Source organism: Paenibacillus pasadenensis (assembly GCF_023715725.1).
GTDB lineage: Bacteria > Bacillota > Bacilli > Paenibacillales > Paenibacillaceae > Paenibacillus_O > Paenibacillus_O pasadenensis_A.
Window position 1 is genome coordinate 57,672 of the sequence record NZ_JAMBOT010000011.1, and the last position, 54,009, is coordinate 111,680.

Sequence of the window (54,009 nt, forward strand, 5' to 3'; positions counted from 1 at the left end):
GCTCTCGCCAAGCCCTCCACCACCCCCAAAGAGGCTTTTTTGGGGGTGGTGCGCCTCCGACATACATCGGAGGCGGCAGACCGCTTTAGCGGCGAGGTTATTCGCCGCGAAGCAATTGGTTTTTGCAGCGAGGTTATCGCTGCAAACAGCCCAGCGGCGGGGCTATTCGCCGCCGCAAGAGCAATCGGGAGGCGGCGCATGGCGCCTCCCTCACTCGCCCGTGCAGCAGGCACGGGCCAGCGCGGCGCCGGACAAGCCTGGCGCCGAGCCCCGCCCCATAAATATGGGAAGGGCGGGCTGGTTCTGGCATGAGGGCAGGCAGGAGAGCGGAGCGGGCTGAATCCTTCTGTAGAAGCGGCAGCGGTTCTCTTGGAGGCCGGATTCCTTCCCAGAAGGGGAAGAGGAATCAAGGGAATCTGGGCTCCAGTGAATCGGAAGAAGGATCAGCCCTCGGAGCGGCTATTGCCAGTCAAGTTTTTCCCTTAGAACAAGGTGTTATCCTTTAGAACAAGGTATTATCCTTGTTCACCTTGCCGACGATCCAGTTCGAAGTAAGAACCAGCACGAACCCGACAAAAGACTGGTACAGGCCAGCCGCCGTAATCATCCCGAACTCGCCGGTTGTTTTCAAACCGCGGTAGACGTAAGTGTCGATAACGTTGGTGACGGAATAAAGAGCGCCGGAATCGCGAGGAACCTGATAAAACAGGCCAAAGTCGGCGTAGAAGATTTTTCCGATTGCCAGCAATGTCATAATGGTCATGAGCGGCGTCAGCATCGGAATCGTTACATTGCGGATTTGCTGCCATTTGTTGGCGCCGTCAATCATTGCGGCTTCGTACAGCGAGCGGTCAATACCCATGATAGACGCCAGATACACAACGCTGTTGTAGCCGATTGCTTTCCACATACTGATGAACACAAGGATAAACGGCCAGTAAGTGGGATCGGAATACCAGTTGATGGGATCGACGCCTAGCTTGACGAGAAACTGATTAAGCAGGCCTTTGTCCAGGCTCAAGAAGCTGAACGCGAAGTAGCCGACGATAACCCAGGAAAGAAAATAGGGGAGGAACATCCCGGTCTGATACAGCTTGGAAAGCTTTTTGCTGCCAATTTCGGAGAGAACAATAGCCATGGCTACCGCAGCCACGAGGCCAATCACGATAAACGTAATATTGTACAGCAAGGTGTTGCGCGTAATGACCCAGGCGTCGCTAGTGCTGAACAGAAACTTGAAGTTGTCCAGACCGACCCAAGCGCTGCTGATGATGCTGTCGATAAAGCCGTGACGGCTGACGCGGTATTCTTTAAAAGCCAAGATGGCGCCCGCCATCGGAATATACGAAAAGATCAGAAACCATAAAGCTCCTGGCAAAACCATGAGCAGAATCGCTTTGTTGCGGTTTAAATTGCGGAAGAAGCCCGCCAATCCGTTCATGATGGCATACCTCCTTGAGTTGTGGATCAAGACCGGCTTGTGCGGTCTACTGCATGCATATGAATCAAAAAAATAGGGGCGAAGTCGCCTTCGCCCCTATACGATCGGAATTTACTTTTGCTGAGCCATCCAGGCGTCATACTGGGACTGGGCTTCGGCCATGATTTTATCGAGGCCGGCGGCCTTCATTTTCTCAATGGCGCGAGGCAGATAAACCTCAGGATCAACGGTGCCGGTCATGAGCGGAGCCCATATTTCGGCTTTAATATTTTGCAGGCTGGCGAGCTCGGTGGACACTTTGGAGGTGTCGAAGTTGAAGCCGAGCGTCGGAGCAGGCTTGCCTTCATCGTTGAATTTTTTGAACTGCTCCCATTTGTCAGCCGGGTCGGCCGGGTTAAGGTAGGTGAGCATTACGTTGCCAAGCGCAAAGGTTGGCATATCGTAGTTTTTCGCTTCCGGCAGGTTTTCCATACGGTTGTCACCGATCATTTTGTAATGGGTGCCCTCGATGCCGGAATCAATCATGTTGCGCAGCTTAACGTCGGTGTTAAGCAGGTTGAGGAATTCCATCGCTTTCTCCGGGTACTCCGCATTAGCCGAGATTGCTTGCATGGAGCCCATAACGGACCAGTTATAGATAACGGAAGCGCCAGCTGGCGTGGAGACGATTGGGTAGCCAAGGCTTGTGCTCCAGGCATTGTCCGCTAAAGGCTGGGTATCGGCTTTGTCGATCAGCCATTTGCCGGTCTTCTCCAGATCGCTCGTGGAGGTTGTCGTCGCTGCTTCAGGCGAAATGTAACCGGCCTTGTAGTATTTGTGCATCGTTGCCAGCGCTGCTTTCATCTCCGGCGTTTCCAGCACGTTGACAACCTTTTTCTTGTCGCCATTCAGCGAAACAGCCATCGGAAGGCCTTGGATCAGGTAGTCATAAGGCGTGTATGGAGTAAAGTTTTGGTCAATTTTCAGCGCAAGCACGCCCGGAAGCTTTTCTTTGGCTGCTTTCAGAAACGGCTCCAGGCTTTCCAGCGAGGTTGCCTGTTTATAGTCGAGGCCGAGCTTATCCAAGTGTTGTTTGTTAAAGCGCCAAACCGCTTGGGCAGGAAGCTCTTTGTTGGCCGGGATGCCGTAGTTATGGCCGTCGACCTTGGAGCCTTCGAGGAATGCAGGGTCGAGCGTGTCGACGATGCCTTGTCCATGTGATTTCAACAGTTCGTCCAGCTCCATGAAAGCGCCCTTGCGAGCGTTCTGCACGTAGTCAAATGCCCATGAAGAGGTGAACAAAATATCCATCGGCTCGCCGGAAGCGGTCATGACGCCCATCTTCTGGTTGTAGTCTCCAAAATCGATCTGTTTCATCGTGACGGTGGCGCCGATTTTTTCAGCGGTATATTTGTTGACCTCCGCCATAACCTTCTCCGTATCCTTTTGCGGAACGCCAATTGTATACCAAATCAGGTTGACCGGTTTTTCCGGAGTCCCTTCCTCTTTGCCGGCGCTATTGCCGCAAGCGGTTACAGCCAGGGCTGCAGTGAGGGCCAGCGCGATGGCGCTGATTTTGCGTGTCGATCTCTTTTTCATGATGACTCCTCCCTTAGTGCTTGAACGTTTGTGTGGCCGCCGTTTCCGGCGTGTCCGTCCGTGCCTGTTATTACCTTACCTGATGTAAGTTTTTTCACATAGGCTACAAATTATGAATCCGCTGTTCAAAATAAAGAAAGGAATTGCGGCGTTACCGCAATTCCCTGTAGTCGTTAGGAGATATTCCAACGTGCTTCTTAAATTGTTTATAAAAATAACCTGTTTCCACATATCCGACCTCCCGGGAGATGTCGGCGATTTTGTCGTCGGTATCTTTGAGCCGTTCCTTTGCCCGTTCAATCCGGTAACGGTTCAAGTATTCCGTGAAGCTTGATCCGGTCTCTTTGCTGAAAAGCTGGCCCAGATAAGCCGGATGAATATGGTATATGGCTCCAAGCGTTTTGAGGGACAGCAGCTCCTGGTAATGGCCGGCTACATGCAAAATGACCTGATTGACGATCGGGACCCGGTCGCTCCGCTGGAGCTGCTCCATCGTAAAATGCGCCGAAGCTTTAATCGCGTCAGTCAGCTCCTCCAGCGTCGAGGAACGGCTGATGCGGTCGAGCGTTTTTTTGAAATGAAACAGCACCTCCTGCGACTGTTCGCCGCCTTTCATATCCCGCAGCTCCAAGCGGAAAGCGACGGCAAGCTCGATGGCCGCGCTTGTAAGCAGCTCCGGCGTCGCGCCTTTGCGCTGCTGCAGCTCCAGAAAGTCGGAGTCAATCCGGGCAAACAGCTGGTTGGTATCTCGCGCGAGCAGCCAGCGGGAATACTCACCTCCGCCAAGGTCGAGCGGCTGCTCCAGCCCGGCCGGCGTTTGCGTTAACTCGGCGGCGTCAAGAACGGGGCTGTCGCTGCGCAGCAAATGGTAGTCCTGCGTTTTTTTGGCTAAAGCGTAGCTGCGCTGCTCCAGTCTGCCGATGCGTTCGGCTGTGCCCAGCGTAAGGCGGAGAGGCGGGCCGCTGCGGCCGGCTTCGTTCTCTAAGGAATAGAAGGGTCCCTCCTCCAGCTTGCCGGAATCGGCTGCGACCAGCGTGCCAAGCGTATCGCTCGCCTTCTGCTTTGCTTCTTCCGGCGTATCCGCCAAAAAGAGCAGAATTTCATCGCCGTCCAAATCCGTAAAGCGCAGCTTGGCTGACGGCTCCGGCAGCGCCGCCTCGATGATCCGGCGGGCGTAAGCGCCGCCGCTTGCAACATGCCGCACGGAAGCGGCGACCAGCCACGGCTGGTCAAGGTTCAGCCCGAGCAGTCCGGAGCGCTGACGCAGCTCATCCGGGTCAATCTCGCCCCGCATCCAGCGGTACAGGATGCGGTCGCGGAGGATGCCCTGTTCTTCCTGGGTGAGGATGGACCGGCTTTCAGGCGCTGCGTTCAGCTTCGCGATGGTGGCGGTTAAGGTGGAGCGCAGCTCCTGAAAGTTGACGGGCTTCAGCAAATAGTTTTCAATGCCAAGCGACATGCCTTCCTTCAAATAATCAAACTCATTGTAGCCGCTCAAAATAATCACTTTCAGGTCAGGCAGCAGCTTGCGCGCTTCGCGGATCAGCTCCAGTCCGGTCATGCCGGGCATTGTAATGTCGGTTACGAGCAGATCGGCAGGCCGCTGAGCGAGCAGCTCAAGCGCTGCCTTGCCGCTGCCGGCAGTTCCGGCGACTTCCAGCTCATAGGCGGACCAATCGATGGCGTCCTGCAGTCCCTCCACAATAAAAGGCTCGTCATCGACAAGTAAGACGCGGTACATCAGAGTCCCTCCTTGGGTGTAAGATTGCGTTTATTCCGTTCATCGCGTTCATCCGGGAACCAGAGCGCAACGGTTGTGCCCCCTCCAGGGGAACTCTCAACGGACATCCCGGCCTGCTGGCCGTACACGAGGCGAAGCCGTTCGCCGACGCTGTGAAGGCCGAAGGAGCCGGCTGCGGTTTCGGGCGGGGACGGGAGCTGCAGCCGTAAACGCAGCCGATCCAACTGCTCCGGCGGAATTCCGCGCCCATTATCGCGGAGGGTGATGCGGATTAGGCCGTGCTCCAGCGATGCCGCGATTTCGAATTGATTGTCCGCCCGTTCCGTATCGAGACCATGCACGATGTAGTTCTCAATGACCGGCTGCAGAGACAGCTTAATAATCGGCCGGCCTCCCAGCTGCTCGTCCATCGTAATCGTGTAGGAAAACCGATTTTTATACCGGATGCGGAACAGCTCCAGGTAGCGCCGTCCAAGCTCAAGCTCCTCGCGCAGCGGCACCATGCTCTGGCTTCCGACCATGCTGCGGAACAGAACGGACAGGCTGTAGATCATCTCGCCGACATCGTCGGCTCCCTGTGAAACGGCTCTCATGCGGATGACCTCAAGCGTATTGGACAAAAAATGAGGATTGATCCGTGCCTGCAGCGCCGACAGCTCGGTGTTCCGCTGGCGGATTTCCGCTTTATAATCCTGCTCAATATGACGGTTCAGCTGATCCAGCATCCGGTTGAAGCCCTGCGAGATCTGCCCCAGCTCGTCTCCGCGCTCGTCGCTGATTCGTCCGGCAAAGTCGCCGCTTTCGACCCGGCGCATCAGCCTTACGAGGCTGCCGGTACGGCGCGCCACGCTCGATACGGCAAGAGCGGGTACAAGAATTGCAATCAGAATTCCGATGATGCTCGTAATCAGTACGCTCCGGCGCAGCTTAGCAGTCGCTTCCTGCAATTGAGAGTCAGGCACGACGCTGACAACGGAATATCCGGCTGCACTATTGGTGAGCACGGAAACGGAGGAAGGCTCCTCTAAATTGACCGAGGCGTTGATCGAGCTGATTTTGGCTGCATAGGGGTAACGGGCTCCGTAATAACGGCCGGAGGAGTCGAACAGCACCTGGCCTTCAGGCGTTAGCACGAGGATGTATCCCTTGATCGCATCCTTAAAGCCTTCCAGTGCGTCGAGCAGTCCGTCAGAGTTGTAGTAGACGAGCAGCTGGCCTATTTTTTGCAGGCTTCCGGGATTGTTTACGGCAACCCGCACGGCGTAAAGCCGCTCATCCTCCAGAGCCATCGCCTTGGAAACCCACCGATTAGGAGCCGAAAAAGCCGGCACATCCAGAGCCATCGCATCCGGGATATAGGAAAGGGCCGAGTTCATTTCCAGCAGATGCGTGCTGCCGCTTGGTTTCCAGGCAAAAAGATACTGCTCGACCGAGCTGTAGATCAAAAGCCGCTGGATGTCGCTGTCGCCGGCCGTTTTATGCTTAAAGTAGGTCAACGCGTTGGCATAACCGGCCAACGGCTCGTCGGAGTAGCGGTCGATCCGGTAACGGATATAATCGGCGTAGGAATGGGACAGCAGATAGGAAAGGTTATGGCTGAGAGCCTGATCGGAATAAACATCGGATATCATGCGCTGCGCGCTGTCATGTTTGGCTGCCAGCCGGGAATTGACCGCCTCTATTGCTTGGCGCTGGTCGTCAAAAATGCCGCTGCGGACGGAATCCGCCATAAAGGCGTACAACAGGTAGGCCAGCGTCACGATGGTCAAAACGGAGATGAACGAGAAGGTCGCCAGCAGCTTGGTGAACAGATTGTTTTTGATAAAGGTCCGATAAAAGCTTTGAACCTTCATGGTGAAGTCCTCCTTGCGGGCAGATAGAGTCGCTGGCAGCCGGGATCGGGCGTCCGCTTCTGGAGATAGAAGGGGTGCTTGCCAGAGCCACATGCTTGAATGCCGTTCATTATAGCATAGCTGATGGAGGATTGTTGGGGCAGCGCGAACCGGCGGCTGGGCGGCTAGCCATGCGGCTTGCTCCTGTGCTATGCTGGTTGGGACAACCGAAGAAGAAATTCCGGCAAAGCGCCGCGCGCTGCCGCCGGGAGAGGTTCGCGAACTCCCTCTATAAAAAACTACAGGCACACGATTCCAAGGGGAATCCGTGTGTTTTGCGTTCGGCGGAAAGCCGTCCTTCCATGGGAAGGGCAGAGCTTTCCGCCGTTTTCTTTGAAATATAAGACAGGATGCTCTTATGTTTCTGCGGAATTGAAACGTAATGCGCCGCCAAGGACGGCAGCCGCCGTTTTCCCTTGGCAAGGAATGTAGAATAGCGGAGCATCGCTTGCTCTCTGCCGCTTCGGGTGGACGAGAGAGGAGAAGGATTTCATATGTCAGATCTATCGATGGGCGGTTCCCTGGACAACCGCAAGGGGAAAGCCGTCGTTGTATTCAGCGGAGGGCAGGACAGCACGACCTGCCTGTTCTGGGCGCTGCAGCGTTTTGAGGAAGTGGAGACGGTTACGTTCCGCTACGGCCAGCGGCATGCGCTGGAGCTGGAATGCGCCGCATCGATCGCGGCGGAGCTTGGCGTCAGGCATCATGAGCTGGATATGAGCCTGCTGGGACAGCTTGCGCCGAGCTCGCTGACGAGAGCGGATGTCGCGGTGGCGGATGCTCCGGCTGAGGGCGGGCTGCCGAATTCGTTTGTGCCGGGACGCAATCTGCTTTTTTTATCTTTCGCAGCCGTGCTGGCTAAAGGAGTAGGAGCGCAGACCATTGTGACCGGCGTATGCGAGACGGATTTCAGCGGATACCCGGATTGCCGCAACGTGTTCATCCAATCGCTGAACGTATCGATTAATTTGGCGATGGACAATCCGTTTGTCATCGAGACGCCGCTCATGTGGCTCGATAAGGAGCAGACATGGGAGCTTGCCGACCGCCTTGGCGCGTTTGAGTTTGTGCGTGAGCGGACGCTGACCTGTTATAACGGAATTCAGGCGGACGGCTGCGGCGATTGCCCGGCGTGCAAGCTGCGGCGCAGCGGGCTGGAGCGGTATTTGGCGCGGCGCGGGGCGGATGCGGCTAGGGCAGCGTTCGGGACGGGAGGCGGACAATGATGCAGCAGATGTATCCGGCGCCTCCTGATCATAACTACCGGTTTGAGCTGAACAAGGAGTTTCATTTTGCAGCCGCTCATTACATCCCGGCCGAAGAGGCGGGCAGCTGCAGCCGCGTGCATGGTCATACGTATTATTGCAACGTCACCGTTGGCGGCGACGAGCTGGACAGCTGCGGCTTTCTGGTCAATTTTTCAGAGGTCAAAAGACTGGTCCGGGACCGTTTCGACCATCGCCTGCTCAACGATGACGAACGGTTTGGCGCAGGTTCCTCCGAGCTTGATCCGCAGCAGTTTCCGACGACTGAAGTCGTCGCGCGCACGGTATGGGAGCTCGTGCAGGAGGAGCTGGACCGGCGCAGCAACGGCGCCCGCTGCTTGCAGGTGTTCCTGCGGGAAACGCCGACCAGTTATGTCATTTACCGTCCGGAGGCCAGCCGTGTTTAGCGGGGGGATGATTGGGTCCGGGACTGTATATGCGGAGCGTCAGGACGGCGGTCATAAGGCTGGAGAAGCAGGTCAGGGCATCGTTGATGAGGCTGTTAGGCAGGATCCACGCGGTATTGGCGAAGCGCGTAGAATAGGCGGTATGGGCGGCATGATGCATACGGCGGAAAGCTCAATGTCACCGGCTGCGCCCCGGCGGACCCGCATCCCGGTGTTAGAGGTGTTCGGGCCGACCGTTCAGGGAGAGGGCATGGTCATCGGCGTCAAAACGATGTTTGTCCGTACGGCTGGCTGTGATTACAGCTGCTCCTGGTGCGATTCGGCGTTCACCTGGGACGGCAGCGCCAAGGACGATATCGAATGGCTGGAGCCGGAGACGGTGCTGGAGCAGCTGCGGGATCTTTCGGGCGGAGAATGGCCGGGCCATGTGACGCTGTCGGGCGGCAACCCGGCGCTGCTGCCGCAGCTGGGCGGGCTCATCTCGCTGCTGCAAAGCGGCGGAACGGTTGTAGCGCTGGAAACCCAGGGCAGCCGCTGGCAGGACTGGTTTCTGAACGTGGACGAGCTGACGCTCTCGCCGAAACCGCCGAGCTCCGGCATGAAGACGGATTGGACTGCGCTGGAGCGAATCGTAGCCCGGCTTATGGAAGCGGGACGAACGCCAAGCCTGAAGGTTGTCGTTATGGAACCGGCTGGCGGGCGGGAGGCTGCTGGAGACGGCAAAAAAGCCGAGCCTGACGAACCAGGCTCGGCCGATGAGGATCTTGAGTTTGCGATGGAGGTGCACAGCCGGTTTCCGGCGGTGCCGATGTTCCTGCAGGCCGGCAACGACCGGCTGGAGGAGCCGGATGCCGCCGCGCTGCGCGAGCATTTGGCCGCCCGTTACGAACGGCTTGTCGACTCCGTCATGGCGGACGCCCGCTGGCGCCGGGTTCGCGTGCTGCCGCAGCTGCATGCATGGCTGTGGGGCAACAAACGCGGCGTTTGAGCCGAAGAAAGTTGGACATTTTTTAACTGGCGTTCTATGAACTGGCGTCCTTCGGCCCGGACACCCGGAAGACATAACCGAAGTCGCCCACTTTTACAGGAGCGCCATAGTCTTTGACCCAGGTGCTGTAAAAGCTGCTGGAGGCATTTTTGCGGGTAACGATAATATAATCCGGTTTGTTTGCTTTGGCCAGATCGGTCACATATACAGGGAAGCCGTGCATGGATTGCTCAAAGGCGGTCCAGCCAAAGACGGTTTTGGTTTGATCCGTTATAAAGGGGTCCTGCCTGCCGTCGGACAGCACATTGCCGCCCCGGAACATCACATAGCCGGAAGAGCCGTACAGCGTCATGACTTTGGGACGTCCAGGCCCTTTGAATTCCTGCAAAATATAGTCCATTTCCTTAACCGGATATTTGAACGAATTGGGCTGCGGCGTGTGCTGGAAGTTGTAAACGGTGTTCACAGCCAATCCAACGACAAGCCCGGCGATTAGCGGCGCGGCGTTCATTTTCAGACGGAAGCGGCGCAGCACCGGAACATCCTCGATGACGACCGCTGCAAAATACAGCACGAACAGCCACATGAACAGATGGTACTTATAGTTGGACACGCCCAGGAAAAAGATGCCGAGCATGAACTCAAAACGGAAAAACCGTTTGCGGATGCTGAACGGCAGCAAAGCGACAAACGTAAGCAGCATCAAGGTAGCGGTCAGATTGCCCATGCTGTTGAACTGGATTGCTTTCCATTCGTTAATCATCAGATTAAAGTTGTCCTGGGTGACTGTCAAAATAAACAGCACGCCTTTTGCACCTGCTACGTTGAGCAGCCCTGCCCCGATGACCGTCAGCACGACTGTCAGCCAGCGCCAGCCGATGCGGCGGGTGAACAGCTTGCGGGTGAACAGCGACTCCAGCAGCGCCATGCCCATGAACACGACGATAACCGGCCAGACGCCGGAGTGGAAGTTCGCGATGAGCAGTGAAATAAGCGGCAGCAGCACCATGTAGCGCGCAGCGGGTTTCATTTGGAATTCCCGCAGGAACACAAAAAACCAGACGATCAGAAAAGCGGAGATCATTTGCGGACGGGTCGTAAAATAAATCTCGTAGATGCCCCAGATGACCGGCAGCAGCATAAGCGTCAGGATAGCCTCGCGGCCGCGCGAGTCGAGGCCGAGCTCCTTGCGCGATACCTGCATCATGCGGTAAAGACCCAGCGACAGCACGAGCAGGCAGACGGCGGTAAGCAAATAAGTGCCGGCCCAGCCAAACGCCCGGTACAGCAAGGCGATAACAAGCTGAAAGCCCAGTTCATGCGGCACGTAAGGCAAGGTGTCGTCTCCAAAAAACGTATGGATGGCGGTATGAGGGGCTTTTCCGGTGTCGAGCATGTGGCTGCCAACCTCAATATGCCAAAACGTATCCGGATCCTGGTAGGACTCCGACGGCGGCATCGTGAACACAACGACGCATAGAACGATAATAGCGAGAGCCGCAGCAGCGGCGAAACGGATTTTCATCGGCTTGCTCCTTGCAGGCTTGATAGGGAATTGCGAAATTATCGGTTGCGGACTCGATCGGAAGGGCAGGCATGTCCAGCCGCAACCTTTATTATAGGATGCCGGACAGGCTTCCACAATTAAAAGCGGCAGAACGCTATTTTGCGGGAATAGCAGCAGCAGGAACAGCAGCTACTGCAGCAAGTGCAGGAACAAACCATTCAATATTGAAGGAGATCGAATGTAATGAGCAACCAAGGCAGAAACTCCGAGGAGCTGAGCGGCGTCACGCTGCTGGGAAATCAGGGGACTCAATACCCCGTTACTTACGCGCCGGAGGTGCTGGAAAGCTTCGTCAACAAACATCCCGGACGCGATTACCGCGTCAAATTCAACTGCCCGGAATTTACAAGCCTGTGCCCGATGACGGGACAGCCGGATTTTGCAACAATCTATATCGCTTATATTCCGGATCAGCTCATGGTCGAAAGCAAGTCGCTCAAGCTGTACCTGTTCAGCTTCCGCAATCACGGCGATTTCCATGAGGACTGCATGAACATTATTATGAACGATCTGATCAAGCTGATGGAGCCTAAGTTCATCGAGGTATGGGGCAAATTCACGCCGCGCGGCGGCATCTCGATCGATCCGTACTGCAACTGGGGACGCCCCGGCACGAAGTATGAGCAGATGGCTGAGTATCGCTTGATGAATCTGGATCTGTATCCGGAGAAGATTGACAACCGCTAATTAGTGTTAAAAATCCCCTCGCCATGTGCGCGTGACGCGCTGGGCGAGGGGATTTTTTGCGCGCAGGGATGTCGGGAGGGCGCGGTTGGTACGATTTTTAGATTCCGCGGAGTAAAAGTAAGGGCGCTAAACGCCCTTAAGTGCTGGTGGAACAGGTTAAAGTGAAGAAATAAGGCCTAAAACGGCCTTATTTGCAAGCAGAACAGGTGAAAGCGGAGAAATAAGGCCTAAAACGGCCTTATTTGCAAGCAGAACAGTCGAAAGTGAAGAAATAAGGCCTAAAACGGCCTTATTTGCAAGCATAACAGGTGGAAGCGGAGAAATAAGGCCTAAAACGGTCTTATTTGCAGGCATAACAGGTTAAAGTGAATAAATAAGGCCTGAAATGGTCTTATTTGCAAGCATAACAGGTGAAAGTGAATAAATAAGGCCTAAACCGGCCTTATTTGCAAGCATAACAGGTGAAAGTGAATAAATAAGGCCTGAAATGGTCTTATTTGCAAGCATAACAGGTGAAAGCGGAGAAATAAGGCCTAAAACGGCCTTATTTGCAAGCATAACAGGTGAAAGTGGAGAAATAAGGCCTAAAACGGCCTTATTTCTTCGGGTAAGGGCTTGCTGGCGCACATCCAGCAAATCACCGCATTATTCGCTTTCCTGTCTGCAATGAGATGGCATATCGCTCTGCTGCTCAACAATGAGATGGCAATTTGCTCTATTCCTCTACTATAGAGCATCATTCACTCTTCTCTACTGCATTAACCGAGCATCCCGCTCTATTCCTCTACTGTAGAGCATCATTCACTCTTTCCCCTGCATTGACCAAGCAACCCGCCTACTCCTCCGCGTCGAGCTTGCAATCCTCCAGCTTGAGCAGCTTTGTTTTGTGCTTCCACTTGTGGCCGAGCCAAATCGCGAGGAACAGCGGCAGGCCGAAGTAGGAGGCGGCAATGTACATCCAGTCCACTTTGCCGCCGCTGACGCCGCCGATGAACTGGCCGATGATGACCAGGGCGCAAAGCGCCATAGCGAGCAGCGGGCCGAACGGGAACCATTTTGCGCGGTAAGGCAGCTCATCCAGCGAACGGCCCTGGACCGCCCAAGCACGGCGGAAACGGTAATGGCTGATCGCTATGCCGAGCCAGACGATGAAGCCGGTCATGCCGGAGGCGTTCAGCAGCCACGTATACACAACCCCGTCGCCAAAAAATGAAGCGAAGAAAGCCAGCAAGCCAAACGCGCTCGTCACGAGCAGAGCAGGAACCGGGATGCCGCGTTTATTCAGCCGGGCGAGCACGCGCGGCGCTTTGCCTTCCTTGGCAAGCACGTACAGCATCCGCGTGGATGCGTACAGGCCGGAGTTGCCCGCCGAAAGCAGCGACGTCAAAATGACGGCGTTCATGACGGAAGCCGCGATGCTCAGGCCGGCTTTTTCAAACACGATTGTGAACGGGCTCGTCGCAATTTCACCGCTGGCAAGCTCCTCCGTCGTATGCGGAATCAGCAGGCCGATGACCAGGATGGCGAGCATATAGAACAGTAGGATGCGCCAGAAAATAGTGCGGATCGCGCGCGGCACGTTGCGGCGAGGGTTCTCGCTCTCGCCTGCGGCGACGCCGACAAGCTCCGTTCCCTGGAACGAGAAGCCTGCAGCCATAAACACGCCGAGCACGGCCAGGATGCCAAACGGGAACGGGTTGTCCGTCAGATTGGCAAAGCCGGTGCTCTCGATGCCGTCTCCGCGCCAGATTCCAAGCACCATCAGCAGGCCGATGATGATAAACACGATGACGGTTACGATTTTAATCATGGCGAACCAGAATTCTGATTCTCCGTAACTGCGCACCGACAGCAGATTCAGGGCGATCAGCAGCAGCAGAAACAGGCCGGACCACAGCGCGGAAGAGCTATTCGGCAGCCAGAACTTCAAAATCAGAGTGGCGGCGGCCAGCTCCGCGGCAAGCGTGATAGCCCAATTGTACCAATAGTTCCAGCCGATGGCGAAGCCAAAGCTCGGTTCCACAAAACGGCTCGCATACGTGCTGAACGTGCCGGAAACGGGCATATGGGTCGCCATTTCACCGAGGCTGGTCATGAGGAAGTACACCATGATGCCGATTAGCCCATAGGCCAGCAGCGCGCCGCCGGGACCTGCATTGTAGATCGCCCCGCCGCTGGCGAGGAAGAGGCCGGTTCCGATCGATCCGCCGAGAGAGATCATCGTTAAATGTCTTGCTTTAAGCCCGCGTCGCAGGCTGGTTTCAGCTTTGTTTTGTTTCAAAGGGAAAGCACACTCCGTTTCATTCTTTTCGTTGGTGCGGCTTTACTCAGATGCCGCAATGACGCAACTTTTCCATATTAGGCGACATCGCGCCAGAGCTCAAGCGTAATTCCTCCCAATTTTGCATCCGGCATGAAAAAGGCTGTTATTTGCGCCCTGCACGCATAAAAACAAGCTGACCAAATAGATGGCCTTGTTTCCAGTCTGACATCGGGATGTAACCGGTCTGTTACGATCTGTAGAGCGGCCCCTTCTATAATAAGGTGACACTGATCATCTAGAGGGGCTGAACAAGATGTTGATTTACGGATTAAAAGGAAATTCTTATGCCTAAGCCGATAGATTCTCGATTCCGCTATATGCCGGGGCTGGATGGGTTACGGGCTATCGCTGTGCTTGCCGTTGTTGCCTATCATTTAAACATAAAGACAGTGCCGGGCGGATTGCTGGGAGTGACACTATTTTTTGTCCTGTCCGGTTACTTGATTACCGATATTCTGATGAAACAGCTGGAGAGGCAAAAGAAACCTGATATTCGAACCTTCTTAATCCGCCGCGCAAGAAGACTGCTGCCCGCCATGCTCCTTATGCTCGCTATCGTCTCTTTTTGCCTATTGATCAGCGACGTTCCCCGCCTCGTTTCCTTATTAGGCGAGATCGGCTCCGCTTTGCTTTATTTATATAATTGGCATCTCATTACAAAAGAAGTCTCTTATTTCGAAAGCTTCGGCCCCCCTTCTCCATTTGGTCATTTATGGTCGCTTGCCGTTGAAGAACAGTTTTATTTGTTCTGGCCCTTCATTCTCGCGGTTGCGGTCCGTCTTGCGTCCAGACGCGGCAAGCTGGCGACGGGGCTGCTGGCGGGGGCAATGCTGTCCGCGCTGCTTATGGTTTTGTTGTACAAATCGGGCTCGGACCCGAGCCGGGTTTATTACGGTACGGATACAAGAGCGTTTGCCCTGCTGATCGGCGCTGCGCTGGCGGTCGTGTGGCCAAGCTGGAAGCTGACCCGAACGGTCTCGGAAAGAAGCCGCAGAATATTGGATGGAGCCGGAGTGGCGGGGCTGCTGATTATTGGCTTCATGATGGCCCGGGTCGGGGAATACGATAGTTTCCTTTATCGCGGCGGAATGGTTCTTTTTGCTCTCGCTGCTGCTGCTGTTGTGGCCGTGCTTGCCCATCCCGCGAACCGGCTGGCCCGCTTTGTCGGCATTAAGCCGTTGAAATGGATCGGCGTTCGCTCTTACGGCATTTATTTGTACCATTATCCCGTTATTGTTCTAACTACTCCTCTCCTAGAAAGAGTAGAGTTCAACCCTCTGCGCGCGTTATTTCAGATTGTGCTGACAGCTGCGCTCACGGAGCTGTCATGGCGGTATCTCGAGGAGCCTATACGGAAAGGTGGATTTATTCCCTATATGAACAATTTCATGAGGCAAGTGAAGGATAGAAGTATTAGAAGCAAGCTGGTCAGGGCGGTTGTTTCTTTTGCGGCAGTCATTCTTATTTTGACCACAGTGGCCTGCATGAACAATACAGGCCAGCCATCGGTGAACTCTTTAAAAAATGTTCAAACAAGCGGCTCCGGCCAGCTTCCCGAAGGGGGGCTTACGGCGATCGGAGATTCCGTTATTTTGGGGGTCGCCTCCGGATTGGAAAAGAGGCTGCCGGGCATCGTTATTGACGGCGAGGTGGGCAGGCAATTGTCGCATTCAGTCGACGTAGTGGAAGGACTGAAAAGCAGCGGCAGGCTGGGTGATACCGTCATTGTCCAGCTAGGAACAAACGGAATCTTTTCCATGAAGCAGCTGGAGGCGCTATTGGAAGCGATTGGCCCGGAACGGCAAATTCTGCTCGTAAATACTAGAGTTCCGCGTGATTGGCAGGATAAGGTGAACGAGACGCTCGCGAAGGCGGCGGACATGGCGGACAATGTGAAGCTGGTCGATTGGTATGCCGCGAGTGAAGGCTTCGACGATATTTTTGCCAAGGACGGCGTGCATTTTAACCAGAAAGGAATTGATATGTACGTAAATCTGCTGGTTGAATCTCTATAACAAACGGCGCTCGTTTCCCCAACGCAATAAGGGAGCGAGCGCCGTTTCTTTTGCAAAATGGAAGTTAAATCAGCCTTGCGGCGGCAAGCAGCTTGTAGATGATATCCGCTGCCGCCTCGCGGCTAATAATCGGCATCTTGCTGTACCCGTTCGCGCCGAGTGAACCGGAGGATTTCCCGCTTCCCAGCACCTCGATGCCGGAGGCGATTTTTGTGGCCTCCGCGTTCAGCGGAGCAAAGGCTGCGCCAGCGGGGGAAGCGGCGACAGATCCGCTGAACATGCCTCCATCGGCGGGAGGCATTCCGAAGGCGCGGCTGATCATAGTGTCGAACTGGGCGAGCGTCAGGCGCGTCTTGGGCGAAAATGCCGCCGAGGACGTTCCGTCGATCAGCAGCTTTTCGGATAAGGCTTGAATGCTGGCGCGATACGGAGATTTGGCAATGTCGGTATAGGCGACCGTGCGTTTGACTGCTGCGTAGGCCGTGTAGCCCGGCTGTGCGATGGAAACGGATGTTGTTCCGTCGCTATTTTTGCTGAACGCAGCAGGCGTTGGATAGGCTTTGCCTTTGTGCAGGAACAATGCGCCTGCTCTAGCTGCGTCGACGCCAGCATCCAGCACAAAGGAGTGTTTAATGAAGGCGCTGGCCGGAACCGCCAGCGGCCTGGAAGCCTTGCCCGCCGAGATGGCGTTCAACTCAAAGGCGACTGGAGCGCCGAGCAGCTTCGCGCCGGGCGTGCCTGCGGTGAACGCGGCGGTGTTAGTTGCGGCGGAGCGGATAACAAGCTCCGCGCCGGAGCCTTTGGGCAGCGACTGAAGCAGGTAGAGCGGCAGCTCCACGGCGGCAGCTCCGGCGTTCAGGGCGAGGGAGCTGCCAAGCGGCGCTTTCGCCAGAGCGGCGGCGTTTGCTGCGCTCAAGCTGAGCTTGACGGCAGGCGTGTCGTTGAGCGGAACCCCGTCCGCGACGAGCGCCAGCGGGCGAAACGCTCCTTTAAGCGCAGCGGCGATATCCGCTCCTTTAAGCGCAGCGGCGATATCCGCTTCTTTAACCGTCACAACGCCTTCATCGGATACGGTTGTTTTTAGCTTGATTTTGGTTTGTCCAGGGCGGACGATGCCTTTCAGGGCGCGGTCGCCAAGCTCCACAGGCAGCGTCGGCAGCGAAACCGTTACCTGCACCGAGTCCTTGATTGTCGGAATGCCGGCCGCCGCGATGGCGACGGAAAGCTGCACGCTCTCCGCCTTTTTCGGCCGAGCCGCAAGAATGCCCTCCGCAGTTATCAGCTCCGGCTTGTCGCTGGCATACACGGCGTAGGTGACGCCTTGGCTGGCGGGCAGCTGTAGCACGGGTTTGCCTACAGCGGTTTTGTTCACGATATCCGCCTGGAACGTTTCTTTGGCGGCGGCAACAAGGCTCAGCTCCTCCTTGTTGTAATCAACTGCCATCGTGCGGGTTGTGATGAACTGCTCCAAAACATTAAAAAATTCATCATACTGCGTAGCAACGGCGTACATCGTGTACGAGCCCTCCGGCAGCTTTTGGTAGACGGGTTTGCCCTCATCGTCGTAGCTGGAGTAGAACTGCTCGCTTAATCCCTCAATCGTATAACGTCCCGGCTTATACCCGTTCGGGTCGCTCGTTTCCGCATAAAACATAATGCCTACGAAGGTATCATTGGCGTCATAAACCTCCAAATCGATCACATCAACGCCTTCCTCGTTCAAGGTGAAGCTGGCGGAGATTTTATCGTTCACGCCGTCCCCGTCCGGCGATAAAATCGGATTCGAAAGCTCCAAATCCTGAATGCCGAAGCCGTTATCCGGCAATTTATCGCCAACATGCAAAACAAACGGCAGACGCAGCGTCGGCAGGCCCGGAGAGGTCAGCACAACCGAGCCTTCATATGCGCCAATAGCTGCATCGGCAGCAGGAGCGGCGCTCAGCGTAAACGAAGCCTCGCCGCCAGCAGGAGCGGTAATGGAGCCATCGCTCAAGCCTCCAAGCGAAACGCGCAGCTTGGACGTATCCGGCGTTGCGGCCGGATTGGCCGGATCGGAGGTAACGGCGGCGTTCATCTCGACATAAGTGGAGTAGGTGACCGGAGACGCGGCCGTATTGTTGACGCGCAGATTGGCGCTCTGGGGCTCGGAGCCGGCAGGCACCACGCCGAAGCTGTAGTTGTCGCCGTAATTCGTCACCTCCAGCGGATTCAGGTTGTGATCGCGCAGCGTCAGCTGCTCGACGCTTTGCAGCACGGCGGGCGTGCGGATCGCGTTGGCGATATTGGCTCTGCCCGCTCCTTGAGAGTAAACGTCATACCGTGTTCCGTTGTCGTCATAAATCGTGTCGGCGGTATTTGCAAGCGCCGCGCGGATGTCCATCGGCGTCCATTCCGGGCGCTGCTGCTTGAGCAAAAGGGCCAGTCCCGCGATATGAGGCGTGGCCATGCTTGTGCCGCTGATGCGGTTGTAAGCCTCGCTGTACGATGCGTCCGGGTTTGTTTTGCCGTAAGCCGGCCAGGTGGACAAAATATTCACGCCAGGCCCGGTAACATCCGGCTTGATGCCGAGCTTGCCGTCCGAGGCCGGTCCCCGTGAGCTGAACGGCGCCATGCGGTCGCCTGGAAAGGAGGTGCGCGGGAAGTCCCCTCCAAAAGTCAGATGGAAGGCTGCTTTCGGGTTGGCCGTCACGATGCGGGCCAGCTCGCGGCCCTCCGTTCCTTTCATATCAAAGGTCGGGATGTAATCAAAGCTGTCTCCCAAATACCCAATCGGCCCGATGAAGCCGTCCCGGTCGGGAATGGAAACTTTGAGATCAACCTTGACGCCGATGTTTCCGCCGTTAAAAATAACGATTGCTTTTGCGCCGTATTTTTTAGCCAGCGCCGATTTGTCGGCATAGGCGTTGATTCCGCGCGACACAAGCACGATTTTTCCCTTCACGTCCAGCTTGGCGTAATCCCGCTCCATGCCAAGTCCGGCGTACACCGCCTCGATCGGCTCGGACCCCAGCAGCGCGGCAAAGTCCTCCTGGCCTGTGCGCCAGCCCATGGCGTTCAGGCTGTAGCTAAGACCGCCGTACACCGCTTCGGTAACGGACGGGCTGTAGACTGAGGCGCTGACGGTTGCCGAATAGCGGCTGCTGGGGCTGGTTGCAGCACCGACGGAAATGGCCAGCTGGCTGGAGGCCGGAGAGCCCATGGAATAGTAGTAGCGACCCTTATCGCCCGCATTGCCGTTCGCCACGACGGCGATAACGCCTGCCAAAACGGCGTTGTTGACGGCAATAGAGTCAGGCGAGAAGGGGTCTTTAACCGCGTCCGAGCCGAGCGACAGATTAATGACATCCATGCCGTCCTTAACGGCCCGCTCGATGCCGTCGATGATTTGGGCGGATGAGCCGGTTGCGCGCCCGCTTTCAGGATCGAAGCCGAGCGCTTTGTAGGCGTACAGCTCCGCCTCGTAGGCCACTCCCTTTTGCGCAACGTCGGTTGCGCTTGCAGCGGCTCTTCCGGCAATTGTCCCCGCGACATGCGTCCCGTGCGTCGTGCCCGGATTGCGGGTCTCGGCGTTTGGAATTTCCTCATAGGGATCTGCAGTTTGAAAATAAGAATCGAAGCCGCCTTTATAGGCTTCCTTGAGGTCGGGATGCAAATAGTCAATGCCGGTGTCGATGACGCCGACCTTCAGCCCTTTTCCCGTTAAGCCCTTGGCCCAGGCCTCGGGCACGCCAAGCTGCTTCAGCGGATCGATGTCGCAGCGGCACGCCTCGGAGGTGAGGTCCGGCGCGGCTGCGGCGGCGGGAACGGCGTAGTAGGTCAGATTCTCGTGAATGGATTTGATGCCCGGCAGAGCGGCGAGCAGCGGAATTTGGTTGGCCGGAAGCTCAACCTCCATGCCGTTCAGCACCGTGTCGTAGCGGTATGTTACTTGGAGCGTTAGCCCGCGGCCTGCTGCAGCCTTCAGCAGCGACTGCTGCTCCTCGTCCACCGTCGTTTCTGTAACGGCGGACGGCGCAAAGCCTTTGCCGGAAGCGAATTTCCCTTCCGCTACTGCAGCGCCGTCCAGCTGGAGGATGACTTTAACGCGGGCGGATGTTTTGGTGTCGAGGCGCGGGGAGATGACTGCAGGCTCCGGCGCCAGACTGCGAAGCGCTGCCCCAGATTCGGCCGCACGCAGCGAGTCTGCTGACAGTCCATTTTCCAAACGGCTTTGCAGAAGAGCTTCCGCTTTTGCGGACGTTGCGGGCGAAGGCTGCAGCGCGGAGGCAAAAACGCCGGTGGGCAGCAGCAGGGAGGCGGCCAGCAAGGCAGAAATCGCTTTAGATATTAATTTGGATTGGTTCAAACGTTTGTCCTACTTTCTGTATGAGGTTGAATTATTGCAAAATTCATGCAATTTATGACAAAAAAAGGTCTAAAAAGAGCGAAAAGAAGAAGCACCAGGGCCGCTTACGGGACCCTGGTGCTTTTTGCCCCCGTGGGAGGACGGGATTAGATCAGCTTGCTGCCCGAAAGCAGCTTATGAATTACGGTTGCAGCCGCTTCGCGGGTCGTTGCGCCGAGCGGGTTGAAGATGGTGGCAGAGCCTGCCACCGAGCCTTCCATCAGCCCGGCGGAGGTGACGAGCGAGATGCTGTCTTTCGCGAATGCTCCGAAACGTGCAGCGTCGCTATAGGTCGTAAATTTACCGGAGTCGGCCGTAACGCCCGCAAGCGTAGCAGCTTTAGCCAGCATAACGGCCAGCTCCTGGCGGCTGATGATGCCGTTCGGACGGAAAGTGCCGTCGCTGTAACCGTTGATCAGACCGGCCGCATAAGCCGCGCTTACCGCGTCATTGTACCAAGCGCCTGCAGTCAGATCGCTGAACGGAGCTTTAGCCGCAGCCGTCAGGCCCAGGCCGCGCGTCAGCATGGCCGCGAATTCGGCGCGGGTAACGTTCGCTTTTGGCGTGAACATACCGGCAGCCGTGCCGTTGATCAGCAGCTTGTCGCTCAGCGACTGGATGCGGGATTGCGCCCATGATCCGGCAATATCCTTGAATGTTGCGCCGCCTGTTGCTGCGGCATAAACAGAGAAGCCGGGACGGTTGACCGTTACGGTCGTGGTGCCGTCTTCATTGGATTTGAACACGGCAGGGGCCGGAGCCTGCTTGCCGTCAGCCAGGAACAGAACGCCCGCCTTGGAGGCGTCAACGCCTTTGTCCAGCGTGAAGGAACGTTTCAGGAACGTTTTGGCCGGTACGGAAAGCGGTGTGGAAGCTGTTCCGTTGACCGTATTGGCTTCAAATGCGACCGGAGTTCCCAGCACCGTTGCACCGGAGAACTTAGCGGCTTCGTCCGCCGCAGGACGGATGACCAGCTCAAGCGCGCTGCCCGCCGGTACGGATGCCAGCAGGGAAAGCGGCAGCTCAAGCGCCTCTTTACCGGTGTTCAGGTAAATTGCGCTGCCCGCAGGTGCGGTGCCCAGCAGCTTGATTTGCTCGTTCGTCAGGCTCAGCTTAGCGGCTTTGCCTGCTTCCGCAGCTGCGTTCACGACAAGCGCCAGCTTAGTGCCGCCGTTGCCGATGGCTGCTTGCAGATCGGCATAGGTGACCGTTGTAACCGTAGAGCTAGCATCCGACTTCGTATCGGACTTCACCGTCACCTGCTGCAGTCCTTGAGCGGTGATGGCTTTCAGAGCTTCGCCTGCCGCAGCCGGAACCGGCGTTGGAGAAGGAACAATGATTGGGCCGCCAGGGAAGCCGTTGTTGCCGCCAACGTTGTAGTTGCTGTTTACGACGGAGAACGGAATGTAACCAAAGGTTTCAAACAACACTTCTCCATTCAGGATATAGGCTCCGAAAATGTTGAAGGAGTATGACCCGTCCTTTAACGAGCCTTGGGCATTTTTTCCGTCTGCATCGATAGGATACTTGCCGTTGAACGTATGAGAGTAAGCCTTTGCTTCAATTGAATTCGGGCTGTACACATTGTCCGTTATACTCAGATATCCAACGGTATCGTCATTAATGTCGGAAATGGAAACGGCCAAGAAGTTCAAGCCCTCAACCGCGACACGGTAAGAGAGTTCCAGGGAGTCGCTGTTGCCGTCGCCATTTGGAGTCAGCTGGCGATTAGTAACCTTCACATCCTGGATGCTGTAGCCGGTATCAGGCATTCCGTCGCCAACATGCACGACAAAAGGAATGTGCAGCGTCGGCTGGCCGTCCGCTTCTAGCAGAATCGAGCCTTCGTAAACGCCTTCAGCCGCGTCGGCAGAAGGAGCGACGCTGATGCTGAACGGTTTCTCGCTATAAGCGCTTGCCGTAACCGTGTTTCCGTCAAGTCCGTTCAGAGATACTTTAATTTTGCTTGTATCCGGGGTTTCAATTGGATTTCTCGGATCTGACGTCACACTCGTATGCAACTTGTAGGAAGCGTTATACGTGACGGATTTATCCGAAACGTTTTTGAGCTGCAGGGCGACCGATTTCTCCGCACTGCCCGCTTTCATCACGCCAAAGCTAGCGTTGTCGCCGTAATTCGTTACGTCGACTTTGTTCATTTTCTCATCGTACATGGAGAGCTGTTCAACCGTTTGCAGCAAAGCCGGCGTTTCCAAAGCTTTGGCAACGTTAATACGTCCCGCGCCTTGTGAATACACGTCATAACGGGTGCCTTCTTCATCTGCAATCGGATCGGCTGTGTTGGCCAGAGCCGCACGGATATCAAAAGGAGTCCATTTCGGGAAAGCCTGCTGCAGAAGCGCAGCCGCTCCGGCTACATGAGGCGCAGCCATGCTTGTTCCGCCAAGCCGATTGTAGGCTTCATCATACAGATCAGGATCCGGATTGCTGAATCCTTTGCCGTATGCAGGCCAAGTGGACATGACAGCAACGCCCGGAGCTACAACATCCGGCTTAATGCCTAAAATTCCATCCGAGTTCGGCCCGCGGGAGCTGAAATCAGCCATCCGGTCGCCTTCCACAACTGTCTTCTGATAAATTTCTCCCATATCGAGTGTGAAGTTTGTGCCAGGGTTGGCTGTCAGAAGTCTTGCAAGCGCCCGGCCCTCTGTTCCGTTCATGTCGAACGATGGGATGTAGTCAAACGAATCGCCCAGATAGGCGATCGATCCAATGTGCCCATTGCGATCCTTAACGGATTCACTCAGATCAGCGCTGTTGGCATCGTTGGATTTGACATTGCCATTAAAGATAATAATTGCTTTAGCGCCTTGTTCCTTCGCATTTGCGATCTTGTCGACAAATGCGATGTTTCCGCGCGACACGAGTACGATTTTGCCTTTAACATCAAGATTCTCGTAATCTTCCACTTGCCCTAAATCGGCATATACAGCTGAAGCTGGATCCGTCCCGAGCTCTGCTGCCAGATCCTCTTTGGCCGTTGTCCAACCTATTGCATTTAAATCGTGATCCTCGTAAACCGAGTCCGTAACCGTTGCGCCATAAACAGCGGAGCTTACGCTGCCTGTATAGCGGTTGCTGTCGCTTGTAACCGCGCCAACAGAAATGGACAGCTGGCTGGAAGCAGGAGAGCCCATGGAATAGTAGTATTGCTCCGAATCGACGGCGTTGTTGCCGTTTGCAACGACTGCAACTACGCCATCAAGCACCGCATTGTTCAGGGCGATGCTGTCTGGAGTAAAAGCGTCCTTGGCATCATCGGAGCCAAGCGACAGATTGATGACGTCCATGCCGTCTTCAACGGCTTTTTCAATACCGTCAATAACCTGCGCGGAGGAGCCCGATGCTCGTTTTGTTTCATAGTTGAAGCCGAGAACCTTATAGGCATAAAGGTCGGACTCATAGGCAACGCCTTTATGGTTAAAGTCGCCCGTATTGGCAGGGCGGGCTCCAATTGTTCCGGCTACATGGGTACCGTGAGAGGTTCCGGTATTTCCCGTTTCATTGTTCGGAATTTCCTCATACGGATCCTCTGTATTAAAATAGGAGTCGTGTCCGCCTTTATAGGCATCCTTCAAATCGGGATGAAGGTAGTCGATACCTGTATCAATGACGCCGACCTTGATTCCTTTCCCGGTAAAGCCTTTAGCCCAAGCCTCGGTAGCTTTAATTTGATCCAGAGGGCGAATATCCCCTTTGAACGCATCGGCTTCATCGCCGGATTCCGGAGGCGCAACCTGTGGAATCGAGTAAAACGTACGATTTTCATAAATGGATTTAACGCCCGGAATTTTGGCCAGCAAAGGAATTTGATTGGCTGGAAGCTCAACCTCCATACCATTTAGCACCGTATCGAATTGATACGTCACATCAAAATCCACTCCAACGCTCTTGGCATTCGCGATAAAACCGGACTGCTGCTTGCTGATATTGCTTTCAGTGGCTTGAGAAGCGAGAGAACGAACACCCATTTTGGCTGCATATTTGCCTTCCGATATGGAGGCTCCATTCAGGGTGACGATAACCTTAACACGATCCTTAGAAGTCGTATCAAGGCGGGGAGATATAAGCGGCTGCAGCCCTTTGTTCAAGCTTCCGGCTAAAATGCCCGGGGTAACGGTCGGCTCGGCTGCCGCTGCCTGAGCAGCGAACGGCGTCAGCAGCAAAGCTGCGGACAGCGTCGTCGATAGAGCCTTGGTCAGTGTTTTGCGAGTAGATTTCTGCAAACAAGAACCTTCTTTCTATTAGAGGATGTAGGAAAAAGTCGCTGCATGGATAATAGAAAATATAACATATGTAGGCTGGTAAACTATCATGCTAGCAGCAAAGTAATCTTAGAATACTCGGACAATTAGGCCTTGTCTAGCAGATTTTAGGTTATTAATAGAGATATTTTGACGAATTTGCGTTACAACTGCGCTAAATAATTGCGTTAATGCTTTAGTGTAACAATATATTTTCGTGAATTTTACGCTCTCAATTGTGAAAAACGGTTATTTATTTGAGATGGAATGAATCTGGAGGACTAAATCTCTTTGGGTATATGTGATCAAAAGTGACATTGTTCGACGGCGGCATTAAAAAGCAAATGTAGTACAAAGAGATTTCATTAATTTGGAATATGCCGCTACTAGACATCCGCCCATTGTAAACCGATATACTAAGATCTAATAGAAACGCCGGGCAGAGCCGGATGGCATAGCCTGAATAGCCGAAAGGAGGAAAGCCAATGAGCACAAGCGGCAGCTTGTTTCCTGCCTTTATTTCAGAAATGAATACCGGTCTGGCGCCGGGAATTAGATGCGACACGTTTATCATTCCAGAGGCGTTCGGGACAGGCTTCATTGAGCGCTTCCGCTTTCAAGGCGGCTGTGAGCTGCATATCGCGAAGTATGAATTGGATGTCGAGCAGAGGGTCGAGCTGAAGCTGGATAAGTCCTTTATGGAAGTTATTTTTACGATACAAAGCGAACGGGCTGGAGAGGTGGCCGGTGACCGGCGCAACCTGCAGCCGGGGCGTTCCCTGCTGTTAATGCTGGATCGACACAGCATCAAATCGCTGGATTACAGGGGAAGGGACACTCATCATTTCATTAAAGTGAAGCTGACCAAAGAAGCTTTTGTTAAAAAAATGAAGCGGCTGCTTCCGGAAACGATCCACTACGAGCTGCTTGCCCGTTCCTTATCCTCCTCTTTTATCCACCAGAAAAAGATGGACGCGGATATAAAGCTGATTTTAAACCAGATTACAGCGTTCTCTTATTCCAGCGCCGCGCGCGAGGTTTATTTGGAATCCAAGGCTTCCGAATTGATTACAGTATTTTTCTGCAGCCTTGTTCAAGAGTTGACGGAAACCGGTCAAGCTGCGTCCATTCTGTCCAAGGTCGACCTGGACAAAATTGTTGCGGCTAAAGAGATTTTGCTCGCTGACTTGGCGGATCCTCCTTCTTTAATCGGCTTGGCGAAGCAGGCGGGGATTAACGATTTTAAGCTTAAAGCCGGATTTAAAGAGATGTACGGCCAATCTGTTTTTTCGTTGCTTCGCCAAAAAAGAATGGAAACCGCCTATGCGCTGCTAACGAATGGCTGCTCGGTAACCGAAGCCTCTTTTTCTGTCGGCTATTCAAGCTTGAGCCACTTTGCTATAGTTTTTAAACAGCAATTCGGTTTCAATCCTAGCGAACTGATAAAAAAGGACCGTTAGACAGCAGTAATTCCGCACACCGTTAATGAAAATCCCGTAATCGTTAGCCAGTAACTCATCTATTTAATGATAATGATAATTATTATCGCTTCATAAATGAGGGGGAAGTAAGTGAAAATGAACCAATTCAAGTTATACCGGCTTACGATTCTGCTTATAGCGGCAGGAATATTAACTACGGCCTGTTCCACTTCCAACGGTGCAGACACGCCAAGTCCAAACCCATCCGTACCGTCTTCTGTCAGCCCTGCGGCAAGCGGCGATTCATCCGCCAGCACAAGGACGGTTCAGGATGCAAACGGCAGCGTTGAAATTCCTGCCAATCCGCAGCGGATCGTTGATTTGGCTGGCCTTGCTGAACCGCTGCTCTTTTTAGGGCATAAGCCGATTGCGACCACGACCACCTATAACAATGAGCTTCCGGCAGAACTCGCGAAACAGCTGCCGGATACAAAACCGCTCGATTACATGAATTACGACATCGAGCAAATTGCGGAGCTCGATCCGGACCTCATCCTTATTTATACGTTACAGGCCGACAAGATTGAATCTTTCCAAAAGATTGCGCCTACCGTTGTGCTGCCAGTGACGGAGAAGTGGCAGGATAGTCTCACTGTGCTCGGAGGCGTTTTGAACGCAGAGGAGCAGATGGCTGGCTGGATGGCTGATTTTTCAAAGAGCGCCAAACAGCTGCAGGAAAAGATTTTGGCTGAAACCGGCGATGAGACATTTGCTCTTCTTGAAATGCGGGGCAAAACGATGATTATGCATGACGAAAGTTTTGGCCCGGGCGCTTTATTTTTTAACGAATTGAAGCTTCCGCTGCCCAAAGGAGCGTCTGCTGCTGAAAAGGCTGCTGCAGCGTCGCAGGTCAGCCGGGATTTAAACATGGAAGGTTTGCTTGCGTATAACCCTGACCACGTATTTGTTAGCGGACCGGAAACATTTATGGAAGATATGAAAAAGGATCCGATCTGGACAAAGCTGAAAGCCTACCAAAAAAATCAGATTTATTTTATTGACGAAGAGACGCTCCAAACCTACGGATACGGCGAATTCGGATGGCCCCGCATGCTCTCCCTGATTGAAACGCAGCTTCTGGGGGGAGGAGCCAAGTGAGCATCTCCAGTTTGATCAAAGAGCGGCGGACGATTCGCAATTTTAACGGAGAGACGTTAGCGTATGAGACTATACTTGAGCTGCTGGAGACCGCCGTATGGGCGCCTAATCACCAGCTTCGGGAGCCATGGAGGTTTATTTACATCCGCCCGGAAAAAAAACGAGCCATGGTTGAATGCAAAATGGAGATTATAGGTGAAACGACACGGCTTCGGAATGCTTCGCCAGAGCAGACGAAACGTTTTATGGAAAAAGGGGAGCAAGTTCCGGGTTATCTCGCCGTTGTTATGCCAGAGGATGCCAGACAAAGGCAGCGCGAGGATGATTACGCTGCTGTATGCTGCCTGATTCAAAATCTGCAGCTGGCTGCGTGGGACAGGGAAATAGGCGTCCTGTGGGGAACCGAGGAGTACCTTCATCACCCGAAGTTCAGGAGATTTTTAGGCGTTACCCCCGGAGAAAAGGTAGTGGGGCTGCTCTACATGGGCTATTTTGACCAAGCGCCCAAGCCAAGCGAGCGAATTTCTGCTGAGCATAAAATGACCGTGATCTAGGCGAGACTCTGCATCCCATCGAGCGTTTAGCTCGGCGGGATGTTTTTTTTAAAATTTTTCCGCCGGTTATTCGGAGCATCCTCTTCTTCTATCCATAGTCTGCTACTCCTGACTGGTTAGGCCTTTCCTCCCATTATTTATTAATTGGATGCCTGCTTCCGACCGAAGATATAAGTATATGTTTTTATTTGCACCGCATGCGTCCGTAGTCCCAAGGAGGGCGAAGCCGCGCCGCCTGACGAATTGGAGGATTGGATGTTCCATGATTATGACCGCATCCTGTTTGATTGCGGCTTTTGTGCCGATCGCTCTTGCACTGCTGGTGTTCCGGTACCGGCAAGTTCCGGGCACCAATCTTTATGTTGTGCTGGCCTTGCTGTCCGCTCTGTTCAGCTTCAGCATTTTGATGCAGTACATTATGCCGGAGTACGAGGCCAAGCTGTTTTGGCGCAATGTCGCTAAAATCCCGATTTTTATGTTCCCGGTCGTAGGCTTGATCCTGTCCCTGATATATGCCGGCCTGGAACGCTGGATCCGCCACTGGCTGATTACGCTGATGTGCCTTGTTTCATCGATGGCAATTGTGCTCTTTTTTACGAATGACACCCATCAATTAATGAGAACGATGATTTTCACGGAAAGCGCCGATTTGATCGGCATTCAGAGAACGAACCTGAACAGCGTTTTTCTTGCCTATGCTCTTTTGCTGCATTTATTTGGAGCGGCTTTTCTGCTAAAGGCGTCAACGGTGGAGTGCGGCCGCCGCCGGGTTCAGCTTCTGCTGCTGTCCACGGCGATGCTGCTGCCAATTATTTCACTGTGCATGAACATGATTTACCCGGAGGTGTCTACGGGTGCTGCAGGCGTTATTTTATTTTCTCAGTTTCCTTCATGCCTGCTTCTGTTCTGGGCTTTGTACCGTCATCAGGTGCTGCATATCGTCCCGTTCGCGCGCAACAAGCTGATTGAGATGATGAAGGAAGGTATTATCGTATTGGATTCGGAGCAGCGGATTATGGACTATAACCCGGCTGCGTCAAGCATTCTCGCCAGGGCTGGAGGGATAGAGCCGGGCAATTGGACGGCGCTTCCGCTGCCGAAACTGCTGCCAAGCGCAGCTGCGTGGCTCGAAGCGCATGAAAGCCGAAGCGAGATGTATGTGGAGCTGCCGTTCGGAAACGGGGAGGATGACCCCAATCAGGCGTGGCTGGCCATTACGGTTACGCCGCTTATATCCGGGCAAGGAATTTATTACGGCAGCTTATCGGTCATTTCCGACATCACCGGAACGAAAAAGCTGGAGCAGGACTTAAGGAGAAGGGCGTCCACGGACGGTCTGACCGGAATTTACAACCGCGCCGGGTTCATGGAACGGGCCCAGCGGCAGCTGTCTCTTTGCGCGGAGGAAGAGGAAACGTTCAGTCTGCTGCTGCTTGATTTGGATTTTTTCAAACGAATCAACGATGAGCACGGACATCAGAGCGGCGATCAAGCGTTGAAAGGATTTGTGGAGGCGGTGCAAAAGGTCGTTGTACACCGCGCCATGTTCGGCCGAGTCGGCGGGGAGGAATTCGCCATAGCTCTCCCCGGCAGCGACGTAACGCAGGCGAAGGAAATTGCGGAGCAAATCCGCAACTCGGTGCTCGACTCCTCCATGAAGCTGGAGGACGGGCAGGAGCTGCAGCTCACCGTCAGCATCGGCGGCGCGAGCCAGTCTTCCTACGTGAAGGAGGACAGCTTTCAAAAGCTGTACGCCGAGGCGGATCAAGCCTTGTACCGTGCCAAGCGGGGGGGTCGCAACAAGGTAAGTTTTTAAGTCTAAGCCGAACAGCGCCGACTTCTCTTTCATCAGTTATTGTTTTCATGCCGACTGGGGCTTCCTAAGCTCAATTCGGCTTTTTTGGACATCGTTGAAACCGAGCGGAAGATGCTGGACTTGACCCCCGCATCACAAGAGGGGGAAAATAAGGGAAAGGCTGAAACTGCTGCCTAGACAGCGAGACCGATGAAGGAGGGATTGCCGTGCATTTCAGAGCGCTGATGGTAGACCGTCGGGATGAGGATGTGGAAGCATTCGTTCAGACCGTTGAAGAGGCCCGGCTGCCGGAAGGGGAGCTTCTCGTCAAGGTGGCTTATTCCAGCATTAACTATAAGGATGCGCTGGCGCTTGAGCCGGATGGCAGAATTGTAAGCCGTTATCCTCATATTCCAGGAATCGACGGCGCAGGCGAAGTGATGAAAAGCTCGGATAAAAGGGTGAAGCCCGGCAGCAAAGTCATCGTGACGGGGTACGGCTTCGGCGTAAGCCAGCACGGCGGCTATGCTGAATTCGCCCGCATTCCCGCTGAATGGGCGGTGCCGCTGCCCAAGGGCCTTAGCGAGCGTGAAGCGATGGCGCTGGGCACCGCAGGTTTAACGGCGGCAATGTCGGTGCAAAAGCTGCAGGACAACGGCGTTTCGCCTTCGTCCGGGCCGGTTGTTGTAACGGGCGCAAGCGGCGGCGTTGGCACGCTGGCCATATCGATGCTGGCCCGGCTCGGCTATGAGGTGGAGGCGGTATCGGGCAAGGAGGAGGCGCAGGCCCGCCTGCTGGAGCTTGGGGCAGCGCGTGTGCTGCCCCGCGAGGAGCTGCTTCCGGAGGAAGCCAGGCCGCTGGACAAGCAGCGCTGGTCCGGCGCGGTGGACTGCGTCGGCGGCCCGATGCTCGCTTGCATTCTGAGCCGGATGAAGTACGGCGGCGCCGTGGCAGCATGCGGATTGACAGGCGGGGCGGATTTGCCGGCCAGCGTGTTTCCGTTTATTTTACGGGGCGTCGGCTTGCACGGCATTGATTCGGTGTGGGCTCCGCGGGAGCTGCGGCTGCGGCTTTGGAAACGGATGGCGGGTGATTTGAAGCCGCGGCAGCTGGAGCAGCTGGTCTCGGAGATCGGGTTGGCCGAGGTGCCGGGGGCGGCCAAGGAGCTGCTGCGCGGAGCCTCGTCCGGGCGCAAAGTTGTGTCGCTGATGAAGGACAAAGAGTAATCTTACAAAGAAAAGCCATGGAGGCGCGGCAGCTGCCGTACCTCCATGGCTTTTCTGTTGGGCTCAGAGCTGGAGTTGGGGTCGAACAGAAGCGGCAGCTGAGCCGGGAGTTCAGTCCGCTTGCGCGTTATTGGTGCTTGCCGCCGCCGGCAGGCTGGGGGCTTTTTGCCGGCAGCCTAAACCTTTCGGCCGACAAACACCAGATCGCGTTCGATCCCGTCAAGCACAGCCACAGCGGGCATACGTCCCCATATTTCAAAGCCATGCCGCTGGAACAGGCGAATGCTCGGCTCGTTATGCCCGAAGACAAGACCGACCAAGGAATGAATGCCAAGCTCCGGACATGCCTTCATCGCTCGCTGAAGCAGCAGTCCGCCCACTCCTTGCCCGCGCAGCTGGGGCGAGAGATAAATGCTGACCTCCGCCGTACCGTTGTAAGCGGCTCGCGGGTGAAAGGATTGAAAGCTTAGCCATGCGGACACGGTCCCGGACCCGTCTTTAAGCACCCAGAGCGGACGGAAATCCGGCGAATGCTCGGTAAACCACTGCTGGCGGTCTGCAGGCGTCACCGGCTCCAGATCGGCGGTAACCATTCGTCCGGCTATCGTTGTATTGTAGATGTCGACGATGCCCGGCAGGTCCTCCGGCGTCGCATCCATTAAGGTATAGTCAAGCAGCGGTTCGTTCATACGGCAGCAGCATCCTCTCGGTTGTTTTCCACTACCGCTATCGTAGCATGAACAATCGAGCTCAAGCTATACGGTTCTAGTTATACAGGGGAGGCAGCTCAAAAAGCCCGCTTCCCTCCAGGAGAGGGCGGGCGGGCCGGACAAAGGGGACCTTAGGACTGCTCTCCGTTGCTGGATTCGGCTGATGCTCCTGCTGCGGGCACGCTTCCAATCTCGTCGGCATATTCCTCCAGCGACTTGATTTTACCGTGCGGATTCTGATGCTGCTTGCGCTGTTTCCAGTTGCTTTCGCGTCGGCGTTTTGCTGTGCTCATGGGGTCCCCTCCTTCCTGTGAACTAGAGTGGGCGAAGAAGGGGGTTCCTATGCAGGTTGGAAACAAAACGCCATGCTTCTACCCCGGGGCAAAGAGGCGGTGGTCAGCCTAAGCCGACCCAGTCGCTGCCGGCCGTTTTGTCCCAGCGGCTGCGGATGGACACATAGGCCTCTTCGTCCAAGCGTGAGGCTTCGCGCAGCATAGAGGCATTTTCCGACCAGCGTCCGGGTTTAGTCGTGCCCACGATGGCGGTGTGCACTGCCTCCGGCGTCAGTGCAAAACGCAGCGCCGTACGAACCGACTCCTCCGCGTTATCCTTGAGGAAAGGGTAGTCGAGCTTTTGCAGCCGTTCCCAATAAGGTTTGGCATATTCGCTTTTGGGCTCTGAGCCGCCAAGCCAGGCGACGTTGGCAACGGGACGTTTAATCGTCACTCCCATGCCTTTATCGCGGGCGAGCGGGAGCGTTAGCGTGGCAGCCTCCTGATCCGCAATGTTGAACGAGGTCATAAGCGAATCGAACAGGCCGCTTTCCACCGCGTAACGCGCCGCCTTATGGTCGCCGCTATAACCGATATAACGGGTTTTGCCCTTTTTTTTGGCCCTCAGCAGCACCTCAATGACATCGCCGCGTTTTAAAACCTCTTCCGAACAGCTGTGCAGGTGAATCATATCCACGGCGTCCGTTCTCAGCCTTTTCAAGCTGCGATCGATGCTTTGCTCCAGCATGGCGGGGGACCAGTCCTCGCCTTCGAGCTCCTTTGCATGGCCGCATTTGGTGAACAGATAATAGTCCTGCCGCCGCCCGCTGACGGCTCGTCCGATCAGCTCCTCGCTGTCCCCATAACACTCGGCTGTATCGATCAGATTCAGCCCTGCATCCAGCGCGCTGGAGAGCAGCTGCTCCACGACGGACAGCGAAACGCCGCTTTGAATTTCAGAGCCTCCAAAGCCAAGCGCGCTAACCTCCATGTCGGTCGATCCGTACCGCCTGCGTTCCATTGCTTCATCACTCTCCTGTTGTCATATAATTCAGGAAATTTACCCCATGCTCCGCAGGTTTGAACCTGGAGAAGCGGTCTAAGTTGTTGCCGCTTCTCCTTTTTTGGTCCCGTTCTGAGCCAGATCGTCCAAATTCAATGAGACGCTTAGTTCGGGTGTAGGATAATGCAAGTTCAGTTTTTCCAGTTCTTCCACGATCAATCGCAGCACCAAATAATTCCGGTACCAGCGGTTGTTGGAGGGGATAATCTGCCACGGGCATTGATTGGTCGCAGTGCGGTTTATCGCATCCTCATAGGCGGCGGTGTAGGCTTTCCAATGGTTGCGCTCCTCCAGGTCGGAGGGATCGAATTTCCACAGCTTTTCGGGAGTTTCCATGCGTTCACGAATCTTTTGCAGCTGGAATTCGGGCGAGATATGCAAAAAGAATTTCATCACCACAATGTTCTGGGAGTACAGCATTTCCTCAAAATGACGAATGGACTTCAAACGCCGCCGCGCCTCCTTGTCGCCGATGCTGCCGTGAACGCGGGTAATCAGCGTTTCCTCGTAGTAGGAGCGGTTAAAGGCGGTCATATATCCCCGGGCAGGGACGCTGCGATGGGCTCTCCACAGGAAGTCGTGCCGCGCTTCCTCCTCGGTTGGTTTTTTAAAGCTGTAGGCCCGGAAGCCGGATGGATTGATGCCCCGGAATACTTTTTTAATCACGCCGTCCTTACCGCTGCAATCCATGCCTTGGAATATAACCAGCACTCCATGGGACTGTGAAGCAAACAGACGGTCCTGCTGCTCCTCCAGCCGTTCCAGAAGCCCGTTGTATTCGTTCTGAATATCGTCTTTGCCCTTAAAGCCGCCGGTATCCTCAGGATCAAAAGCCTTCAGCTTTAGCTTGGAATCGCTGCCCAGCCGGTATCGGTCTATGTTCACGGATATCCCTCCTGGCATGTTAAAATCATCCATACGGATAGTTTACCCTCAAATCGTTCAAATCCTGCTTGGTCACCCTAGTATGCGAAAAAAGGATGTGGGCGCATGAAAGAAATTTGGGCGCAGAGCGGCGGCGTGCAAATTCACGGATTGGACAGCGGTGCGGATGAAAGCTCGAGGGGAATGCTGCCGCTAATGATTTGCCCCGGCTTATCGATGTCGGCAGAAGAATATATTCCATTCATGGAGCTTATGACGCCAAGGCGCTGTATCGTGCTTAGCTTTCGAGGGCGAGGACAGAGCGCAACTCCTGAATCGGGCTACACGCTGGAGGAGCATTTGGAAGATGTAATAGCCATTCGGGAGGCGGCCCAGCTTGAACGATATCATCTATATGGATACTCCCGGGGTGTCTCTTATGCACTGGCATTGGCCCGTAATGAGCCGGAACGTATCCAATCCTTGATGCTGCTTGACTATCCGCCTGTTCATCTCCGCATGACCCGTGAATGGGCGGAGGGGTACATTAACGATTATTTAATCCCGTCCGGCAGGACAAAATTTATAAGACCGGAGGCTGTTTGGGGGATTCAGCGTGAGTCAGATGACCGTCTCATTGCTCCGCCAGCCGAGCTGCCGCAGCTTGTGATGCGCGGTCTGCTGGAGGGATCGCTTTTGCCAGACGATAAGCTGGAGCTATATTTAAGCAGGTCGGAAGAGGCGGAAGTTAGGGCCGCAGCTCAGCAGAAAGTCCAAGGACAGCGGCAAATGGAAGTACGCCATTTTCCATACTCGGCACATGACGTTTTCAGAACGGAACCTGATGCTCTTGCCTCCGCTGTTAGGGAATGGATGAATAGATATGATGTTCAGCCTTAACTGGAATTAATGGGATGCTGGAGCAGAACCAATCAGTGGACTGAGCGTTTTTTTGAAATCTGCCTGCTAACTGTGAGATGATAAGGGGGATAAAGAAGCGGCCTTACCGGCCGGGCAAAGGAGCCCATTATGAACTCTCCTCAGCTGCTGCAGTTGAAAAGACTCAAAAACGAAATTACGCGTTTCATGATGATGTACAAATTCGCTCTCGATGAAATGGAAACAAAGATCGAAATTCTCAAGGAGGAGTTCCAGCTTCTCCACGACTATAATCCCATTGAGCACACCAAGTCGCGGGTCAAATCGCCTGAAAGCATTATTAATAAAATTGCCCGCAAAAATGGCGAGCTGTCGCTGCCGTCCATTAAAGAAACGATCAAGGATATCGCGGGCCTGCGCATTACCTGCTCGTTTGTATCGGATATTTATCGCATTCACGAGATGCTCAAGGTCCAGCATGACCTGCGCATTATCGACGTTAAGGACTATATCGCGAATCCAAAGGCGAACGGTTACCAAAGCCTGCACCTGCTCGTTGAGGTTCCGGTATTCATGTCCGACCGGGCGGAAAAGGTGCTTGTCGAAGTGCAGATCCGTACGATTGCAATGGATTTTTGGGCGAGTCTGGAGCACAAGCTGTACTACAAGTACAACAAGGCGGTGCCGGAGCATCTTCTTCGCGAATTGAAGGAGGCGGCGGATTCCGCAGCTGCGCTCGACATCAAAATGGAACGGCTGCACCGCGAGGTCGAGTCCCTCCAAAATGAAGAGGAAGAGGAGACAGAGAGTTATCTCCCGGCGCTTCTAGATGATGGGCGTGGCAATAAGAGCGATGTGCCTTCACAGCTGCTTCGGCTGCTGGGCGATTTCTCAAGTTAGGTAACGATAGTGTAGAGCGCTAATGTAGGCTCCCGCTGGTTATGAGCTGCTTCTCTTTTATGGGGGGCGACTCAGCCGGCGGGGGTTTTTGCTATGTAAATTAAAACGGAGCAAGCGGTTGAGCGCTTGCTTTGTTCATGCGAACCGGCCTTATTTTGGGCCGAACTCCGGGAATCGATTGAAATAAGGGTAAAACCGGCCTTATTTCGGGCCGAAGCCCGGTAATGGTGTGAAATAAGGGTAAAACCGGCCCTATTTTGGCCCGAAGCCCGGTAATGGTGTGAAATAAGGGTAAAAAGGGTCTTATTTCGGTTTGAACCACGGAAATCGCGCGAAATAAGGGTAAAACCGGCCTTATTTCGGCCCGAATCCTGGAAATCGAACGGAATAAGGGTAAAACCGGCCCTATTTTGGGCCGAACTCCGGGAATAGAGTGAAATAAGGGTAAAACCGGCCCTATTTCGGGCCGAAGCCCGGTAATGGTGTGAAATAGGGTAAAACCGGCCCTATTTTGGGCCGAACCCCGGAAATCGAACGGAATAAGGGTAAAAAGGGTCTTATTTCGGTCCGAACCACGGAAATCGCGCGAAATAAGGGTAAAAAAGGCCTTATTTCGGCCCGAACCACGGAAATCGAGTGAAATAAGGGTAAAAAGGGTCTTATTTCGGTCCGAACCACGGAAATCGAGCGAAATAAAGGTAAAAAGGGTCTTATTTTGACCCGAACTCTCCCAAAAACAAAAAAGCCGCCGGAATTGAGTCCATTTCTGGACTTAATTCCGGCGGCGACATGCCAAGCTACTTCTCATCCGCCGCTGGAGGCTGAGCGCCGCCATGCTCCGGCAGTCCGGTCATAAAGCTGTCGGACAGCCGCAGCAGCTCCAGGGCGCGATCATAATCGTCCTTCGTCGTGCCGTTAGCCGGCAGATCCTTTTTCAGCTCGTAGCGCGTGCCGTCCTCATACCCTACACCGGGGATATAGAGAGACTGGCCGCTCAAGAACGAACCGGAAGGTAGATAATAACGCTGCGGAATAATGTTGGACGACTCATTGAGCAAATCCTGCCCAAAGTGAATCTGACCGTCCATCGAAGCTCCGACAAGATTGGCCACGGTAGGCAAAATATCCACCTGTCCGCCCATCGATTCAATCGTGCGCGGCTCCAATCCCGGCATGGAAAGCAGCAGCGGCACATTGGTCATCTCAGAGTAGCCGTACTCCTTGCCGTAAATTTCGGCCATAAGCTCTTTATCCTTGCGGTCCAGCGAGAAGATCGGCAGTCCTTGGTGGTCGCCGTACACGGCAAGCAAGCTGTCGTCCCACAGGCCGGATTGTTTAAGGCCGTCCACGAACTGGCCAAAGGCGTAATCCGCATAATGCTGGGCACTGATATAGTCGCCTACAAACGTATCCTTGTACCGTTCGGGCAGCTCAAACGGCTCGTAACCCGGAGAATCCGGCACCAAGGAGAATGGATGATGCGCGGTCATGGACAGAATCTGAGCGTAAAAAGGATTGCCCGAAGCATCCATTTCCTTCAGCTTATCCAGCGTTTTGGCGTACAGCACCTCATCGTCCGATCCGAAATAAACCGAATTGTTTTTGCCGAAATATGACTGGTCGTAAAACTTGTCAAAACCTACGGCTTTATAAAGCTCGCGCCGGTTCCAGAAGTCCACCACATTGGTGTGGAAGGTCGCAGACTCATAACCGCCATACTGCTTAAGCAGCTTGGGCAGGCTCGGAACTTCCTTGTAGGCGTAGCTCATCGCGGCCGCTCCGCTTTCCGGAATGTAGAAGGAAGAGTTGACGACGAATTCGGCGTCGGACGTATTGCCTTGGCCGACCATCTGATAAAAGCGGTTGAAGTACAAGCTTTCGCGTGCAAGCTTATTCAGATTCGGTGTCACTTCCTTGCCGTCCAGCTTCAGGCCGATCAGGAAGTTCTGGAACGATTCCAGCTGTACGATGATGACGTTTTTGTCTTTAGCTGCTCCGAAAAAAGCGGGATTTGCCGGCGATTCGGTACCTTTTAGCTCGTCAATGCGCTCTTGGGTAACCTCATCGGCGTCAAGCAAATCCTCTTCGCTGCTGCTGTCCAGCAACGCGTAAGCTTCATAGTTGAGAATGCCCATTTCTTCCGCTTTTGTATGCTCATTCATGCTGGCGCGATTGGGAAGAACATTGAACAGGCAAAGCGAGAAGGAAAGCACCACGACTCCCGCAAAAACAGCTTTCCGCCGGCTGAATTCGCTCTGTTGGCGGTTGTCGTTCGTCAGCAGTTCTTTGCGGCGGCGAATGAGCAGATAAACGATAACGATAATGTCCAAAAAGATCAGCGTGTAATAAGGGTCCATCAGCGAAAACACGCTGTTGCTTACCGCTGTTACCTGGTTAACCTGCTGCAGCGCCTGCCAGGTGGCGATAACTCCGTAGTATTTATGGTACATGAATACGGAAAATAAAATGCCGGTCAACGCTGCGTCGGCGATGACGTAATAAATCAGCTTGCGCTTGCGCGCGAACATCTCGATCAGGCCGAAGATCAGCCAGGCAAAGGGCAGCTCGGTAATAAGAATCGCCCAGGATGGTCCATCGTCAAATATGACGAACCAGGTCAGCATGCTTTTCAGCAGGATGAGGACGGAGAAAAATAAAAAGGGCCGGCTGGCCAGCAGCCGAGTTAAACGATTCTGCTGCAAGGTAACTCTTCCTTTCGTTAAATAATGATGTTGATGATCTATAAGCAATTCTGGCTGAACGTGATGAATGGACCGCACCGTCAGAAACGGTTTAGAAAATGGCTACAAACACTAGTGTACATTATGAACCGGGTATAAAGCCTTGTCAAAAAGCAGGAAAGGCAGCCAGAGGTACTAAAGTTGAGGGAACTTAAGGGATATAAGTTTTTTTTCAGCCAGACTGATACAACCGGCGGATATCATCCGTCTATAGGATAGCTGCAGCAAGGAAGGAGGCTGAACTTTGGGGATTCCGGAACCAAAGCTCTATAAGCAGATTTTTTATGAATACTATCCCGGCGTGCTCCGAAAGCTGGCCTCGCTCGTTCGCGATGATGCGGCGGCGGAGGATTTGGCTCAGGAAACGTTTTTGAAGTTATACCGGCAGCCGCCGGACAATCTGGAGACTCCTGGCGCTTGGCTGCACCGGGTGGCGACGCGGCTTGCTTACGACTATATGGATAAAATGGCTCGTGACCGCAGGCTGGCGGAACGGCAGGGAAAACAAATGCCCGAAGGTGATGGCGCGGTTCCCTCGGGAGAGGAAGAGCTGATGCGGCAGCTGGACCAGGAGGAGGTCCGTGAATGGCTGGATGAACTGGATGAGCGGGACCGCAAAGCGCTGCTGCTTCGTTACTCCGGTTACAGCTATGCGGAGATTGCAGAGGAGCTGAGCGTCCGTCCGCCGTTAGTCGGCACGCTGTTATCGCGGGCAACAGAGCGGTTAAAGCGGCGGGCGGCCAGTGCCGGCAGCGAAACGCACGAGAAGCGCTCATGCGGGAGCGCCGGTGCTCTGAAAGGGTTCAACCGCGAGGCGGAATTTAAATCGCGCGCCGAGCTTCATTAAAGGAAAAGGAGGAGAACGCATGACAAGCAAAGGGCATGATGAATTTAATCATCCGACTCAAGGGCCTGCAGCAGCAAGCGCAGGGCGGGAAGCGGATTATACGACAGATACAGATCAAGCTTGGGAAAAGCTGATGCGGACGCTGCAGCAGGAAAATCCTTCTCCGGCCTGGTCGAAGCTGGAGCAGCAGCATGAAACGGAGCAGCAGCAGCAGGCAAAACAAAATCAAATCATTGAGGAAGAGGCGAATACAAAAATGAATGAAAATAAAAAAGAGACGGTACAGATGCATGGGGACAGCGTGGCGCCCGTCATGAAAAAACCAGCTCGCATGGGCCGGATTCGCCGCTGGGCGGTTGGAGCCGCAGCTGCGGTTGTTGTCCTGGGCGCAGTCGCTACGCCTGCGGGCAACAATGCGCTTGCTTCCCTGCTCGGCCAATTCCGCATGGAGAAAGTGACGGAAGTGAGAGAGTCGGATCTCGAGCAGCTCTTTAGCAGCGTTTTTGCCCAAGGGGTAACAGAGGAAGCGGTTAACCGCTATGGCGAGTTTAAGGTCGAGACTGGAACATTCAACGGAGAAATGAGCCGTGAGGACGCGGAGAAAAGATTGGGCTTTGCTGTACTTCCCGCATCCGTGGGCGCACCGAAGGATAAGCTGTATGTAAACAACGATATGAAGATTCAGCTGAAGCTGAATGTGGACGAAATCAATAAAACGATGAAGCAGCTCGGCGCCAAAAAGCTGTTCCCGCAAAGCATTGACGGAAAAACGGTGAAGCTGGAGGTAGGGCCTAGCGTCCATTATGCCATCGTTGACGGCGACAAATCGCTGCAGATTGATCAGGTGAGGGTGCCTTCCTTGACGATGGACTCCTCGGTCGGTCTTGAAGATGCGATTGATACCGTGCTGAGCTTCCCGATGCTTCCGGATCAGCTGAAGAGCGGACTGCAGAAAAATGCAATTTTGAACGGCCAGCTGCCGCTTATGGTTCCCTCTTCCAAAAACAGCAGCTCGGAGCAGCTGAATATCGGCGGCGTCAGCGTTCTTGTCATCAAGGACGAATTCAAAAAAGAGGCCACTTGGGTGAAAGACGGCGTCATGACGGTCGCTTCGGTTTATGCAAACGGCGGAGCGGTTGATAAAGAACTGGAAACCTTTTTCCAAAGCAAGCTGGAGGAGATGATCGGCGCGTGAATGCAATTGAAACTGTAGCGCTGACAAAGCGGTATCCGAACGGACGCGGCTGCAGCGACGTCTCGATCACCGTGAAGGAGGGGGAAGCCTTCGGCTTCCTCGGCCCAAACGGCGCAGGTAAAAGCACGTATGTCAAAATGCTCGTCGGCCTGATCTTCCCTACGGAAGGTCGGGCTTCGCTGTTTGGCGAACCTGCGGGAAGCGTCGCCGCCCGGCGCATGATCGGGTACTTGCCGGAGCTGTACCGTTATCAGGAATGGCTAAGCGGCGATGAGGTCGTCCGGCTGCATGCCAAGCTTGCCGGTCTGGGAGGCGAGGAAACAAAGCGGCGCGTGCCCGAGCTTCTGGATCAGGTCGGCATAGGCTTGCGCTCCAAGGATCGGGTCAAAAACTATTCCAAAGGGATGCAGCAGCGGCTGGGCTTGGCTTGTGCGCTCGTCGGCGATCCGCGCATTCTTTTTCTGGACGAGCCCTCATCTGCAATGGACCCAATCGGCCGCGCCGAGGTCAGGAAGCTGCTCTATGATTTGAAGGCGCAGGGAAAGACGATTTTTCTCAACTCTCACCTGATGGAGGATGTCGAGGCGATCTGCGACCGGGTGGCTCTGCTCAATAACGGAATTGTGCTTCAGCAGGGCCGGGTGGAGGACGTACTTCAGCAGCGTCTCGTTTGGACAATCCGGGTCGGCGGGTTTGAGCCGCAGCTGCTGGAATGGCTGAGAACGGAGAGCGGATTGGCGATAAAGCTTGCCGCGTCCCGCTTGGACGGTTCGGCTGTTCTTGAGGTTGAGCTGGAGTCGGAGGAGCAGGCGGGCTGGCTTAACCGTGTGTTTGTGGATCAAGGCATGACGCTGTACGAAAGCGCAAAAATGCGTACGAAGCTGGAGGAGTGGTTCGTGACGGAGCTGGCCGGCAAGAGCCACAGGGGGGAGAAGGCATGAGCATTATCTGGAGCTTGACCTGGAAGGAGCTAATGCGCAAGCGCGTCGTGCTGCTTACCGGCATTATGACAGCTGCTTTTCTGATCGCCCTATGGTTTATTGCGTCCGCGATTTCAAATGAAGTTTTTGGATTCGGGTTGGCGGAGGATGATCCCAAGTTTATTTTGGAAATGTTTGCAAGAGGCATGCTCATTCTGAGCCTCGCCTTCTTTTTCGGCGGATTTGTGATCGCGTTTCTATCGATTTTCAGTTCATCCTCGGCTATATCGGGAGAGGCGGAGCTTGGCGTTCTGCAGGCGCTTGCGCCTAAACCGTTAGCGCGCTGGCAGTGGTATGCAGGCAGATGGCTCGGGTTTGTCAGCTTTGGACTCGTTTATGCGCTTATTTTGTTTACGGCCATTATCGCGATTACCGGCTATCACGCCAGCGTGCCCCGCGATCCGGCCAACCTCATTTCCGCTTATCTGTTTTTTGGAATGATCGTTGTTGTGCTGGTTACGCTGTCGATGCTGGGCTCGACGTTTTTTTCGGGAATTGGCAACGGCGTGTTTGTGACGATGCTGTACGGGGGCGGATGGCTCGGCGGCATGATTGAAAAGGTGATTACGCAGGTATCCTCTTTAAGCACGAACGGCGGCGGCAAATTAGGGGAATCGCTGTCCAACATTGCGGGACTTTTATCGCTGGCGATGCCAGCGGACGGTCTGCACCGGATGATGCTGGGCCGGTTATTTAACGTCCCTGGCCTGTCCGAGCTGATCGGCATGAAAGCAAGCGGTCAGGAGTCGCTGTTTGGAATCGGCGCAGCGCCGACAATGGCCTTCCTGTGGTATGCCCTGCTGTATACGGCAGCTGCCTTTGCATTTGGCGCATGGCGGTTTCAGCGCAAGGACTTATAGGGTAAGCAGGTATAAACGCAATTTGTAAGGATAAAAATTTGCTGCAACTCATAGCAGCTTGTATGCGTCTATAGTGTAACTACAGGAAGGGAAGCGGATAGGAGGCAACGGGATGCGGAAAGGACCAAAGCTGCTGGGGCTGAGCCTGATCATGGCTGGCATGCTGCTTGGCGCGGTCGGATGGCATTTTAATCACGCCGACGATGCCGGCGTGGTTGAAGCTGCGGTGAATGTTCCCGCCTCCGAAACGAACAAAGGGCTGCAGCAATACGGCATTATGCTGGATCCGCCGGATTCGCATCCGTCACCGCCCCAACCCGGATTGAGCAAAATAACGGAAGACCGCGCCATACGCAACGCATCCTGGTCTTATCCGTCGCTTACCAAGGAGGCCTCCTCCGTAAGCTGCTCCTACAGCTTGATGTCAAGCGATACGATGCTCACCTTCTCGGCGGAAGCGCTGGCAGCCAATCCCGAGCTGCGCAAGTCAGGCAGGCTGAATCGCACTCCCGTGTTCATCGTGACATTTAAGAATGTGAATGTAAAAGGCGGCCTGTATGGCTCGGCTGCTCAAGCTGTACCCGGCAACGGCTCGCTGCGGGAAGCAAACGTCGTTGTAGACGCGCTGACCGGTGTCATGCTGTTAACGTATAGCTATCGATAATGATCAGGCCGTTCAATGGAATCGGCCTATTTTTTATATCGTGCATCCCTGCAATAGAAAGAAGCCTCCAAACCCTGCGCAGGGTCTGGAGGCTTCTTTCTATTGAAATCAGGGCAGGCGTAGTAGCCCGGTTATTTGCCGGCCGAGGCTTTGGCGCCGTCCAGCGGCGCAGGATCCTTGTCCGTGGAGGGCAGGGAACGCACATAGCTGTCCGACATGCGCAGCAGCTTCAGCGCGCGGTCGAACTGCTCCTGCGTTGCGCTGGCCGGGCCGCCGTCGGCGAGATCGTCAGCACTGTTGCCGAGACCTGCGTCGCCGCTTGCCCCAGAAGGCTCGCCTGGGCCGCCAGGCGCAGGAGTGGCGTTGCCCGAATTCTTAGAAGCGGCATCCCCGCTGCTGCCTTGCTCCGTTTGCTGCTCTTGGGCAGCTCCGGTGCCGCCTGCTGACCCGGCACCAGCTGCTGCTGCATTCGCAGTCGGAAGCTCAATTCGCCGGCCGTCGGCAAAACCTATGCCCGGAATGAAAATTTCCTTGTCGTTAATGAAGGAGCCCGACGGAAGATAGTATCTTTCCGGCAGCAGATTGCTGCGCTCGTTAAGCAAATCCTGACCGAAATGCAGCTGGCCATCGAGCTTTAAGCCCGTTAGGTTAGCTATAGTCGGCATAATGTCGCTTTGTCCGCCAACCGTCGTTTCCACCGAAGGCATTAAAGCGCCGGGAGCGGTCACGATCAGCGGAATGTTGAGCATTTGGGAGGAGTCGTAAGCACGGCCGGTTATTGTCTCCAGCAGCTTCAAATCCTCGTCGCTAAGCGAGTAGATCGGCAGTCCCATATGGTCGCCGTAGATAACGAGCATGCTGTTTTCCCACAGCCCGGCATCCTTCAGCTCCTGAATGAGCTGTCCGAGCGCGTAATCCGCATAGTTTTGCGCCCGCAGATAGTCTCCGACAAAGCTGTCCTCGTACGTCTCCGACAGCTTCAGCTTCACTTTACGCTCTGGAATATTGTAAGGATGATGCGCTGACATCGAGATCATCATGGCATAAAAAGGTTTGTTTTCCTCTTGCCGGACCTTTTTCAGCTCCGCTACGGTTTTGCGGTACAATACCTCGTCGGAGGCCCCAAAAGCAACGACGTCTTCTTCTCCATAAAACTCTGTGTCGTAATACCGGTTGAAGCCAAGCGCCCGGTACAGCTCGTTGCGGTTCCAAAAAGCCACATCGTTTGTGTGGAACGTCATCGCTTCATACCCTTTGGCCTTCAGCAGCTTCGGCAGGGAAGGAAGCGATTTGCCGGAATAGGCTTCCGTTGCAGGAACGCGCAGCGGCACATAAAGCGAAGTATTCGTTAAAAACTCGGCATCGGACGTGTTGCCGGAGCCCGCCTGCTGGTAGAAGCGGGGGAAGTACACGCTTTGTTTGATCAGCTCGTTGAGATGAGGCGTAATCTGCTGGCCTTCAACGGTTTTGTTCAGCACAAAGTTTTGGAACGCCTCCAGCTGAATGACAATGACGTTCCGACCTTCCGCAGCTCCAAAGTTTTTGGGCTGTCCGGCTTGCTGCTGCAAGCCCTTCAGACGGTTAATTTCCTGCTGGGTGACGGACGACAACGGCACGAAGCTTTCATTGCCGCGCGTGGCGATTAAAAAGAGCTCGTAATTGATGATGCCCATCCGTTCGGTTTGCACTAGCTCATTCGCAATGGCACGGCTCGGCCAAACAGCCGCAAAACAGGCGCCAGCCATGAGAATGGCTGCGGGAAGAGCGATACGCCAGGACATCAGCCTGCGGTTTGCAATCGGTCTCCAGCTGCGGCGCAGCCTTTTGTTGAAGCCGAGCAGCAGCCATACTAGCACGATATCGACAAAAATAAGCATGAAATAAGGATGCAGCAGCTGGAACACGCTGCCCTTTACCTCAGTCACTTGGCCGGCCTGGCTAAGCGCGTGGTAGGTTACGATGATGCCGAAATATTTGTAGTACATAATTACGGCGAAATAAATCGAGGTAAACGCGAGATTGACGATCAGGTAGGCCATCAGCTTGTGTTTGCGTGAAAATAGTTCAATTAGCAGAAAGGCGGCCCATACGGTCGGCAATTCCCTTACCAGCATTTGCGACGTATTGTCGCCTCCAAAGATGACAAAAGCGGCGAGATAGATTTTAAATAACATTGTTAAGGTGAAAAGAACAAAAGGGCTTAACCAAAATACTTGAGCCCTGCTCGGCTGCTGCTGCAGGTCATACACGGGTTCGGGTATCTCCTTCCGAGCCGCCGGTTGCCCGGGGCTGCCATGCCAATATTAGATCATTACTTAGTTATTGTAATGGGAGCGGTTGGCATTTACAAACTAAGAAGGCAAACGGAAGAAAACCCCTTTCTTCAGCCCGGAGCGGGAGGAGAAAGGGGTGTCAGAGCCTGGCTGGAGCTAACCGTTCAAACGCTCATATACGTTGAGAATAGCAACGGCAGCCATTTCGCGGCTGACGGTTGTTTTGGGATTGAAGCTGCCATTGGCATCGCCAACCATGAGACCGCTGTTGTGCACCGCGATGATGGAGGATACGGCATATGCGGATGCGGAACGCAGGTCTTTAATGGACGGCGCATCAGCGTCAGTTGTATCCAGCTTGAGGGCACGGGCGAAAATAACGGCCATGTCCTGGCGGCTCACCGGAGCGTTCGGCAGGAACTTGCCGCCGCCAACGCCGGAGATGATGCCGTGTGCGGAAGCGATGCGCACAGCGCTCTCGTACCAGCTGCCGGCTTTTACATCGGAGAAGGCGGACGGCGCAGTTGGAGCGCCGGCTTCATCGAGACCGAGCAGACGGACGGCCAGCGAAGCGAACTGAGCGCGGGTCAGCTCTTGTTTCGGCGAAAACGCCGGTTTGCCGCCGCCGGTTGTGCCGCTAATCAGTCCGGAAGCATAACCGTTTTTTACGGATGTCAGCGCCCATGGGGCGATTTTGCTCTCATCGGCAAACTTCACGGCCGTATTGCCTACGGTCAGTTTCACCGTATGTTTGAGCACGGAAGGCGCTTTGGATGCGCTGTAGCCTGTAACGGACAAATCGTAGCTTCCCGCAGGAAGCGGCTGGAAGCTGGCTACGCCGTATGCGTCGGTCGTAACCGTGACGCCGCCGGCTTTAACGGTGACGCCTGCCGCTGGAGTAACGGTGAAGGCGTTAGCCGTATAGTCCCACTCCTGCTGCTTGACCTCGACAGCGAACGCCTGGTTGTCGCGCGGCTGGCGCGGGCTAACGTCTACGGAGCCAATCAGCTTTGTGCCGTTGCCATAAAATACAGCGAGACGGTCGCCGGCTTCAAGCTTGAACTCGCCCATTCCGACCGATGGATTAATCCATTTGCCTTTGCGCTCAACCGCATACATCCAGCCGTCGTAACCGCCGTATTTGCCGCCGGTAATTCCGTTAATGGAATTGATGTATTTGCCGAATGACATTTCCTTCACATCGACGTTCAGCTTGAGCGCGGAGGCAGCTTGAGTCAGGGCGTCCATGGCATAAACGGCACGGGTGACGCCTGCTCCAAGCGTCGACTCGGGGCCTTCTACCGTAACTGTTACTGCCGGGGCTGGCTTCGTGTACAGGCTGCCGGAGCCTGTTTTGAACTTCTCATAGGCGGCAAGCGCCTGCACGGATTGGTAAGCGCCGTAAGGATTCGGGGCAAGCGGAAGCGCGTGAGCGAAGCTGCCGTCCGCATTGCGGAAAGCAAGCAGGCTGTCGATCAGGTTTTTGCCGTTCCGGGTAAACTCGGCTCCGGCAGGATCGTAACCAGCGGATGCAAGGCCGATGATGACCTGCGCAACGCTTTCGCTGCTGGATTCGCCGTAGCTGGTGAAGCCGCCGTCTTTATTTTGCTGGGACTTGATCCAGGCGACGGCGCGCTCTCCGGCCTGTTTCACCTCGGCTTGTCCAATATAAGGAGCCAACGCCGTCAGTGCGGAGCCCGTCAAATCCGGGTTGCCGTTTTTGTCACCAGGGAAGGCAAAGCTGCCGTCAGCCGACTGGTTTTTGAGCAGCTCAGCGACGAGCTTCTCCCGGGACCACTTGGCATTGGCAGAAATCTCATAGTTCCCGTAATCGAGAGCCAGCAGCGCATAGATGGGGCCGTTGACGCCTTGATTAAGCATCCGGTCGCTATTGTAAATGCGCTCAATCAGGTTAAGACCGGCATAAGAGGAGGCATCCTCGCCGGCAGCGGTAACGGCCATTGCTACGCGTTCAAAGTCCGTGACGTTGCGGAACGCCGGAGCTTCCTTCTCAATGACGGTACGCAGCTTAGACAAATAAGAGGCGGGCAGCTCGTGCCCGGCTTGGGAAGCGGCAATGGCGTCCCAGTCGGATTTGATTCCGGCTTTCAGCAGCGCTTGTCCGGCTCCGTTAAGGATGGAGGCGGTATCCGGCGCGGCTGCGGCTGGAGCAGCCGGTACGGCGGCAGGCAGGATCAGGGCGAATGCTAACAGCAGCGCCAGCATCGTCCGGTTAAAAAAAACTTTCAACACAAACAACCTTCTTTCTTTAGCGGAATTTGAGTGCGGGAGGGGGAGGGAGACTGCTTGGCAGAACCTTCCCGGTCATAAAAAAACCACCCGAAAAGGGCGGTATGAATGCAATGTCGCGGTCCCCGGCGATGCTCTGCACCAGCATTCTGCAGCCGCCGCCGACGAGTCAGACGGCATTCGGCTTGCAGGACGTCCGCCAAGCGGGCGAGTATCGCTCGGCATGACGGTCACTCCAGTCCGGCAGCATGCTGACCTGCGGTATTAACGCGGTGAGCTGCAAAGACGGAGCGGCCTGGAAAACAGCGGCTGTTGGCGCAATAAGTCTTGGATAGACGGACCGTTTCCAAACCTGGGACAGCATCAGTATTCCGCCGCATCCAGCGGCGCCGGGGCGTTTGCGCAATGACTCTACCCCCCGAGAGGCATTGCGCGAGGGCATTCAGGCAGGTCTCCTGGCTGGAGCGTCATCGTTCGTCTGCGCCTTCCCGTCCTTGAAGGACAGTGGCTGCTGCAGGAAACTACGCTTGTACAGTGGCGGGACCGCGCCGGACTTGAACCGGACTTCCCTATTAAGCCCAAGAGCCGCATAGCTCAGGGCACCTGAATAACCGTGATTATAGAATAATCTCATTTATCATAAGGTGAGGCCGGATGTTTGTCTATAGAAGAAGGAACATAACAATCTATTCCGACTGGAAATGTCGAGACGGATCGGTGCAGCAGTCAGGAATGGCGCAAGTAACGGTGAATCCAAGACTCGCATTGCTCCAGATCCATTTTCCAGCCGACGCATAAAATAGCCGCCTCCACAAGATCGTCCTCAGGGACGTCCAGCTCCTGGCCGTTGAGCAGCAGAAACGTCATCATCGCGTGAACCGCAAGCGCGGCGTTCCCGTCTCGAAAAGCCATCGCCCGCGCCAAGTCATGCCAGTAATGGGCAGCCTGGCGCACGAGCGATGAGGCGTCGCAGCCCCCGGCAAAACCGTCCAGCAGCGGCTTGTCGACGAGCTGCAGCAGAAAACCGGGATTGCGGAAGCCGGGACTAACGTTAAAGCCCTCCTGATGCATCATATGAATTTCCAGCAGCTGCGGGACGGTGAGCTGCTCCGTCATGATCGCTCCGACAGCTTGCGGAAAGCGTTGCGGTGAAGCAGGAGCAGCTGCCGCGCCAGCCGCAGCGCCTGATCCTCCTTGGTATCAAGCGCCGGAGATACGCCGGGAGCAGGAGGTTGTTTAGGGTCCGCCATGATCGATCAGCCTTTCTATGAGAGGATAAGCACACTTGTTCGCTATCCAATTTTACCATCCTGATCCATGCGTATCAATAGTTAAATTGAACTTTAAGGTTAAATTTTATCAGGAGCTTTCAGACCGAGCAGCGCAAGCCCGTGGCGCAGCGTATCGGCAACGGCTTCGCTAAGGCGCAGCTTGGAGGCGGCAGCGCAAATCGCAGACGAAGCGGCTTCACCCGGCGCGGTCCCGGCTGCGGACTGCTCCTGCGGCGGGGCCAGGTCCAGAATTTTGCCGCTATTATAGAAGCGATTGTACGTTTTGGCCAAATCCAGCAAATAGCGGGCTACAAAGGAAGGCTCATGCTCGCGAAGCGCGCCGCGGATCGCCTCGCTGTACTGGCTCAGCTTGAACAGGCAGGCGCGTGCGGCAGGCGTATCGAGAGGGTGCGGATTTGGAGCGCCTGATGCGTGCTGAGGATGAAGCGCGGCAGCTGTATCCGCAGCCTCTAAAGCATTAGCCGGTTCGTCGCTTTTCAGGTCCGCCGGACTGCCGTTTGTCAGGATGCCGAGAATTTCCGCTTTACGCAGCAGGCTGCGCGCCCGGGCATGCGTGTACTGCAGGTAAGGGCCGGTTTCGCCCTCCATGCTGACCATTTCCTCCAGCTTGAAGTCGGCCTCCAGCATGCGGCGATTGCGCAGATCTCCGAAAATAACAGCTCCTGTGCCGACAGCCTCTGCAATATCCTCTTTGTCCGGCAAGTCCGGCGTTTTGGCCTCGATAACGGCCGATGCGCGCTGTACCGCTTCCTCAAGCACCTCATTCAAAAACACGACTTTTCCGCGGCGGGTGGACATTTTGCGCCCTTCCATTTTCATCAGGCCAAACGGAACATGAACGAGCTCGATGTCTGCCCAGGTCGGGTCCAGCTTCTCCAGCACGGCGAACACTTGGCGAAAATGCAAGCTTTGCTCCGCGCCGACGACGTACAGCAGCTTGTCGCCGTTCATCTGCTCGCGGCGGTACAGCGCCGTTGTCAGATCGCGCGAGCCGTAAATGGAGGAGCCGTCCGATTTCAGCATTAGGCATGGGGGCATGCCTTCTGCATCCAGCCGCACAACAACTGCGCCTTCGCTTTCCTCCAGCAATCCCGCCGCTTGCAGTCTCTCAACCGCAGCTTTTATTTGATCGTTGTAAAAGCTTTCCCCGAGCAAGCGGTCGAAGCTTACCCCCAGCCTAGCGTAGATACGCTGAAACTCCTTGAGGCTTTCGCGGACAAAATAAGTCCATAAGTCGTGTGCCTCCTCATCGCCTTGCTCCAGCTTGGCAAACCAATCGCGGCCGTCGTCAATAAGCCCGGGAGCGTCTTCGGCTTCGTCATGGAAACGCACGTACAGCCTCAGGCTCTCACCGATCGGATCGTTTTCCAGCGCAGCGCGGTTGCCCCAGCGCTTATAGGCGGAAATCAGCTTTCCGAACTGTGTGCCCCAGTCGCCGAGATGATTGACGGTTACAACCTCCCAGCCAGCTGTGCGGTGCAGATTGGCAAGCGCATGACCGATGACGGTGGAGCGCAGATGGCCGACTCCGAACGGCTTGGCGATGTTGGGCGAGGAGTAGTCGATGATGACACGTCTGCCCGTGCCGTCCGTCAGACGTCCAAGCTGCGGAGACTCCGCCTCCGCCAGCACGGCGTCGATCCATTCCGAACCGACGGCGCTCAGGTTAAGGAAACCTCCAGCTGCTTCGGCGCGCCAGCGAATGGGAGAAGGTGCAGGCTGACCGGCTGCATTCACCTGAGCCGCAAGCTCCGCAGCGATGGCGTTTGGAGCCCGGCGCAGCTGTTTGGCCAGCGGAAAGCAGGGGAGAGACAGATCGCCGAGTGATTCATCCGGCGGGTATTCAAAGCGGGAGGCAAGCTCTGCCTCGTTAATGCCGGTCCATGGCGAGAGAAGCGCGGCTGCGGATTGTTGGAGCAGTGTCGTCATCGGTTCGTTCAGCTCCTGTCGGTAGATTGGGCATGGGGATGGGACGGGCAAGCTGGCATAGGGGCGACTGCGGCGAACGCAAAAAAGCCCCGTCTCAAAAAGAGACGGAGGCTTTGTCCGTGGTGCCACTCTTGTCGGCAGCCTTTAACGGGAGCATGTTTTCGGAGCGAAAACGATGCATCGGCAAAAGCGGCCACTTGGCAGGGTATCGGCCAGTCCGGGCGAGCCTACGCATCCGCCTGGGGCGGACTTCGGTCGCCTGCTCACGGGACCGTTTCCGCCAGCCCGCCGCCGCCGGTTCCCACCAATCCCGGCTCTCTGTGTGCGGCTGCGGCCGGGTACTTGCCCGTTCATCGCATGCGTTGGATGTAATTTCCAACAAGTATAGCGGATGACTGGAAGTAGAGCAAGGGGGAAGCGGCATGTTTACACGCTGCTGCCGGCATTCTGTTTTTTTCGCCGAACGCTGAAAAATCTCATTGCTGCTGGAATGCCCTTAATTTCAAGCGCGCCACAGTAAGCGAGCTGCCGCAAGCGATCTACAAAGAAATATTCGCTAATATCCTGGTCGCAGTATCCGAGAGCTCCTCCAATTAGGCGGGCTGATTTGACAAATTCGCCATTACCATGGGGAGGTCTGATCTCATCCAGTCTCTCCAGCAGGTAGGAATCAAAGTAATCCGGGGACACCTCGACGACAGCTCCGTTCTGCCAAATTCTAAGCTCCTTTGAGTGCTTAGAGATGTCCTGCCAATCCGTCCTCAGTTTTTCCCGAATCGGGCTGTCCAGCCAAGGGCCTTCTGAATCCGCACCTTTGCGTTCGACCGCCGCGAGTAGCCCTAACAGAGCTTCCCGAAGCTTATCGGTCGGGATTTCGCCCGAACGTTTATAATTAATATAGGTTTCCGTTCGGTTATACTTCCCTTCGCAATAATCACAAGCGTCATAAACGGCAATCGGGTTTAACTTGTCTTGCAGCAGATGAAGGACGTGCCTCATTCCAATTTGTTCAACGACGCTTCTGCTCGTCCAGACGATAATTCCCGCCTGCGCCGGGATCCGGTCCAGCGTGTCCAGAAGCTCCGCATATCCCGCCTCGAAGTCACAGTCGTTATGCATTTCATAACAAATATGATCTCGGAACCAGGTTGTTCGCAACTCTATTCCCTCGGGAGTGTCCCATCCTTCCAGCGGCCCGATTGCATAATGTTCGGGCAGCGTGACCACGACATGCGGGCCGAGCAAGTTCAACTGCCTGAGAGCATGTCTTAAGCTGCCTCCAAAAGATTCTCCGCAAACGATGTGGACAAGTTCGCTGTCCGGGCCGGGGAGGGGGAGGGCAGTCCGTTCTTCCGCTTCAAGAAATGAGTCGTACAGTAGAATCAGTTTATCGACAGCTTCCTCAACAGGCTTATCCGTTGCCTTCAACTCTCGTATATTCAATAGCGCAAGCCGCAGCAACGCGCGGGCCTCTCCATCCTCCAGCAAGCCTGCTGCCTGCAAGATTTTTTGCATTCAGAATCCAATCCTCCTCTTATATGGAATAGTATGGAATTATTTTAACATGAAAAGGACGAATGACTAGGCGGTGGAAGGGCAAATACGAAAAAAGGCCGGGCCGACATCCAAAGATGCCGCCCGGCCTTTCCGTAATTAATTCTTTCCCGTCAGCATCCGCCGCTTGCCGCCATCGGGATCAAGCTCAGCGCGGCTGTCGGCGTTCAGCACCATGACCGTCCGCTGTCCGGCTTCATAAGCGGGCCAGTCCAGCTCCGCCGTCGCGGGGCTTCCGTTCCTGGCAAAAGCGATCCATGCATCCTGTACAGACGCGGACAACCTTTCCATGTTTGCGTCAATGTCGATGCCAACCGAGCGGAGCAGCTCCAGATGGCCGAACACAAACGGAATTTCCGCCGCATGGAATGCGGTGGCAAACACAGAATGCCCAGGAGAGCGAAAATCATAGCGGTACCGCCAGACACTGGCATATTCCAGCTGGGCATCGGCGAACAGCAGCGCGGAACGGAGGAAAAACAGATCAGTCATCACCTGCTGCTGGCCTTCAACCGTCCGTTCGTAATGGTTAATCCACTCCGCCGCTTCCGGCGTCCCGGTGACGGCGCTGTAGGCGCGGGCGTTATCCTCGTCGCTGAGCAGCCGCATGCCGGGCCGGATGAACAGAGAGCCTTCATCGAGGTTAGTGCCGATTAACAGCTCGATCCCGGCCGCCGATCCGGCAGCGACCGCCTGCAACGGATCCGCCGGCAGCGAGACGCCGTCAACAACGGGCTGGAACAGCATAATTGCCGTTTCGCCGGCAGCCTGCTTGAACCGGTCGGAAGCCTGCTGCAGCTGAGCGGCGTCCAGTCCGGAGAGCGCTTCGGGAGAATCTGCGCCAAGCATATCCAGATATGCTTTCGTCAGTACCCGTCCTTGCGCGTCGGGCAGCGCCTGGGAAGCGCCGCTCTGCAAAATGGCTTGCCGGAACAGGCCTTTGGCTGCGGGCATCGCCATGAGGGCGGCGATGCTCATCGCCCCGGCTGATTCACCGAACACGGTAACGCGTTCCGGGTCTCCACCGAATGAGGCAATATTGTCGCGCACCCATTCCAGCGCTGCCGCTTGATCCAGCAGCCCGGCGTTGCTGACATAACCGTCCGGATCGGCCGCACTGGAAAATGGAGCAAGATGCAGGAAACCGAGCGCTCCCAAGCGATAGTTTACGGTCACGACAATCAGTCCGCCGCGCCGGGCGAGATTGGCTCCGTCATAGATCGGAAGGCCGCCTCCGCCTGTGACAAAGGTGCCGCCGTGAATCCAAACCATAACTGGCAGCGGCCCGTCCACCGGTTCGGCTGGCGCCCATACATTCAGGTATAAACAATCCTCCGACTGCGGGATTCCGGTGCGGATGAGACGGAACGATCCTCCCGAAGGATCAACCGGCTGCGGCGCGAGCGGGCCTGGCAGGGATGCTTGCCGGACACCTTCCCATGCTGCGGGAGGCAGCGGTTTTTTGAAACGGCGGCTGCCGACAGGGGGCTGAGCGAACGGGATGCCTTTCCAGGAACGGACGCCGTTCTGGCGTATTCCTTGTAGCAGTCCGCTGCGGATGCGGAGAAGAAGAGAGTCCATGTACGATCATCCTTTCGGAGCCCAATTAGTTTACAGAATTTCGGCTGAGAAAGCCCTTTCCTTTAGGATTGGGATGAATCAGCCAAACTTGGTTAACTTTGAAAACATTCGTTGCACTTTATACAACAAACTGATACATTATGCTCATGAGCCAAGAATACAGAACGACCAAAAAAACGGTTTCACTACTCAATTATCACTTTGTATTTTGCCCAAGATACAGACGAAAGGTACTGATGAATGAGGTTGAAACACAACTTAAACAACTTGTGCAGGAAATCTGTTTCGAACATGATTGGAACATTGTTGCAATGGAAGTCTTGCCAGATCATGTACATCTCTTTCTCAACGTCTTGCCAACCGATTCTCCAACAGAAATCATGGCAAAAGTAAAAGGAATCACTTCTCGTCGGTTGCGTCAACATTTTGAACACTTGAATCACATGCC

Annotated in this window: 41 protein-coding genes and 2 riboswitches; of the genes, 19 read left to right on the plus strand and 22 right to left on the minus strand. The window is 55.0% G+C overall.

From position 1 onward, the window contains the following. Positions 1 to 45 precede the first annotated feature (45 nt). Positions 46 to 312, plus strand: a complete 267-nt coding sequence (locus tag M3223_RS19795) for a hypothetical protein (RefSeq protein ID WP_251564830.1) — start codon at positions 46 to 48, stop codon at positions 310 to 312. A 190-nt stretch (positions 313 to 502) separates the two neighbouring features. On the opposite strand, the gene M3223_RS19800 is transcribed toward M3223_RS19795, so the two are convergent. The 4 genes from M3223_RS19800 to M3223_RS19815 form a co-directional block, all read right to left on the minus strand. Then, positions 503 to 1,441: an ABC transporter permease gene (locus M3223_RS19800; RefSeq protein WP_251564832.1), complete on the minus strand. Its 939-nt coding sequence runs from the start codon at positions 1,439 to 1,441 to the stop codon at positions 503 to 505. Between the two features lie 111 nt (positions 1,442 to 1,552). After that, entirely contained in the window at positions 1,553 to 3,019 is a 1,467-nt protein-coding gene (locus M3223_RS19805) for an ABC transporter substrate-binding protein (RefSeq protein WP_251564834.1), read from the minus strand. Between the two features lie 151 nt (positions 3,020 to 3,170). Further along, positions 3,171 to 4,760, minus strand: coding sequence for a response regulator transcription factor (locus tag M3223_RS19810; protein ID WP_251564836.1), 1,590 nt, complete (start codon positions 4,758 to 4,760; stop codon positions 3,171 to 3,173). Next, positions 4,760 to 6,613: a sensor histidine kinase gene (locus M3223_RS19815; protein ID WP_251564838.1), complete on the minus strand. Its 1,854-nt coding sequence runs from the start codon at positions 6,611 to 6,613 to the stop codon at positions 4,760 to 4,762. Before M3223_RS19815 ends, M3223_RS19810 begins: the two co-directional genes overlap by 1 nt. Positions 6,614 to 6,857: 244 nt before the next feature. Then, positions 6,858 to 6,901: riboswitch (PreQ1 riboswitch) on the plus strand. 245 nt (positions 6,902 to 7,146) lie between these two features. On the opposite strand from M3223_RS19815, the gene queC reads away from it, so the two are divergent. The 3 genes from queC (at position 7,147) to queE (ending at position 9,312) form a co-directional block, all read left to right on the plus strand. Further along, entirely contained in the window at positions 7,147 to 7,878 is a 732-nt protein-coding gene (queC, locus tag M3223_RS19820; protein WP_251564840.1) for a 7-cyano-7-deazaguanine synthase QueC, read from the plus strand. Beyond that, entirely contained in the window at positions 7,875 to 8,324 is a 450-nt protein-coding gene (locus M3223_RS19825) for a 6-pyruvoyl trahydropterin synthase family protein (RefSeq protein WP_251564842.1), read from the plus strand. Before queC ends, M3223_RS19825 begins: the two co-directional genes overlap by 4 nt. A 175-nt stretch (positions 8,325 to 8,499) precedes the next feature. Continuing rightward, a complete protein-coding gene (gene queE / locus M3223_RS19830; RefSeq protein WP_251564910.1) occupies positions 8,500 to 9,312 on the plus strand; it encodes a 7-carboxy-7-deazaguanine synthase QueE in 813 nt (270 codons plus the stop codon). A 34-nt stretch (positions 9,313 to 9,346) separates the two neighbouring features. On the opposite strand, the gene M3223_RS19835 is transcribed toward queE, so the two are convergent. Beyond that, complete coding sequence (locus M3223_RS19835) at positions 9,347 to 10,837, minus strand: hypothetical protein (protein ID WP_251564844.1); 1,491 nt, start codon at positions 10,835 to 10,837, stop codon at positions 9,347 to 9,349. Between the two features lie 225 nt (positions 10,838 to 11,062). Here M3223_RS19835 and queF point away from each other — a divergent pair, with 225 nt between their 5' ends. Further along, the gene (gene queF, locus M3223_RS19840; RefSeq protein ID WP_251564846.1) at positions 11,063 to 11,566 is read left to right on the plus strand and encodes a preQ(1) synthase; all 504 of its coding nucleotides are present in this window, start codon (positions 11,063 to 11,065) and stop codon (positions 11,564 to 11,566) included. Positions 11,567 to 11,926: 360 nt separating this feature from the next. Here the strand turns inward: queF and M3223_RS19845 are convergent, their stop codons facing one another. Beyond that, positions 11,927 to 12,193, minus strand: a complete 267-nt coding sequence (locus M3223_RS19845) for a hypothetical protein (RefSeq protein WP_251564848.1) — start codon at positions 12,191 to 12,193, stop codon at positions 11,927 to 11,929. A 208-nt stretch (positions 12,194 to 12,401) separates the two neighbouring features. Continuing rightward, complete coding sequence (locus M3223_RS19850) at positions 12,402 to 13,787, minus strand: amino acid permease (RefSeq protein WP_251564913.1); 1,386 nt, start codon at positions 13,785 to 13,787, stop codon at positions 12,402 to 12,404. A gap of 386 nt (positions 13,788 to 14,173) precedes the next feature. On the opposite strand from M3223_RS19850, the gene M3223_RS19855 reads away from it, so the two are divergent. Beyond that, entirely contained in the window at positions 14,174 to 15,904 is a 1,731-nt protein-coding gene (locus M3223_RS19855) for an acyltransferase family protein (RefSeq protein ID WP_251564850.1), read from the plus strand. Positions 15,905 to 15,968: 64 nt separating this feature from the next. On the opposite strand, the gene M3223_RS19860 is transcribed toward M3223_RS19855, so the two are convergent. Further along, positions 15,969 to 20,249 (minus strand): S8 family serine peptidase, encoded by a 4,281-nt coding sequence (locus M3223_RS19860; RefSeq protein WP_251564852.1) that lies wholly within the window; start codon positions 20,247 to 20,249, stop codon positions 15,969 to 15,971. 146 nt (positions 20,250 to 20,395) lie between these two features. Then, positions 20,396 to 24,535 carry a S8 family serine peptidase gene (locus tag M3223_RS19865; protein ID WP_251564854.1) on the minus strand — a complete coding sequence of 1,380 codons (4,140 nt, stop codon included), beginning with the start codon at positions 24,533 to 24,535 and terminating at the stop codon, positions 20,396 to 20,398. Between the two features lie 503 nt (positions 24,536 to 25,038). Here M3223_RS19865 and M3223_RS19870 point away from each other — a divergent pair. The 5 genes from M3223_RS19870 (at position 25,039) to M3223_RS19890 (ending at position 30,707) form a co-directional block, all read left to right on the plus strand. Further along, on the plus strand, positions 25,039 to 26,013 hold the full coding sequence (locus M3223_RS19870) for a helix-turn-helix transcriptional regulator (protein ID WP_251564857.1): 975 nt from the start codon (positions 25,039 to 25,041) through the stop codon (positions 26,011 to 26,013). 117 nt (positions 26,014 to 26,130) lie between these two features. Then, positions 26,131 to 27,132 (plus strand): ABC transporter substrate-binding protein, encoded by a 1,002-nt coding sequence (locus M3223_RS19875; RefSeq protein WP_251564859.1) that lies wholly within the window; start codon positions 26,131 to 26,133, stop codon positions 27,130 to 27,132. After that, positions 27,129 to 27,686, plus strand: a complete 558-nt coding sequence (locus M3223_RS19880; protein ID WP_251564860.1) for a nitroreductase family protein — start codon at positions 27,129 to 27,131, stop codon at positions 27,684 to 27,686. Before M3223_RS19875 ends, M3223_RS19880 begins: the two co-directional genes overlap by 4 nt. Positions 27,687 to 27,948: 262 nt before the next feature. Next, entirely contained in the window at positions 27,949 to 29,502 is a 1,554-nt protein-coding gene (locus M3223_RS19885) for a histidine kinase N-terminal 7TM domain-containing diguanylate cyclase (RefSeq protein ID WP_251564862.1), read from the plus strand. A 224-nt stretch (positions 29,503 to 29,726) separates the two neighbouring features. Then, the gene (locus tag M3223_RS19890) at positions 29,727 to 30,707 is read left to right on the plus strand and encodes an oxidoreductase (RefSeq protein ID WP_251564914.1); all 981 of its coding nucleotides are present in this window, start codon (positions 29,727 to 29,729) and stop codon (positions 30,705 to 30,707) included. 176 nt (positions 30,708 to 30,883) lie between these two features. Here M3223_RS19890 and M3223_RS19895 read toward each other — a convergent pair whose 3' ends face one another. From M3223_RS19895 to M3223_RS19910, 4 genes are all read right to left on the minus strand, one after another. Continuing rightward, positions 30,884 to 31,396, minus strand: coding sequence for a GNAT family N-acetyltransferase (locus M3223_RS19895; protein ID WP_251564864.1), 513 nt, complete (start codon positions 31,394 to 31,396; stop codon positions 30,884 to 30,886). Between the two features lie 152 nt (positions 31,397 to 31,548). Beyond that, positions 31,549 to 31,710 (minus strand): DUF6254 family protein, encoded by a 162-nt coding sequence (locus M3223_RS19900; protein WP_251564866.1) that lies wholly within the window; start codon positions 31,708 to 31,710, stop codon positions 31,549 to 31,551. Positions 31,711 to 31,813: 103 nt separating this feature from the next. Then, positions 31,814 to 32,710 carry an aldo/keto reductase gene (locus tag M3223_RS19905; protein ID WP_251564868.1) on the minus strand — a complete coding sequence of 299 codons (897 nt, stop codon included), beginning with the start codon at positions 32,708 to 32,710 and terminating at the stop codon, positions 31,814 to 31,816. A 78-nt stretch (positions 32,711 to 32,788) separates the two neighbouring features. Further along, complete coding sequence (locus M3223_RS19910; protein WP_251564870.1) at positions 32,789 to 33,637, minus strand: PPK2 family polyphosphate kinase; 849 nt, start codon at positions 33,635 to 33,637, stop codon at positions 32,789 to 32,791. A 105-nt stretch (positions 33,638 to 33,742) separates the two neighbouring features. On the opposite strand from M3223_RS19910, the gene M3223_RS19915 reads away from it, so the two are divergent. Together M3223_RS19915 and M3223_RS19920 are read left to right on the plus strand one after the other, a co-directional pair. Further along, on the plus strand, positions 33,743 to 34,516 hold the full coding sequence (locus M3223_RS19915; RefSeq protein WP_251564872.1) for an alpha/beta fold hydrolase: 774 nt from the start codon (positions 33,743 to 33,745) through the stop codon (positions 34,514 to 34,516). Positions 34,517 to 34,645: 129 nt separating this feature from the next. Beyond that, the gene (locus M3223_RS19920; RefSeq protein WP_251564874.1) at positions 34,646 to 35,395 is read left to right on the plus strand and encodes a GTP pyrophosphokinase; all 750 of its coding nucleotides are present in this window, start codon (positions 34,646 to 34,648) and stop codon (positions 35,393 to 35,395) included. Positions 35,396 to 36,192: 797 nt separating this feature from the next. Here the strand turns inward: M3223_RS19920 and M3223_RS19925 are convergent. Further along, on the minus strand, positions 36,193 to 38,097 hold the full coding sequence (locus tag M3223_RS19925) for an LTA synthase family protein (RefSeq protein ID WP_251564876.1): 1,905 nt from the start codon (positions 38,095 to 38,097) through the stop codon (positions 36,193 to 36,195). 283 nt (positions 38,098 to 38,380) lie between these two features. Between M3223_RS19925 and M3223_RS19930 the strand changes: the two genes are divergently transcribed. From M3223_RS19930 to M3223_RS19950, 5 genes are all read left to right on the plus strand, one after another. Continuing rightward, positions 38,381 to 38,983: a sigma-70 family RNA polymerase sigma factor gene (locus M3223_RS19930; RefSeq protein ID WP_251564878.1), complete on the plus strand. Its 603-nt coding sequence runs from the start codon at positions 38,381 to 38,383 to the stop codon at positions 38,981 to 38,983. Positions 38,984 to 39,002: 19 nt separating this feature from the next. Then, positions 39,003 to 40,178, plus strand: a complete 1,176-nt coding sequence (locus tag M3223_RS19935) for a hypothetical protein (protein WP_251564880.1) — start codon at positions 39,003 to 39,005, stop codon at positions 40,176 to 40,178. Then, positions 40,175 to 41,119 (plus strand): ABC transporter ATP-binding protein, encoded by a 945-nt coding sequence (locus tag M3223_RS19940; RefSeq protein WP_251564882.1) that lies wholly within the window; start codon positions 40,175 to 40,177, stop codon positions 41,117 to 41,119. The genes M3223_RS19935 and M3223_RS19940 overlap by 4 nt, the downstream gene beginning before the upstream one ends. Next, positions 41,116 to 42,018 (plus strand): ABC transporter permease subunit, encoded by a 903-nt coding sequence (locus M3223_RS19945; RefSeq protein WP_251564884.1) that lies wholly within the window; start codon positions 41,116 to 41,118, stop codon positions 42,016 to 42,018. The genes M3223_RS19940 and M3223_RS19945 overlap by 4 nt, the downstream gene beginning before the upstream one ends. A 112-nt stretch (positions 42,019 to 42,130) precedes the next feature. After that, positions 42,131 to 42,682: a hypothetical protein gene (locus tag M3223_RS19950; RefSeq protein ID WP_251564886.1), complete on the plus strand. Its 552-nt coding sequence runs from the start codon at positions 42,131 to 42,133 to the stop codon at positions 42,680 to 42,682. A 131-nt stretch (positions 42,683 to 42,813) separates the two neighbouring features. Here the strand turns inward: M3223_RS19950 and M3223_RS19955 are convergent, their stop codons facing one another. From M3223_RS19955 to M3223_RS19990, 8 genes are all read right to left on the minus strand, one after another. Continuing rightward, a complete protein-coding gene (locus M3223_RS19955; RefSeq protein ID WP_251564888.1) occupies positions 42,814 to 44,931 on the minus strand; it encodes an LTA synthase family protein in 2,118 nt (705 codons plus the stop codon). A 180-nt stretch (positions 44,932 to 45,111) separates the two neighbouring features. Continuing rightward, entirely contained in the window at positions 45,112 to 47,208 is a 2,097-nt protein-coding gene (locus M3223_RS19960; protein WP_251564890.1) for an S-layer homology domain-containing protein, read from the minus strand. 166 nt (positions 47,209 to 47,374) lie between these two features. After that, entirely contained in the window at positions 47,375 to 47,611 is a 237-nt protein-coding gene (locus M3223_RS19965; protein ID WP_251564892.1) for a hypothetical protein, read from the minus strand. 22 nt (positions 47,612 to 47,633) lie between these two features. Further along, positions 47,634 to 47,827, minus strand: a riboswitch (cobalamin riboswitch). A 104-nt stretch (positions 47,828 to 47,931) separates the two neighbouring features. Next, complete coding sequence (locus M3223_RS19970) at positions 47,932 to 48,321, minus strand: hypothetical protein (protein ID WP_251564894.1); 390 nt, start codon at positions 48,319 to 48,321, stop codon at positions 47,932 to 47,934. Continuing rightward, on the minus strand, positions 48,318 to 48,455 hold the full coding sequence (locus M3223_RS19975) for a hypothetical protein (RefSeq protein ID WP_251564896.1): 138 nt from the start codon (positions 48,453 to 48,455) through the stop codon (positions 48,318 to 48,320). Before M3223_RS19975 ends, M3223_RS19970 begins: the two co-directional genes overlap by 4 nt. A 99-nt stretch (positions 48,456 to 48,554) precedes the next feature. After that, on the minus strand, positions 48,555 to 50,417 hold the full coding sequence (gene argS, locus M3223_RS19980; protein ID WP_435368032.1) for an arginine--tRNA ligase: 1,863 nt from the start codon (positions 50,415 to 50,417) through the stop codon (positions 48,555 to 48,557). A gap of 435 nt (positions 50,418 to 50,852) precedes the next feature. Next, entirely contained in the window at positions 50,853 to 51,941 is a 1,089-nt protein-coding gene (locus M3223_RS19985; RefSeq protein WP_251564900.1) for a DUF1835 domain-containing protein, read from the minus strand. Between the two features lie 138 nt (positions 51,942 to 52,079). Then, on the minus strand, positions 52,080 to 53,561 hold the full coding sequence (locus M3223_RS19990) for a carboxylesterase/lipase family protein (protein WP_251564902.1): 1,482 nt from the start codon (positions 53,559 to 53,561) through the stop codon (positions 52,080 to 52,082). A 146-nt stretch (positions 53,562 to 53,707) separates the two neighbouring features. On the opposite strand from M3223_RS19990, the gene tnpA reads away from it, so the two are divergent. Further along, positions 53,708 to 54,009 (plus strand): IS200/IS605 family transposase (tnpA, locus tag M3223_RS19995; protein ID WP_251564904.1); only part of this gene is annotated, 302 nt, incomplete at its 3' end.

Coding starts and splice junctions, on each gene's coding strand:
- M3223_RS19800 (WP_251564832.1), bottom strand. CDS start 1,441: ATGAACGGATTGGCGGGCTTCTTCCGCAATTTAAACCGCAACAAAGCG.
- M3223_RS19805 (WP_251564834.1), bottom strand. CDS start 3,019: ATGAAAAAGAGATCGACACGCAAAATCAGCGCCATCGCGCTGGCCCTC.
- M3223_RS19810 (WP_251564836.1), bottom strand. CDS start 4,760: ATGTACCGCGTCTTACTTGTCGATGACGAGCCTTTTATTGTGGAGGGA.
- M3223_RS19815 (WP_251564838.1), bottom strand. CDS start 6,613: ATGAAGGTTCAAAGCTTTTATCGGACCTTTATCAAAAACAATCTGTTC.
- queC (WP_251564840.1), top strand. CDS start 7,147: ATGTCAGATCTATCGATGGGCGGTTCCCTGGACAACCGCAAGGGGAAA.
- M3223_RS19825 (WP_251564842.1), top strand. CDS start 7,875: ATGATGCAGCAGATGTATCCGGCGCCTCCTGATCATAACTACCGGTTT.
- queE (WP_251564910.1), top strand. CDS start 8,500: ATGTCACCGGCTGCGCCCCGGCGGACCCGCATCCCGGTGTTAGAGGTG.
- M3223_RS19835 (WP_251564844.1), bottom strand. CDS start 10,837: ATGAAAATCCGTTTCGCCGCTGCTGCGGCTCTCGCTATTATCGTTCTA.
- queF (WP_251564846.1), top strand. CDS start 11,063: ATGAGCAACCAAGGCAGAAACTCCGAGGAGCTGAGCGGCGTCACGCTG.
- M3223_RS19850 (WP_251564913.1), bottom strand. CDS start 13,787: ATGATCTCTCTCGGCGGATCGATCGGAACCGGCCTCTTCCTCGCCAGC.
- M3223_RS19855 (WP_251564850.1), top strand. CDS start 14,174: ATGCCTAAGCCGATAGATTCTCGATTCCGCTATATGCCGGGGCTGGAT.
- M3223_RS19870 (WP_251564857.1), top strand. CDS start 25,039: ATGAGCACAAGCGGCAGCTTGTTTCCTGCCTTTATTTCAGAAATGAAT.
- M3223_RS19875 (WP_251564859.1), top strand. CDS start 26,131: ATGAACCAATTCAAGTTATACCGGCTTACGATTCTGCTTATAGCGGCA.
- M3223_RS19885 (WP_251564862.1), top strand. CDS start 27,949: ATGATTATGACCGCATCCTGTTTGATTGCGGCTTTTGTGCCGATCGCT.
- M3223_RS19890 (WP_251564914.1), top strand. CDS start 29,727: ATGGTAGACCGTCGGGATGAGGATGTGGAAGCATTCGTTCAGACCGTT.
- M3223_RS19895 (WP_251564864.1), bottom strand. CDS start 31,396: ATGAACGAACCGCTGCTTGACTATACCTTAATGGATGCGACGCCGGAG.
- M3223_RS19900 (WP_251564866.1), bottom strand. CDS start 31,710: ATGAGCACAGCAAAACGCCGACGCGAAAGCAACTGGAAACAGCGCAAG.
- M3223_RS19905 (WP_251564868.1), bottom strand. CDS start 32,710: ATGGAACGCAGGCGGTACGGATCGACCGACATGGAGGTTAGCGCGCTT.
- M3223_RS19915 (WP_251564872.1), top strand. CDS start 33,743: ATGAAAGAAATTTGGGCGCAGAGCGGCGGCGTGCAAATTCACGGATTG.
- M3223_RS19920 (WP_251564874.1), top strand. CDS start 34,646: ATGAACTCTCCTCAGCTGCTGCAGTTGAAAAGACTCAAAAACGAAATT.
- M3223_RS19935 (WP_251564880.1), top strand. CDS start 39,003: ATGACAAGCAAAGGGCATGATGAATTTAATCATCCGACTCAAGGGCCT.
- M3223_RS19945 (WP_251564884.1), top strand. CDS start 41,116: ATGAGCATTATCTGGAGCTTGACCTGGAAGGAGCTAATGCGCAAGCGC.
- M3223_RS19950 (WP_251564886.1), top strand. CDS start 42,131: ATGCGGAAAGGACCAAAGCTGCTGGGGCTGAGCCTGATCATGGCTGGC.
- M3223_RS19970 (WP_251564894.1), bottom strand. CDS start 48,321: ATGACGGAGCAGCTCACCGTCCCGCAGCTGCTGGAAATTCATATGATG.
- M3223_RS19975 (WP_251564896.1), bottom strand. CDS start 48,455: ATGGCGGACCCTAAACAACCTCCTGCTCCCGGCGTATCTCCGGCGCTT.
- M3223_RS19985 (WP_251564900.1), bottom strand. CDS start 51,941: ATGCAAAAAATCTTGCAGGCAGCAGGCTTGCTGGAGGATGGAGAGGCC.
- M3223_RS19990 (WP_251564902.1), bottom strand. CDS start 53,561: ATGGACTCTCTTCTTCTCCGCATCCGCAGCGGACTGCTACAAGGAATA.